Here is a 57,671-nt window from a genome sequence, read left to right as displayed (position 1 = left end):
AATCATCCGTGCTAACACAAACAATCTAACGATTAGACGAATTCAGAATGGGGAGCAAATCACCCAAGAAGAACTCCTATCACTAGAAGCAATACTGTTCTCTGACAAAATAAATAAAGAACAACTTGAAAATGAAATCGGACATTCACTAAACTTGGTAAATTTTACTATTAGTCTTATAGGCTTGTCAGCTGATAAAGTAAATACTGCCTTTGCTGAATTCAGTAATAAATATCAATTATCGTCTATACAAATCAAGTTTCTGGATACTGTCAAATTATTCCTGACCAACAACGGCAAAATTGATCCTGCTAAATTATATGACTCTCCTTTCAAAAATTACCATAATCTAGGGATCGATGGCGTTTTTAATGAAGAACAAGCTGATAATATTTTTACCATTATTAGAGAATTCAACAATAACCTAAGTGGTAATTAACCGGTTGTTTTCTATCTATTTTAATTAAGATTTTATTTTATTTTTTACTATGCACATATAATGCACAGTAACCCTTAATCTTTGTAGTGTTAATTATTAATACTATAAAAAATGAACTTAGAAAACAATCAACTACTCTTCTTCGTTGACAAAATCAAGCTGCAAAGTGAAGACATGCAGAAGTATCGAGATCAAATCAATAATCTCAAAGAGAAACTCGAAAACAAAATTAAAAATGACCAAAGTACAGGGCTTAAAGTAACTAAATTTCTTTTGGCTGGTTCATGGAAAAAAAGAACTATTCTAAAAGCTTCCGGTGATCACCCAATAGATATTGACCTAGTACTTTTTGTTGGTGGAGATGATAATATCCAAAACGACCTGGAAAAACTGCACGATTATATCGTGAAATATCTTAAAGAAATCTATCCTCAAAAAGATATTAATCGAGATGTCGATGCGAAAGGAAATACAAAATCGATTACCATCCGTTTTTCAGGATCAGGACTTGAAGTAGATATCGTACCTGTTGTACCTATTACAACACCTAAAAGATACGTTTGGCAACCACAAAGAGGCGGTGGGGGAAAATACATTACCAGTGTAGAAAATCATTTAGATTTTTCTCTAAAAAAGCGTCAAGATAATCCTAGCTATACAGCGATTGTAAGAATGCTGAAGCATTGGAAAAATTACAAAGAATTGAAGCCTACCGATTATGAGGGGGGAATTTCTTCATTTTCGATTGAATTAATTGTTGCTTACTTAGATGAGAAGCAAGGAATACAGACAAACATAGAAGAAGCTATCATACGTTTTTTTCAATTTATGAGTAGCTCTAATTTCCCAATTATAAAATTCAACCACGCCATTAATTCAATCCCCTCTTATTCAACTCCAATTTATATTGCGGATGATACTAATAATGAAAATAATTCGGCTAAGAAAATAGACCGTTCCAAATGGAGTGAAATTATTGACGAAGCTGAAAAAGCTTTTGATGCATTGAATTACGCCCAATCAATTAGAACAGAAGGCTCCACCATAGAAGAATGGAAAACAGTTTTTGGTCCAACTTTTAATATCAAATAATCATGTATAATACTAGAACAAATACAAATACCTATACGGTAGTAGATATTCGCAAAACATTTGAAAATTGTGAAGCCGACATACGAACAATTGCAAGAAGAACTGGTAAATGGTCAATGAGTGAAGTGGATGATATTTTACATGATATTATCAAACTGGCTGAAAAGGGGTATTTGCAAACGGTTTCTATTGCTTTACTACAGAACTCTAATGATTACGTTTTAAGAGCAACAAGATTTTCTGTAAATGATAATGGCAGTTCATATAATAGTGATCGACCTGGACAAAATAATGATTGGGAAAACAGAGATAATACACGTCTTACTGTAATAGTATCTTACACAAACAGTTGGTTTACTTTGAGTGAACAAGAAAGAAAAGATTTTCAAAAAGACAATTATTTCAGGGTAAATTGGGGCTCTACATCAATCGATACCTCATTCTCACATCTCAATTCAGGGAATGCTCAGCTATATGCAAACAAAGGATACGAACTTCAAAAAACAAATTTTAAATAATGGCTGCTATATTTGACAACATAACTGAGCTTCCTAGTAAAGAAGTTCAAACTCAAACTGATTCCTTAATTGGTTTTGAGAACAAATACGAAAGGATTTATAATAACCTGAAATTACTTTTAGATCAAGGAAGCCTGACAGATTGGAGTAATAAGTATCATAAAGTGGAATTACCAATAATTCAACAGTTAAAAGATAAATACCCCCTCATCATTCTCGCAGGTGATGCTGGTACTGGTAAAACTATATCTGCAATTTCAATTGCAGATAGAATGACTCGCCAACTAGGTAAAGAAGGTTTTTTTCTCAAACTAAGTACTCGTGTCCGTGGGGAAGGTTTACATGGAGAAATGGGTAAATTGGTTAATGATGCATTTTCTCAACTTAAAGAACAAGCTGGAAAAAAAAGAATAGCATTTTTATTAATAGATGAAGCCGATGCAATAGCGACTACAAGATCAACAAGTCAAATGCATCAAGAGGAAAAAGCCGCTGTCAATACATTAATTCAAAAAATCGATGAAATAAGAGAGTTAAACGGTCGTGCCATTATTTTTATGTCCACCAATCGACTTCATTTTATAGATGAAGCAATTTTACGTCGCGCAGCTGTTGTGCTTGAATTTAATAGACCAACAAAAGAAGAGTGTATTGAACTTTATCAAAAGAGTTTAAAAGGAATTACTTTTACTTTAGAGCAATTAAATGAGTTAGCAGAATTATCTCTAAAAAAAGGTATCGATAAAGTAGGATATTCTTTTTCTGATATAAGATTGAAAGTTTTACCAGAAGCTGTTGCCAAGGCATACCCTAGCAAACCATTAACTTTTGATATCATCAAAGAAGTAATTTCATCAATAACTCCAAGTCCAGAAATAATATGATAAGAAGAATAATTCAAGCATTAATAGCCATAGGTTTTATAGTTTATGGCTATTTTAAAATGGCCGGTTCAGAATACCAAAAAGATGTAGTTGTTTTTGGCATTATTGGTTTAGCTACTTTATTAGAACTTTTAATTGAACATTTAATAATTAATCGAAAAAGATTGATTTTACTTTTGTATGTATATTATTTGGCTGTAAAGAAAGAAAACATACGATTTTCAATGTCTTACTTGTACATTATTAAAGTGGATGACGAATATTTATTAGTGCGAAATTCTAATTATGGCCACTACCAATTAGTTGGTGGAAAATACAAACGATTAAAAGGAACTCAAAGCTTACTCAAAGAAAAATTTGAAGCAATGGATGATCTCAAGCTTCCAAATAAAAATCTAATGAAAGATGATTTTGCTATTTTTATTCCAGCTAAAAATGCTATCAAATTTTTAGATTGGTTCAATGAAGGTAAAAATCGTGAAATAAACCATTGGAGAGAATTTTATGAGGAATTAATTGAAGGAAAGGGAAAGCTATTATCAAAAGAAAAATTCCCTTATGTTAATTATAATCTGTTAGGCAGAGTAATGACTCCTGTAAAGAAAACACCCGGCTGGGATTGTTATGAAATATTGCAGTATGATATTCTAGAACTTTTACCTAATCAAGAGCAATACACCGAACTTTTAGATTTAAAAAACCAAGGAGACAGCAATTACATCAAGTGGGCCGATAGGGAACTTATCAATTGTTTAGGGCACGACAAACGTACAATGACAAAACTTTATGATATTGGTCATCATACAAAATGGGCATTAAATATGAAGTGGAGCAAAGATTAACGCTTTATTTAAATAAATTGTATGATTTTAAATATTTTTTTTTGCATAGCATAGTCTTTTCAAACCCACGCTAACCGGTACATTCCTCTTTTAATATCTTATTTAATTTTGTCACTAAGTTCGGGAATCACTTGCGGGCGCTAGCAAAAAATTCCCCCATAAATGCAGGAAAAAATTCCTGCTTTATTGCGTTGCTTTTTGCGCTTGCTAGGCGATTCCCGATGGATGTTCCATAATTAATTTAAAATATAAAAATTATGGAAACTTTAAATCAAAACTGGCAGATTGTATCTGAAATTGAACTGATCTACAAAACAAAAATAAAAAACTCTGAAAGACCACAAATCAAATCTTCTAAAGATGCATACAAACTTGTTCTTTCAGCTTGGGATCATAATAAGATAGAATTCTTCGAGCAGTTCAAAGTATTACTTTTGAATCAAGCTCACAAGGCACTAGGAATTTACGAAATTTCTTCCGGTGGAATTGCCGGAACTGTTGTAGATATTAGACTAATATTCTCGTCAGCTCTTAAGGCAAATGCTACATCACTTATGATGATTCACAACCATCCTTCAGGAAACCTAACAGCCTCTGAGGCCGATAAACAGATAACCCGAAAAGTAAAAGAAGCCGGAAGACTTCTTGATATCACACTACTGGATTCATTAATTATAACTACAGAATCCTATTACTCCTTTGCTGATGAAGGCGCATTATAAGCGCCTTTATAATAGTGAGTAATAGATCCAAAAAAATAGCCTATAAAAATGATTTTTATATTAGTGCTCAACCTTAATTTTTATTTTGCATTACGCCAATTTCTCAAATCCATTGTATATCTTCTAGGTGTAGTTGAGATTAATCAACTAAATAGTCACCAAAAATTTCACATAACCTTTCTTGCCAGCAAAATCCAGTTGATGACATATTTATTACAAACCATCCTATTCCGACAGAAAGATAAAGATGCCTTCGAATATCTTCAACTATATTTAATTCAATATTCCTCCAATTTTTTAGCGCAATTATATCCGACATTGGTAATCTTTCAATAATAAATGCTACTCTCCAAAATTCATCTTTTGTTATAATTTTATTACCAAAAAGCGCTAATGTTTTTCCAAGAAGTTTCGCTTTAGAACCAGTTTCTAATTTATCAATAATAGCAATTAACTTTTCACCTACTTCTGATTGATATTCGCTGTCTTCCAAATCTTCAATAATTTTTTTTCGATTGTTTTCTGATAATATAGACGATTCTTTAAGGAAAAGCATCATTTTATTTAGAAACCTGTAATCATTTACAGCAACGCCGGTTTTCCAAATTCCAATCAAAGAACCAACAATTGGTAAATCTTTAAGTACACCATTTTCTAGTATTGAATCAATTGATATTTCCGCAATATCAATTCCGATTTTGGTTAAATCTGATTCCGAAATAGTTTGTGCAAGAGATTTCGAAAGTTCGTTTTCGTTATTATTTGTCATCGTTCAATTTTTAAGGTTAAATTATTCCTACTCATATATCTTTGATAAACCACACAAAACTATCCAAATTTGGAAAGATTGCACTATGATTATTGCCCAAAAACTGGTTGAATAATTGAATTTATTCCGTTCCTAAGACAAAAGCTTCCGAGAAATCGCGAACTTATTTGTTTTGTACTTTTTTTTTGTCAAATTTAATTTTCGCTCTGTTCATGAGTTAAGGATGAGGATCTTTCGTTTAAGCACAAATTTTCCAAATATAAACCATCTTTAAATTCAGCCTCAATTTATAATCTGACCAAACACCAGTTATATATAGCCTTTTTTAATCAAATTGTTTCATAAAATCTATCATGTGCAATTTATAACCATTTAGAAGTTTATACAGCTCTTTACTTACAATAAACATATTGAAAGCGAAGTCCACTTTTTTATTTATCGAAAATTCCGTTGTCTCAGCTAATCTTATGTACATCATAAACTCTTCACCGTTGTCTACTCTGTCAGTATTAAATGTAATGTGTTCATTTGAGAAATGAATAAATCCACTTGTGTTTTCATATAATAATCTAAATCCAGGATAAATACTGTCTAATTTTTGAGATAAATATAAATCAGTCATTTTATTGTCTTCTGCATCTTTTATATTTCTTATATGTTCCCCATTTTGAATTCGATTATAAAAGTCCAACCTATCTGCGACCAAACTCATAGCAAACATTCTCATACAGTTATCAGCTTGAAGCCGTAATAAGTTTATTGCGGTTATCCAGTTGTTGGATTCGGTTAGAGTTTTAAATCCTCTATTTAATTCTATTGCTCTGTGAACAATTGAAAACATAAAATGACTTGGCTTGGAAAGTAAGTTCCTTTGTGTTTCATTTGTAAAAATCTCAACAGCTGTATCATTTAATTGTTTGTTCAAGTGCTCTAACTCTTCAAATATTTGAGTTAAATCAACTTCAGAAACATTTTCATTTAAAGGCTGTTTTTCCATAAAATTTTGAATAAAGATTACTTATTAAATATCTTTTATTAAATTCAAAGATATCTAAGAAGTACGCAGTGATTTTGCGTAGTTATAAATTTATATTTCGATCTTTTCTTAATTTCAGAACAAATATTTCCGATTAATATTCAGATATATTACGGAAAACCATAATGATAAATATATATTTATTTGTCATAAAAAAAATGACACACAAAGTTTAATCCAAAGTAATTTATCCTATTTGCAGCCTTAATAATTCACGACAAAGATTAATCTATGTTGCATTATAATGACATTTTTAATACCTTTACATATATTAAAGTACATTGACTCACTGCAATTAAATTGATCAAGGAAACAAAGGGCTACAAGGCAAGTCATTTAAAATGAGACCTATTCGGCTACCCTTTTTGGAAGAGTACTTGAGAACACCAATAAAATCAACGAATTAAGGAATAGGTGGCAATCCTGCCACCCCGACAAAAGTCTTTTCACTTTTTTGAAAAGACTTTTTTTTTTGCAATAAACTCAAAATTAATTGAACGGTTATTACTTCCCAATTGTGTGTATTTTTGAATTAATTCAAAATTATAAATCAAATAAACAACTGTATTTAAAATATAACCCGTGGTTTCAACCACGGGAAACATATCGTGATATTATAATGCGTCCCCGTGGTTGAAACCACGGGCTATGCTTTAAAAAAAACGATATATCAATCTATTTCTCCATTTTAATATAGGCAGGATAAGATTCATTATTTGGCAAAACAAATTCCTCATCATAAGGCTGACTTCCGTCACTATTACTATATGAAGTTATACGTTTTGGACCAGTTGCTGTACTTCCTCCCGTACTATTTATTACATTCTGAATATTCCCCGGACCTGCAAAACGAGTAATACACATTTTTTCTAATTTTACATTCGGGCTATTCGGCACTTCGAAGCCGTTTTTTTTATTTACATTACCATCCGTCCCTGTGAAAACAGCATAAGACCCCATTCCAACACTGTGATGTTCTTTTACTCCATTAGCAACTTTAAATGCAGCATAACCATCAACCTTCCCTCCCTGACTACTCCAGCTTACCTGATTTGGCGCATCGTAAGGCGGTTCATTCTGGAAAAAGAATGTTCTCCCACGTTCTCCCATCCATAAAACTTCATATTCCTGATAATGCTCTGTGAATAATCCGTACAGCGTAACATTGTTACCTTTAACTATAAGTCCGTTTTTACATCTGTCTCTTATCCAGCGTAAATCCCCGCCTTTTTGTGAACCGTGATCGGCGCGCCAAAGCCAAAAATGATCACCAACCACATTATTACTATTTAACTGCATTGAAACCTGTATCTGAATATTTTTGGACTGAACGCCACCAACTCGACAAGTAATATCTGAAAGCAAGATAGGGTTTTCAGAATGATTCGCACTAGCATCTTCATTCCCCACTCTTACCTGATAAGTTGTGCTATTAAAAGAATCCATAAGAAGTCCGGCAATAACAATTCCGTCTTTATCATCAGCATAAATGCATCCCCAGGTATTTTTTTCTGTTGGCTCCAGCGTTACAGAAGCAATACCTGCACCAAGAAGTATAGCATTCTTCCTGTTCACCTGAATAGGAGCATTCAATGCATAATGTCCCGGAGCAAAAAATATATTTTTCCCTGCTTTTAATGCAGCATTAATTTCTACATCTGTATCGCCTTCTTTAGCAACATACCAATTCGTAAGCAAATCCTGAATCTCACCTTTTCCCATATCCTCTGAGGACCAGGAAACTCCTACTCGCTCTTTTTGCCAGGCTGGAACAAAAATTTTATATTCACCATCATCATCTATAAAAAGAAAAGGTTTCTCTTTAATAATTGGTGTAGTTGAAATTGGAGAATTTATATCATCTGCTTTCGGAGGATTTACACAACCCTGCCAAACCATATTATAAGAACCTCCCATAGCATCTGAACCCGCCGGAAAGACAGCATTTCTGGTATACCATTGTTGTTGTCCGCCCCAATTTGGTCTTAATGAGGTATAATAACTATCAGCAATAAAACCACCGCTTCCCCAAAAATTAGTATTCCCAACATCTGAAATATATTTTGAAGTACTTTCCAACAACATTCTTCGTGCGCTGGTTGACTGAGAAACTGTCCATGCAAAATCACGCATTACAGTAACATTTTCCATAGAACGCCAAAAAGTACAAGTTGCGTTTGCTCCTCCTGAAAGATGAGGTCTTGTAAATATCGAACCTAATTTAACATCTGAAGGCACTTTTCCTAAACCACCAATATGAGAGTAAAACCCTAACTCTATTGAGTTTGCTTCAGCAGATGATGCAGAACCTGATCCACCTGAATCATAGGTCTGACCATTCACATTAGGTTTAAAATAATACGCCTGGCGTTTTGTAGTCCATTCGCCATTCGCTCCTCCTAAACCAATAGTACTAAATTGTGAATTAATTTCATTTCTTGCCGTTTCTGCTTTTTCATATTTTCTATCGTAGAAATAAACATTATCACCAAAAATCTGATTTTCCAGCGAAATAACAACAGTTGCAGACCCCCTGGTAATTTTATAATAGTTCTCGTATTTGTTTTTATTAGGTTTGTTATCTGTAAATGTCAGTTTAGAAGTAGAACCAATTTGCAGATATCCTGATGCCAGACGACTTCCTCCCCGTGTAATTATGTAATTTCCTGAGTCTCCAAATTCTGACCAAGATAATGTTATCGTGTGTTTCTTTTTATTATAAAGAATTTTACGCTCTATGTTATCTTGCTGTTTTTTTATACCCGATAAGTCTACCGCTTCAAAACTGCAAAGAATTAGCATAAATGCAAACACAATAAACGTTGAGGTTAACTTTTTAATCATAAATATTCATTTTTGGTTTAATAGTAATACGTTTTTCTAAAAAGCCAAAATACCAATAATCATTAACCTAAAAGTCCGTTTTTGGTTCCAATTTTCTTATCAAAAACTATACAAAGACCCGTTATTTATCTTTAAACAGCCAAAAAAAGCACATGTAACATATTGAATTCGTTTCAAATGATTTTTTTTCTTTCTCATTATGATTTTTTAAGAAAAAAAACAATTGTCGGCAAATTGTTTAAAATACTTTTTTTACCACATCTTAAATTATATATCTCGTGGTAAAATTTGAATTAGAAATCCGAACGCAAAAAATCAATAAAAAATGAACCAAATTTTGTAAACCTGACAGAACTAGCAGAAAAGTACCGACAGACCGAAACAATCTTCGTTAATAATTCTTCTTCAAAACAAAATAAATTTCTGTAAACACCCACCAAACAACGGATAACCAAACTTTCTTAAATGTTAACAAAATAGATTTTCAAAAACCATAAATAATTGTATTTTTACGGTTCAAAATTCAGAAAATAAATGGGCAAAATCATTGCTATTGCTAATCAAAAAGGAGGCGTTGGAAAGACTACTACATCAGTAAATCTTGCAGCCGCATTAGGTGTTCTAGAAAAAAAAGTATTATTGATCGATGCTGATCCTCAAGCCAATGCTACATCTGGCCTTGGAATTGACGTTGAAACAGTTGAGACAGGAACTTATCAAATTCTGGAACATACTGTAACACCAAAAGAAGCCATTTTAAAATGTACAGCTCCAAACGTAGATGTGATCCCTGCTCACATTGACCTTGTTGCGATCGAAATTGAATTGGTTGACAAAGAAAACCGTGAGTATATGCTTAAAAAAGCATTAGAAGAGGCGAAACAAGAATATGACTTTATCATTATTGACTGCGCACCATCTCTAGGCTTGTTAACCCTGAATGCCTTAACAGCATCCGATTCAGTAGTTATTCCTATTCAATGTGAATATTTTGCACTTGAAGGATTGGGTAAATTATTGAACACTATTAAGAGTATTCAAAAAATACATAATCCTGATCTTGACATCGAAGGTTTACTATTAACTATGTACGATTCAAGATTACGTTTATCGAATCAGGTTGTTGAAGAAGTTCAAAAACACTTTAACGACATGGTATTTGACACTGTAATTCAGCGAAATGTAAAATTAAGTGAGGCTCCAAGTTTTGGTGAAAGTATCATTAATTATGATGCCACAAGTAAAGGTGCTGTAAACTATATCCATTTAGCTCAAGAGATTATAAAGAAAAACAGCAAATAGTTTTTATGACAAAAGTAATTAAAAAACAAGCCTTAGGAAGAGGATTATCTGCCTTATTAAAAGATCCAGAAAACGACATTCAATCAGTAGAAGACAAAAATGCTGACAAAGTTGTTGGAAATATCATTGAACTTGAGATAAGCGCTATTGAAATAAATCCGTTTCAGCCTAGAAGCAATTTTAATGAAGAATCTTTACGCGAATTAGCCACTTCTATTAAAGAACTTGGCGTAATTCAACCTATTACTGTTCGTAAATTAGATTTCAATAAATATCAGTTAATCTCTGGAGAACGTCGTCTTCGTGCTTCTAAGTTAGTAGGCTTAACAACTGTTCCTGCTTATATTAGAATTGCAAATGACAACGAATCTTTGGTTATGGCCTTGGTTGAAAACATTCAGCGTCATGACTTAGACCCAATTGAGATTGCACTTTCATATCAGCGTTTGATTGACGAAATTCAACTAACTCAGGAACAAATGAGTGAAAGAGTTGGAAAAAAACGTTCTACAATTGCCAACTATTTACGTCTTTTAAAATTAGATCCGATTATCCAAACTGGAATTCGTGATGGTTTTATCAGTATGGGACATGGTAGAGCAATTATCAACATTGAAGATTTAGACGTTCAAACTGATATTTACCAAAAAATAGTAAGCCAGAATTTATCTGTTCGTGAGACAGAAGCTTTAGTAAAAAATTATCACGAAGGCCTTCAGCCAAAAGCAGAAGGAAAACCAAAAGCTGATTCTGCATTTCAAGTAAGAGAAACTCAAAAAAACACTTTCAACGATTATTTTGGTTCGAAAGTTGATATAAAAGTCGCTGGTAACGGAAAAGGAAAAATTACAATTCCATTTAATTCTGAAGCTGACTTTAACAGAATTATAAAATTAATAAACGGATAGTGAATAAAATTGTCCCCATCGGTCTATTGTTCTTTCTAACAGGAACCGTTTCTCTTTTTGCCCAGGTAAAAAAAGACACGGTTTTGGTCGTAAAAGACACCACTGCATTACAAGAAATAGATCCGCTTACACCAGCAAAAGCAGCCTTTTATTCTGCTATTTTACCTGGTTTAGGTCAAGCATACAACAAAAAATACTGGAAAATCCCATTGGTTTACGGAGCAATTGGAACCAGTTTGTATTTCTACATAGACAACAATAAAAAATACCACGATTATCGAGACGAATACAAACGAAGACTCGAAGGCTATGGTCCAGGGACTGGTGGTAAATACGATTTTCTTGACGACAGCCGACTTATAGCTGGACAGAAATTTTACCAAAGAAACAGAGATTTATCTGCCTTATTTGTAGTCGGTTTTTATGTTCTCAACATAATAGATGCCAATGTCGATGCAGCTTTGATTCAGTTTAACGTAAACGAGAGACTATCAATGCGTCCTGAAATTTATCCCGCTGATGTAACATTTAAACCAAACGTCGGTCTAACCTTTAATTATACATTTTAATAGATTCAATTCTATTTAAAAAACAAAAAAATAATCATAATGAAAATTGCGCTTTTAGGATACGGAAAAATGGGTAAAGTAATTGAAAGAATTGCTTTAGAAAGAGGCCATGAAATAGTTTTAAAGAAAGATGAATTTAACACCTATGATGGACTTTCAACAGCCGATGTTGCCATAGATTTCAGCGTTCCGACAGCTGCAGTAAGCAATATATGTGCTGCTTTTAACGCCAATGTCCCTGTAGTTTCAGGTACAACAGGATGGTTAGAACATTATGATGAAATGATTGCTCTTTGTAATGAAAAAAAAGGTGGTTTCATCTCTAGTTCAAACTTTAGTTTAGGTGTAAATATCTTCTTCGGATTGAATGAATATTTAGCTAAAATCATGAAACAATTTGACTCTTATAAAGTTTCAATGGAAGAGATTCATCACATTCATAAACTAGACGCTCCAAGTGGTACTGCAATTTCTCTTGCACAAGGTGTTATTGAAAACAGCAATTATTCTAACTGGACTCTGGAAGAAGCTAAAAACAATGAAATTCGTATTGAAGCTAAAAGAATTGGAGAAGTTCCGGGCACTCACACCGTAAATTACGATTCAGCCATCGATAGCATAGAAATAAAACATACCGCACACAACCGCGAAGGTTTTGCACTTGGCGCTGTTGTCGCTGCAGAATGGCTTGCAGGAAAGCAAGGAATTTTCAGCATGAAAGATGTTTTAAACTTACAATAAACCGACAAAATTCAGGATCCTTCACAGTCGATAGATCCTGAATTTGAAACTTAAAATACATTATTATGACACTTTACTCTTGGTTCGTATTTTTCTTAGCTGTACAGATTATTCATTTTCTTGGTACATGGAAATTGTATCAGGCAGCAGGAAGAAAAAGCTGGGAAGCTGCAGTTCCGGTATACAATTCAATTGTTTTAATGAAGATTATTGGACGACCTACCTGGTGGACATTATTACTTTTTATTCCAATTATCAACCTGATTATGTTTCCGGTTGTTTGGGTAGAAACTTTGAGAACATTTAATAAAAGATCAACTTTAGATACTATTTTAGGTCTTTTCACTCTGGGATTTTACATCTACTATGTAAATTACACTCAAAAGTTAGAGTATCGTAAGGATCGTAAATTAACACCTGAAAACAAAACAGCAGACACTGTCAGCTCATTACTTTTTGCAATTATTGTTGCTACTTTAGTACACACTTATGTAGTACAACCTTACACAATTCCAACATCCTCTTTAGAGAAATCTTTATTAATTGGCGATTTCTTGTTCGTAAGTAAATTAAATTACGGCCCACGAGTTCCAATGACAACGGTAGCATTACCAATGGTTCACGACTCCATCCCTTTAACTAAAAGTAAATCTTATTTAAGCTGGCCGCAATTACCATATTTTAGACTTCCTGCCATTCAAAAAATTAAACGATGCGACATTGTCGTCTTTAACTGGCCAGTCGATACGGTTCATTATTTCTTTGAACCAAAAGGCAGACCAGGCGTTATCAAGCCTATTGACAAGAAATCAAACTATGTAAAAAGATGTGTGGGTATTCCTGGAGACAGTTTATCAATCAAAGATGGATTTGTTTTTATCAATGGAAAAAAATTAGTTTTACCAGAAAGAGCTAAACCACAGTATTCTTACTCTGTAGCACTAGACGGAAAAACTCCAATTGATTTTGAAAGCTTATTTAAAGAGTTAGACATAACAGATGCTGCAGGTTTTACATCTGAAAAAAGGGATACCCTTTATTTAGGAGCGCTAACAGAAGCTAGTGCGGAAAGATTTAAAAATACTCCGGGCGTTACCGCAGTAATACGCAAAATTGACAGAACGGATGACAACAGAATATTTCCACATATTGATAAATGGAGTCAGGACAATATGGGACCAATCTATATTCCTGAAGCAGGAAAAACAGTTGCCTTAACAAACACATCCCTTCCATTTTACAAAGAAATCATCACTAATTACGAAGGAAACACACTAGCAATAGAAGGTTCTAAATTCTTAATCAACGGAAAACCTGCAACTACTTACACTTTCAAGCAAAACTATTACTGGATGATGGGAGATAACCGTCATAACTCTGAAGACAGCCGTTATTGGGGTTATGTTCCGGAAAATCACATCGTAGGAAAGCCGGTATTTATCTGGATGAGCTGGGATACTAATGGAAAAGGCATCAATAAAATTCGCTGGAGCAGAGTTTTCACCACTGTTGATGGTGAAGGGCAGCCACAATCTTACTTTAAATATTTCTTAATTGCTCTTGCACTTTATTTCGTTGGAGATTTTGTGTGGAGAAAAAGAAGAGAAAATAAAGCATAATTAAAAAAATGTTATTTTTGTTTCAGGTTTCAGATTTCAAGTTCATACAAAACTTGAAATCTGAAACCTGAAACTTTTAAACAAAGAACGACAAACATGAATTCCTTAATACTTCCTACCTATTTTCCGTCTATCAGTCATTTTGCTGTAATTGCACAATCTAACAAAATTACTTTTGAAATGGAGGATAATTTTCAGAAACAGACGAATAGAAACAGAACCTATATCTATAGTCCAAACGGAATTCAATTATTAAATATTCCCGTTAAGCATTCAAAAGAAGCACATCAAAAAACCAAAGACATTTTGATTGAAAATGATTTTGACTGGCAGAAACAGCATTTTAAATCACTTGAAGCAGCTTACAGAAGCTCTCCTTTCTTTGAGTACTTTGAAGATGATATTGTTCCGGTTTTCGAAAAAAAACACACTTTTTTAATGGATTTAAACTTCGAAGTATTAGATATTGTAACTAAATGTCTTCGAATGAAATTTGAATTTGGAAAAACTACTGAATATTTTCACGAAACACCCAATTTTACCGATTTTAGATATTTAGCAAACGGAAAAAAAGACAACAATTCATTCGAAAAATACACACAGGTTTTTGACGACAAACATGGTTTCATCAATAATTTAAGTGTTTTGGATTTGCTTTTTAATGAAGGGAAATTTGCAGCAGATTATTTAAAGACTCAGAAATTAGTTTAAGTTATAAGCTTTCTTAAACTTTCAACATATAACATATATCTCATAACTTCCCCCCTAAAATTGATCTATTGAAAGCCTTGTCATGATTGGATAATGATCTGAATTTTCAAAATCAGAAAAGCTTTCAAACTGTTTTACTTTCATTTTACTGTCAGTAAAAATATAATCAATGCGGGCAGGATAATATTTAAACTTATAAGTCGCTCCAAAACCTTCTCCCGCCTCTTCAAAAGCATCTTTAAGTTTTCCTTTTATACTTCTGTACACATACGAAAACGGACTATTATTCATATCTCCGCAAATAATAATTGGATATTTGCATTTTTTAATATGCTCTTTAAAGATTTCCGCCTGCTCTTGTTGTTGTGTGAATCCTTTACTAATTCTGCCATAAATACGCTGTGACTTCTTCTGATTCACATTATCAATATCATCAGAAATCTCACTTACATCAGGAGATATTTTTATGGACTGTAAATGCATATTATAAACCCGGATAACATCTTTTCCGCGTTTAATATCAGCATAAACCACATTATTATCAGACTTAGGAAATACGATCTTGCCTTCATCAATAATTGGAAACTTAGAAAAAATAGCCTGACCTGTTTTTATCTTTTTACCATCAATAAATATATAACGGTGCGGATATACTTTTAAATCCAGATGAGCAGAATTAGAATACTCCTGGATACATAAAATATCAGGATCTTTCTCATCTATAAAAGCTTTAATGTTTTCAGGAATATCGTCACGATCGAGCCATTTAAAAACATTAAAAAGACGAACATTATAACTCATTATAGAAAAATCTTTCTCGTCCTGAACATATTCTTTAGCCGAAAATTTATAGAACTTGCTAATAAATGTGATTCCGGTAAGCAAAACCAATCCGGACAAAATAAGGCGTTTTTTAAACTGAATTCCCCAGTATATAAAGAACAACGCATTGGCAACAAAAAAAGCAGGCATAAACAAAGTAAGCACCGATAAAAGCGGAAAGCTCTTAGGTGCTAAAAACGGAAGAATATAAACGCTAAATGTAAGCACAGTCAGCACTATATTCAAAAAGAACATTATCTTATTAAACCAGGAAAGGTTTTTCATATTTATTTCCTACAAGTTTATTTTCCAGCTTTAAATAAAAACTCTTTTTCTTCTTTAGTCAGACAATCATAACCAGACTGACTGATTTTATCCAAAATCTCATCAATTTGTTGTTGCGTTTTGTCTTTCGTAACAATTCTTGATCCAGATTTTTCGGTAGGTTTTTTGTAATTTTTATGAACTTTTGTAAATGGGGTCGAAGGAGATTTTCTAAAAAGATTTGCAAAAAAATCTAATGTTCTGGAAACAATGATACTTAAATCGGTACCGTTTTGTAATAGTTTAATATAAATAAAGCCGAATAAAGCACCTGCGAGATGCGAAATATGGCCACCGGTATTTCCCAGGCGAAACTGCATTAAATCTAAAACTAAAATTACAGCGGTAATATGCCACAGCTTGACATTTCCAAAGAGAAACAATCGAACATTCATTAACGGAGAGTATGTCGTTGCAGCAACTAAAATTGCCATAATAGCCGCCGATGCACCAACTATTGAAGCAGCAGTTCCTAAAACGTAAAAACTCAAAGCAAAAACAATTCCTGCAAAAATTGCACTTAAAAGATACAACCCTAAATATTGCTTTTGAGTAAAATAAGTTAGAAAAAGCTGGCTGGCAAAGTTAAGCACCATCATATTGAACAACAGATGAAGAAATCCGTCATGAAAAAAAGCGTACGTTAAAAAAGTCCACGGTTTAAACATGAAAACCTGTGGATCTGACGATAATGCAATCCAGCTTGGAAAATCAAACAGACCACTTGAATACTGATAGAAAAATAGCAGAGAAACAATAAAACATGCAATGTTCCAATAAATAACACGCATAGCAATACCTCCCAATCTATATTGTAATTTTAAATCGTCCAGGATATTCATAGAAACTTCTTTTGGTTTTAGAATTTAATCTTAAAGTTAAAAATTAATTCCAACGATTGTTATTAAACTGATTTTTTTTCCAGTACCACATCATCAAGAAACCAGTAATTGCTCCTCCAACGTGTGCAAAATGAGCGATACCTGTACCACCTCCACCAAACAAAGAAGTTCCTTTAACACCTAAGAACAAATCGATTAACAAAAGTCCAGGAACAAAGTATTTCGCTTTAATTGGAACCGGAATAAACATAAGAGCTAATTCAGCATTTGGAAACATAAACGCAAAAGCAGTAAGCAATCCATAAATAGCACCAGAAGCTCCTACAACAGTTCCTATGTAAGCACTTGTAAAACCATCAAACTGAGCTGGATTTACTAAATTTTGCCATCTGGTATCAATTTTTCCCTGGCTTAAAATATTCAATATGTCGGCCTTATGAAAACCATTTGCTGTTAAGATATTAATTGTATCCTCAAAAAAGTAATAATTAACTGCAGTATGAAGCAATGCAGAACCTAAACCACAAGAAATATAAAAAAACAAAAATTTCTTACCTCCCCAAAAATGCTCTAAGGCAGATCCAAAAGAAACTAATGCAAACATATTAAACGCAATATGCATAATTCCTCCATGCATAAACATGTGGGTGATAGGCTGCCAAACTTGAAAACTCGGATTTTCAGGAAAGAACATCGCAAAATATTCATAAGAAATTGGCACAAGTTGAGAGCCAATAAAAAATATAATATTAATAATAAGTAGCTGTTTAACTACCGGAGTCATATTCATCATAAAGCAAATTTTTTATCTATATCTTCCACACGCATCGTAATGAAAGTAGGTTTTTGAAAAGGTGAAATATTTGGATCTTTACAGGCAAACAAACCGTTTACCAAATTATCCTGTTCTTTTTCGGTTAAATAAGATCCTGTTTTAACCGCTAAGCTTTTAGCCATCGATTTGGCAATTGTATCATTCTGACTATAACTGTTTGCCGGAATTCCATCCTGCAAATCGCTCAGCAATTGTTCGATAACCATAGAAACTTCACTTTCTGTGATATTTACAGGAATTCCTGATACAACAATATGATCTGATTTCGAATCATCAAAAACAAATCCCGTAGTTTCCAGCGATGGTTTCAGCTCTTCGATCTGTTTCATTTCTGAAGCAGAATAGAACAAATCCAGCGGAAAAAGCAATTGCTGACTCGACGCCTGATTTACCGTCATATTCAGCAAAAACTGCTCGTACAGAATACGCTGATGTGCACGCTGCTGATCCACAATGATCATTCCTGATTTAATTGGCGAAACAATATATTTTTTATGAATCTGATACGTTTTCTGAGTTGCCTGTTCCACTTCGTCATCATTAAACAATGAAGAAGTAACTTCTTCATTTTCGAATGTAAAAGGCGAGCTTTCTATACTTTCAGGATTCTCAGTATCTAAACCTACATATAAACTTTCCCAGCTTGCCGTTGGCTCTACTCGTTTAGAATAACCTGAATACGAAGAACTTGAACCTGAACCCGAACTTGAATAGGAAGACGAAGAAGATCCAGAACTATAACTTCCGGAACTTGATCCTGAACCTGCTTTAGTGTAATGCTGATTGGTTTTATCATCTGTAAAAGGATTAAATGTCCCATCAACCTGAATAGTTGGAATTCCAACTTCCACATCTTTATAGTGATATGGGGTATCTAAATTGGAATCCCGGTCAAAATCTAAAACCGGCGCAACATTAAACTGTCCTAAACTATGCTTGATCGAAGCTCTTAAAATAGCATATAAAGCCGATTCATCATCAAACTTAATCTCTGTTTTAGTCGGATGGATGTTAATATCGATTGTATTTGGCGGAACTTGCAGATATAGAAAATAACTTGGCTGAGAACCATCTTTTAACAAACCTTCGTAAGCCGCCATTACCGCATGATGCAGATAACCGCTTTTAATAAAACGATCGTTTACAAAAAAGAACTGCTCTCCCCTGTTTTTCTTCGCGAATTCAGGTTTACATACAAATCCCTGAATACTTATAATATCGGTATCTTCATTTACCGGAACCAGTTTTTCATTGGTTTTACCAGACATAATCCCTACAATTCTCTGGCGATATCCAGCTGCAGGAAGATTATACATCTCACTTCCGTTATGATAGAAACTAAAATGAATATTTGGATGCGCCAATGCCACACGCTGAAACTCATCCATTACATGACGGAATTCAACTGTATCTGACTTTAAGAAATTACGACGGGCCGGAATATTAAAAAATAAGTTTTTAACTGCAAATGAAGTTCCTTTAGGCAAAACTGCTACTTCCTGCGAAACAAATTTACTTCCCTCAATTACAATATGAGTTCCAAGTTCATCCTGTTCCTGCTTGGTTTTCATTTCCATGTGTGCAATCGCCGCAATAGAAGCCAAAGCTTCTCCACGAAAACCTTTTGTTCCAAGCGAGAATAAATCTTCGGCCTGGCGGATTTTTGAAGTTGCATGACGGGCAAAACACAAACGGGCATCGGTAACGGTCATTCCAACACCATTATCAATAACTTGAACCAGTGATTTACCGGCATCTTTTATAATCAATTTAATATCAGTTGCTTTGGCATCAACAGCATTTTCTAACAATTCTTTTACGACTGAAGCGGGTCTTTGAACCACTTCTCCAGCAGCAATTTGGTTAGCAACGTGATCAGGAAGCAATTGAATAATACTCGACATTAAGCAAAAATAGTTTTAAAGTTTAGATTAGTTTTTATAAACCAAGAAGTACAAATTTAGTGAATTTTGGTTGTCTTTCAGAATAAGACACATCATAAAAAAAACAAAAAAACCTATACCGTTATGACACAGTATAGGTTTAAATATTTTTAAAACAATTGTGTTTTATTCGTTTTCTATTTTTCGCGGAGAATCTTCAATTTGAAGCGCTCCTGAAGTCAATAATGGTTGATTAAAAGCATGTGAAATCGAAGCCTGCTGACGAATGTAAGCCATTTTAATCGCTGCAATTGCAGCTTCAGTTCCTTTATTTCCGTGAACTCCACCACTTCTGTCAATAGACTGCTGCATATTATTATCTGTTAAAACACAGAAAATAACCGGAATATCTGTCTGTACATTCAAATCTTTAATTCCTTGAGTCACGCCTTCGCAAACAAAATCAAAATGCTTGGTTTCTCCCTGAATAACGCATCCTATTACGATTACGGCATCAACGTTTTGAGTCTGAAGCATTTTTTTCGCTCCGTAAATTAATTCAAAACTTCCCGGAACATTCCAACGGATAATTTGCTGAGCAGGAACATCGCAATCAACCAAAGCGTCAAAAGCGCCATTATAAAGTCCTTCTGTTATAGTATCATTCCATTCAGAAACAACAATCCCAAATCGAAAGTCTTTCGCATTTGGGATTGTGTTTTTATCGTATTCTGATAGATTTTTATTTTCAGTAGCCATCTGTATATTTTAGATATTAGATTTATAAATTTTAGACTGCTAAAATACGAATCTAAAATCTAAAATCTTAACTCTATAATAATATTTATTGTGCTAATCCGATCAAAGCATCAACGAATGCTGCTTCCGGAGCACTGTCGTAATTATCTTTGATGTCGTTAAAATATTTCAACGCATCTTCTTTCTGACCTAAAGCTAAAGCTGTTTTTCCTGCTTTTAACAAGAAACGAGGTGTAGTAAAGTCATTTTTATTAGATTCAGCAGCTTTTACATAGAAAGATAAAGCTTCTTTTGGGTTATTTTTTTGAGAATAAGCATCTCCTGTTGCACCTTTAGCCAAAGCACTTAAAATTACATCTTCTGATTTAAATTCACCTAAATATTTAATAGCCTCATCAAATTTACCTGTATTTAAGTAAGCCATACCCGCATAATAATTAGCTAAATTTCCTGCGTCAGTTCCAGAATATTCGTCAGCGATTTTGATAAATCCGAATTTACCTTCTGAACCATTTAATGACAATTTGAATAATGAATCGCTGGAAACACCATTTACTGCTTTTTCAAAGTTTTGCTGAGCAACAAACATTTCGCTTGCCGCTTCTTCTTGTTTTGGAGTTGCAATGAATTTTTGGTAAGCCAAATATCCAATTGTAGCAACAGCAATACCAGCCACTAAACCAATAATGATTTTTTGATTTTTAGCCACCCAATCCTCAGTTTTTGAAGCCGTTTCATCTAGTTTTGAGAAAACACCAGCTGTTGTGCTGTCTTTTTCGTCAATAACTACTTGTTGTTCTTCAGTAACCTCTTTAACTTCCTTTTCTTTTGGTGTCTTATATCCTCTTTTATTGTAAGTTGCCATTTAAAATTTATTTAGTGAACGGCAAAAATAAAATTTTTCTTGAAACTGAGGTAAAAAATTTCAATTTTATCACTATTTTAAAAAGAAATATTTTCAGGATTCGCTTGTACTTTCGCGAAAGCGTTAAAATAAATCAGTTCGAAACTTCTCTGAAGCCAATTATATCGATAATTTTCGGTAATTTGCACCCTCAAATTTTTACTGTCCAAAAACAGTATTTTTTACACTGGAGTCCCTAAAAATGCATCTTAACAAAATTTCTTTATTCAATTATAAAAACTTTTCCGAAGCAAGTTTTGATTTTGACATCAAAATCAATTGTTTCGTAGGGAAAAATGGCATCGGAAAAACCAATGTCCTGGATGCAATTTACCATTTAGCGTATGGAAAAAGCTACTTTAATCCACTTGCTGTTCAAAACATCAAGCATGGTGAAGAGTTTTTTGTTATTGATGCTGAACTGGAAAAGAATGAAAGAACGGAACAAGTGGTATGCAGTTTAAAAAAAGGTCAGAAAAAAGTTCTGAAACGAAATGGAAAAGCTTACGATAAATTCTCCGACCATATCGGTTTTATTCCGTTAGTAATTATTTCACCTGCCGACAGAGATTTAATTGTGGAAGGAAGTGAAACACGTCGTAAATTTATGGATAGTGTAATTTCACAATTGGATTCTACTTATTTGCATCAGCTTATTCAATATCAGAAAGTAATTGTACAGCGAAATGCCCTTTTGAAATATTTCGCCCTCAACCATACTTTTGACAATGACACCTTATCTATATATAATGAGCAATTAAATGAATACGGAAAATCGATTTTTGAAAAACGAAAAGATTTTCTGGAACATTTTATACCTATATTTAATATACATCATCAAGCGATAACAGGATCGGAAGAATCTGTACAATTGGTTTACGAAAGTCATTTATTCGAAAAAGACCTAATTAGTCTTTTAAAAGAAAACGTCAACAAAGATCGTGCTTTGCAATATACAACTGTCGGAATTCATAAAGATGATTTGTCTTTTGAAATTGATTCGCATCCGATAAAAAAATTCGGATCTCAGGGACAACAGAAATCTTTTTTGATTGCTTTGAAACTGGCACAGTTTGAATTTCTAAAAAAACAAAGCGGCGTAAAACCTATTCTTTTGTTTGATGATATTTTTGACAAACTCGATGAAACCCGCGTTGCCAAAATTGTAGAAATGGTAAATAGTGAGACTTTTGGTCAGCTTTTTATTTCAGATACTCACCCTGAACGAACAGAAGCTATTGTAAAATCTACACATCAGACCTATAAGATTTTTAATTTATAATTTTCGTTTCTGAAAATTGATATAATTTGTATCAGCTTTCTCCATTAATCCCAAATTAGAAATCATTAAATTAGCCTGAACAAAACTTAAAAAACAACTGCAATAAATATTAAGGAATATGTTAACGAAAGAATCATTGCAATTTTTAGACGATTTAAAAAAGAACAATAATCGAGAATGGTTTCAGGACAATAAAAAACGATACGAAGTTTTTAAAAAAGATTATCATCAATTGGTAAGTGATTTTCTGGATGCTATGAAACCGCTAGATCCTTCATTAGAATTATTGGAAGTTAAAAACTGTACTTTCAGAATCAATCGTGATATTCGTTTTTCTAAAGACAAATCTCCTTATAAAGCACATTTGGGAGTTTGGCTTTCGGCAGGTGCCAAAGGTGCCAATCGCGCGGGTTATTACGTTCACATCGAAAAAGGCGCCAGTTTTATTGCCGGCGGATTTTATTCTCCAGAACCAGAAGACTTGAAAAAAGTCCGTAAAGAAATTGCTTTTTTCTATGATGATTTAGAGGAAATTCTAAACAACAAAGAATTTAAAAAAGAGTTCGGGAATTTAGACACAAACGAAAACAATTCGCTTAAAAATCCTCCGCGTGGTTATGAAAAAGAGCATCCTGCAATCGAATTTTTAAAGTTAAAAAGTTTCACTGCAACTCAAGTTTATGATATTGCTGAAGTGACTCAAAAAGATTTCGTTTCTAAAATGAGTAAAAAACTGATTGCTTTAAAACCTCTGAATCATTTTATTAATCGCGCTTTAGAAACTGAGGAATAAAAAAGATAATAGCCACGAATTCACGAATTAATACAAACCAATTATGGTTGAAAATAATTCGTGAATTCGTGGCAAAAAAAACTACAATGAAAAGAAAAATACTTTTTCTTGGAGAATCTTACCGCGCCGATGCCATCACCTGGATGAAAGGTTTGAAAGAATTTGGCGATTTTGACATTATCACTTGGGAACTTCAAACTCCAAACCATAAAAGATTCAAACGTATTTTAGAGTATCTCTTCTCTCCTGTTACTATTCAAAAAATCATCAAAAGAGAAAAACCAGACATGGTTATTGCCGAAAGAACTACAAGTTATGGTTTTCTAGCTGCAATATCAGGTTCTAAAACTATAGCCATTGCACAACAAGGCCGAACCGATTTATGGCCTGAAGAATCTAAATTGTATCCTTTTAAAAAATTCATTCAGAAATATGCTTTTAAAAAAGCACATTTAATTCATGCCTGGGGTTCCGTAATGGCAATTCACATGAAAGCATCTGGAGTTGACATGAATAAAGTTCTGGTTCTTCCAAAAGGAATCGATTTATCACTGTTTACTCCTTCAACAAACAATTCAAATAAAATTGAAGCGATTGTAACGCGTTCGCTAATGCCAGAATATCGGCACGATTCTATTTTAAAAGCTTTTGGGATTTTACATCAAAAAGGAATTGATTTTTTACTTACAATTGTTGGAGATGGAACAAGATTACAATCATTAAAAAATTTAGCTACAGCACTTCAAATAGAAAATAAAGTAATTTTCACAGGAAGAATTCCAAATACAGAACTTCCAAAATTACTACAGCAATCAAACATTTATATTAGTATGCCAATTACAGAAGGCGTTTCGGCATCTTTATTTGAAGCGATGGCTTGTAGTTGCTATCCTGTAGTTTCAGATATTTCTGGAAATCAAAGCTGGATTACACATCGAGAAAATGGACAATTAATTGAAGTTGACAACATAGAAATGCTGGCCAATGAATTAATCTGGTCTTTTGAAAATGCCGAATCTCGAAATCAGGCTATTATTCGAAACAGAAAATTTGTGGAAGAAAATGCTAATTATGACATTAATATGAAGGTTATTTCGGAGAAGTATCACGAACTTATTGATTCTCAAACATAATATAACCGCAAAGTTCGCAAAGATTTACGCAATGAACGCAAAGCTTTGCGAACTTTGCGAAAACTTTGCGTCTTTGCGGTTAGAAAAAAAAATTATAATCCTTACTTTTGAACTATATTAAAAAGCCTTTTATTTATGGAAATTCAATCCAATTTTTCTTTAAAAAAACACAACACTTTTGGCATTGAAGCCAGTGCAAAACAATTCGTCGCGGTACATTCTATTGCTGAATTGAAAACAGTTTTAGCAGAAAACAAAAACGAGAAAAAGTTTATTTTAGGAGGTGGAAGCAATATGCTTTTGACCAAAGATATTGATGCTTTGGTCATTCATATCGATTTAAAAGGAAAAAAAATAATCAAAGAAAACGATGATTTTGTTTGGGTTGAAAGCCAAGCCGGCGAAACTTGGCACGATTTCGTTCTTTGGACCATCGACAACAATTTTGGCGGATTAGAAAACATGTCGCTGATTCCTGGAAATGTGGGCACAACACCAGTTCAGAATATCGGCGCTTACGGAACCGAGATTAAAGATACTTTTGTTTCTTGCGAAGCCATGAATATTATGTCTCAAGAACTAAAAACTTTCGATAATGCTGAATGTAATTTTGGCTACCGCGAAAGTATTTTTAAGCATGAAGTTAAAGACCAATACATCATTACTTCGGTTGTTTTTAAATTAACGAAAAGCAATCATAAAATCAATACTTCTTACGGAGATATTTTAGCGGAATTAGCAAAAAATAATATTTCTGAACCAACATTAAAAGATGTCAGCAATGCTGTAATTGCGATTAGACAGAGCAAACTTCCTGATCCAAAAGAATTAGGAAACAGCGGCAGTTTCTTTAAGAACCCAATTATATCAAAATCTGATTTTGAAAAAATACACGAGAAGTTTCCTGAAATGAAGTTTTATGAAGTTTCAGATACTGAAGTAAAAGTTCCTGCGGGATGGTTAATTGAACAGGCCGGTTTTAAAGGAAAACGTTTTGGTGATGCGGGAGTTCATAAAAACCAAGCCTTGGTTTTGGTTAATTACGGAAACGCCACAGGACAGGAAATTTTAGCTGTTTCAAAAGAAGTGCAAAAAACCGTTTTTGAAAAATTCGGCATTCAAATTGAAGCGGAAGTGAACGTGATTTAAAACACGAATTAGCAATCATTGTCTAACTGAGCGAAGTCAAAGTCATTTTTGGCATAAAAACATTTCGACTTTGCGCAATGTGACAAATTGAATAAAAACAAGAGAGATGTATACACCCGATTTATACAAAAATGAAAATCCTGAAGAAATCAGAACCTTTCTAAAAGAAAATAGTTTTGGAATCTTGATTAATCAGACCAACGGAAAACTATGCGCCACGCATATTCCGATAGAATTGGAAGTTAATGCAGATGGAAAAGAAATTTTGCAGGGACATATTTCTAAACTGAATCCGCAGGCTGAAGGTTTCAAAGAAAACGATGAGGTTTTGGCTGTTTTCACTGGCCCTCATAGTTATATTTCGTCTTCTTGGTACGATCATGAAAACGTTCCAACCTGGAATTACATAGCTGTACATGTGTATGGCAAAATCAAAATTGTTGATTACGAAACTTCTGTAGAACAGCTAAAAAAATTAGTGGACAAATACGAAGTAAATTCTGAAAACCCTGTTCGAGTTGAAGATTTATCGACAAAAACAATGCGTGAAGCTAGAGGAATTTTTGGATTCGAAATAGAAATTGAAGAAATTCAGGCAACGAAAAAACTTTCTCAAAACCGCGACGATCACAATTATAAAAACATAATAACCGAATTAGAAAAAACCAAAAACCCTCAGTCTATTGCTGTTGCAAAAGAAATGTCAAAATGCCGAAAGTAAATCGGCTTCAGCTATTGAATTTTACGAATTCATAAGTACATTTGCAGTCGCAGAACGTAAAAAATTAATAGAACCAAATAAATCAGATGCTTATATACATATTTTACTTTTTTATTGCTATTGTTGTTGTTCAACTATCTTATTATCTAGGAATTTTTGGAAAGTTTGCTTTTAGTAAACCGCAGCATATCACGCCTAAAAATCTTCCGGTTTCTGTAATTGTTTGTGCAAAAAACGAAGAAGAGAATGTAAAAAAATACATTCCGCTTTTGGCTCAGCAAAATTATCCTGATTTTGAAATTGTCTTAATTGATGACGCATCAAGCGATGAAACACTTGAAGTTTTTGAAGAATTTGAAAAAGAATTCCCTAATATTCGTTTGGTAAAAGTCGAAAATAACGAAGCCTTTTGGGGAAACAAAAAATACGCTTTAACACTTGGAATTAAAGCAGCAAAAAAAGATTATTTATTATTTACAGATGCAGATTGTTATCCAACTTCTAAAGAATGGATTACGGCAATGACTTCACAATTTACACTAAACAAAACAATTGTTTTAGGATATGGAGGATATGAAAAAATCGAGCGTTCTTTTTTAAATAAAATTATTCGTTTTGAAACTGTGTTAACAGCGCTTCAATACTTTTCATGGGCAAAAGCAGGACTTCCATATATGGGTGTAGGACGAAATTTAGCCTACAAAAAAGAAGAGTTTTTTAATGTAAACGGATTTATCGATCATATTCAGGTTCGCTCCGGTGATGACGATTTGTTTATCAATCAGGCCGCAAACAAAAACAATACAACTATTTCCTATACGCCTGAAAGTTTTACCTATTCAAAACCTAAAAAAACATTCAGAGAATGGTTTACACAAAAAAGGAGACATGTTTCTACTGCAGAACATTACAAGTTTTTTGACAAAATGCAGTTAGGATTATTTTTCTTCTCACAATTATTCTTCTTTTTATTAGTTATAATTCTGCTGGCTTTTCAATTTCAATGGATCGCTGTATTGGCAATTTTAGCGACACGTTATACCGTTGTCTGGACCGTAATTGGATGTTCGGCGGGAAAACTAAAAGAAAATGACCTTAAAATTTGGTTTCCGGTTGTTGAGATAGCGCTTATATTAACGCAAATTAATATCTTTATAACTAATATCTTTTCAAAACCGGTATATTGGAAATAAATTCTAAAATAGAAAAAGCAAAAAAAGGCGATCAGATCGCCTTTACTTTTTTATTAGATCATTATTGGAATGAGGTATACGCTTTTATGCTCAAACGAACTGAAAACGAAACCACGGCAGAGGATATTACAATAGAAACTTTTTCTAAAGCTTTTGATAAAATAGCTTCTTATAATTCAGAATTTCAGTTCAACACCTGGTTGATTGCTATTGCTAAAAACGTTTATATTGATTTACTCAGAAAAAAGAAAACCAATCTTTTTATTGAAATCACAGACAACGAAGACCAACAGGCATATAACATTGCAGACCCAACTCCTTCCGCAGAAGATGCATTAATTAAAGAGCAAAATCTTTCCCGTCTGCTTTTATGCATCAAAGAACTCAAACCACACTACCAAGAAGTAATTCAGCTTCGTTATTTTCAGGAAATGTCTTATCAGGAAATTGCCATTAAGATTGACGAGCCTCTAAGCAGCGTAAAAGTTAAACTTTTACGCGCTAAAAAATTATTGGCAGAAATTATCGAACGTAACAGATAATTTCCTATCTTTAAAACAAGAAAAATATACAATTCGTATTTTTATTCTTAAAAAACATTTTTTATCACATACTAAAACTACAATTTTCTCGTTGTAGCTCCAAACCTAAACCATTTCTGCGTATGATTTAAAGTTACTTAACCTTAAAACCCAAAAATTATGTCTAAATTAAACATTTATGAAAACAAGTGGAATGATCTTGTTTTCGAAAACAGAAACAAAGAGTACGGAGCGTATCAATTACGCCAGGAAAATCCTAGAACTACGGTTAATGCTCTCTTTATGGGTTTATTGTTAATAACTGCTCTGGGAAGTATACCGGTATTAATTAGCAAGCTTGCACCACCACCTGTGGATAGCACATCTGAAGTTCCTCCTTCAGATCCAATTGTTGTGACACCTTACAACCCTACTGTAACACCACCTCCACCTGCTCCACCAGCACCTCCTGTACTAGAGCAGACTACGACTACTGTTACAGACGCTCATGGATTAGTTAATCCAATAGTTGTAAGAACAGAAGATGCAGTAGATAAAATAGCTCCTAACACAGATAATGTACCTGTTGTACAAAATAATACTGGAACAGGAGATCCTTCTGGTCCTGTTACCTCATCAGGAGGTGGAGGCGACGGTCCGGTAATGTCTAGTACACCAACAATTACAAACACACCTGTTTTACCAGCAATTCTGGACAAACAGCCTGCATTTCCCGGAGGAATTGGTGAGTTTTACAAATATGTTGGAAATAATTTCCGCAGACCAGAATTGGACATGGAAAAAACATTAAAAGTATATGTTTCTTTTGTTGTTGAAAAAGACGGATCACTTACAGACATTATTGTTCAAAATGATCCTGGCTATGGAATGGGAAAAGAAGCGGTTAGAGTTTTAAAATCATTAAAAACAAAATGGAGTCCGGGAATTCTTGACGGAAAACCTGTTCGAACAGCATACAGTCTTCCAATTACAATAAAAACGGAAGTGGAATAATAAAAAAGCAGAACTTAGGTTCTGCTTTTTTATTATTTAATTTGAGCCAAAAACGAAACAAAAGTTCATTAAATTTATAATTCATTTCAAAATTAAATTTTTAATGCCCTTTACCTTTTCTCATCCAGCAATAATTCTCCCCTTAAGGTATTTACCAAAATCATGGTTTTCGTTAACAGCTTTAGTTATTGGAAGTATGACACCCGATTTTGAATACTTCTTACGAATGAAAGTCAAAAGCGATTATAGTCACACTTTAGCCGGTATTTTTTGGTTTGACTTACCTATTGCACTTCTATTCTCTTTTGCCTTTCATAATGTAATCCGAAATCTTTTATTTCAAAATCTTCCCTCCTTTATTAGCAATAGGGTATCAATTTTTACTCATTTCAATTGGAATATTTATTTTAGAAAAAACTGGCATATTATCATACTTTCTCTTTTAATTGGGATAAGCTCACATATCTTTTGGGATGCCTTTACACACCAACAAGGTTATTTCGTAAATAAAATTAATGCTTTAAAAAATACTATTATACTATTTGAAAAAGAAATTCCAATCTGGAAAATTGCACAGCATGCAAGCACTCTTGCTGGAAGTATTATAATTGTTCTAGTCTTTTTTAAGCTTCCGAAAAATTCCACTTTAAAAACCAGCATTGACAAATTATACTGGAGTACTGTCTTTTTATTTTCTACTTCTATTTTGTTTATTAGGTTTACGCTAAACCCTGACATTTTAAATATTGGAAATTTGACCGTATCATTTATTGCTTCCTTTATAATTTCAACAACAGTAATTCCACTTCTAATTAAATTCAAATCAGGTATTAAAAATTAACAAAATCAACTACTTTTACTCCTTCTAATGTCTATTGATTCAAACCAATAAAAAAACAAAACAATGGGAATATTTTCTGCTATTCTTGGCAACGCAGGTTCTGTTAGTCAGGAAGATTTAATTAAAAAATACGGACAGCTTCTGACCTCGAATGAAGAAATCGAAATGGGTTTCAAACTTATTCGCGACACCTTTATTTTCACAAACAAAAGATTAATCCTTGTTGATGTACAAGGAATTACAGGAAGCAAAACAGAATACAAATCGATTGCTTACAAAAACATTACAAGATTTAGCGTAGAAACTGCAGGAACTTTTGATCTTGATGCCGAATTAAAGATCTGGATTTCAAGCGAGCAACAACCAAGTATCGTAAAACAGTTCAACAAATCAGTTAATGTTTACGAAGTACAGAAGATTTTAGCTTTTCCCGTTTTAGGATAAAAAAACAAACCCGGCAGATACAAATCTGCCGGGTTTTCTTATTTTAGGAAACAACTATTATTTCTTTTTTGTAGTTGTTGTTTTCTTCTTTGTAGTTGTAGTCGTCTTTTTAGTTGAGGTTGTAACTGGAGCAGTGTTTACAATTTTCTGCTGTACATACGGTTTGTACAAACCATCTTTCTCTGCTCTCTTTTTAGCATCTTCGGCTCTTTGTTTAGAATCTGGATGCGAACTCATCATTCTTTCTATAAATGAAGCCTCTGCCCCTTCACTCATTTTAGCCAAAATTCTAAAAGCAGATTCCTCAGCATTAACATTATAGCCATTTTTCTTCAAGAAATTATAAGCAAATAAATCGGCTTCAGATTCTTGCTTACGGCTGTGTTTACTATCAATTAATGCGCTTCCTATTTTCCCCAATTGACTATCTGTTACAGCAGCAATTTTTGCAGATTGAGAAGAAGCACCGTCAATTAGAGCTTCTTTTTGGTAAGCTGCACGCATCGCATCTCTTGAATCATTGTTCGCTACGTGACCAATTTCGTGACCTATTACAGCAAGCAATTCATTATCATCCATAATATCCATTAAACCTGCAAATACACGAACACTTCCATCAGCAGTTGCAAAAGCATTTACATCTTTAACTTTGTAAACTTTGTAGTTTAAGGTATACCCTTCACCTGTAGAATGTTTTCCAAAAACTCTGTTTAAGCGTAAAGTATAACCGTCATTTGGTCCTGCAACTTCATTTTCTGTATCCATTTTTGCTACAGCTTCTTTAGACAAAGCTGCAGCATCTGCATTGGTTAAAGTAAAAGCCGTCACTCCTTTTTGAACTGCTCCTATTGCTTTATCTCCAAAATTAATCTGAGCATTCATTTTAGTCATACCAAATGTCGCAAATAAGAGTCCTGCTATTATAAATTTCTTTTTCATGATTTTTTTACAATTACAATTTAACAACAAATGTAAATAACAAAAATGCTATTTCATTACCTTGAAAGCTTGTTTTTTCAACAATTAAAGATATAAAATTTAAGCCAGCTTAAAAGAACATAACAATCAAAAAAAAACGACAGACTCTTCGAATCTGCCGTTTTTCAAATTAAACCTAAAAATTTACTTCTTTTTAGTAGTTGTTTTTTTAGTTGTAGTTTTTGTTGCTGTTTTAGGAGTTGAAACAACAGGTGCCGTATTTACAATTTTCTGTTGTACATATTCTTTATACAAACCATCTTTTGTAGCTCTTTTTTTAGCTTCATCCGCTCTTTTACCGGCATCAGGATGTGAACTCATCATTTTAGTCATAAAAGAAGAATCTGCTCCCTGACTTAAATTTTGCAAAATTCTAAAAGCCGATTCTACCGCATTAACATCATAGCCATTTTTTTTCATGAAATCATAAGAGAAGGAGTCCGCTTGAGATTCTTGTTTCCTACTGTGTTTACTATCAATCATTGCACTTCCTAAGGCTCCTAATTGTGATTTTGAAATCGTTTCAAATTTTCCTGATTGTGATGAAGCAGCATCTAGTAATGCTTCTTTTTTATAGGCAGCTTTTATGGCATCTTTTGTATCGTGATTTACTACGTGACCAATTTCATGTCCAATAACAGCCAGTAATTCGTTATCATCCATAATATCCATTAAACCTGCAAACACACGTACACTTCCGTCTGCGCAAGCAAAAGCATTAATATCTTTTACTAAATAAACCTTATAATTCAATGTAACACCATCAGTAGAAGCATGTTTTCCAAATAAACGATTTAATCGAATCGTATAACCATCTGCCTCGGTCGCAACAGGATTGTTAGCATCCATTTCGTCAATTGCTTTTTTTGCTAAAGCAGCCGCATCAGCATCGCTGAATGTAAAGCCTGAAATACCTTTTCCAACTGCCCCCATGGCTTTATCAGAAAGTATCTGTGCATTTACATCAACATAACCAAAAGTCATAAACAAAATCCCCAAAGCAATAAATCTTTTTTTCATATTTTAAAACTATTTAATTAACAACAAAATTAGTTTTGAAAGAATTTTAAGCTATCTCTGAAAGTTAAATTTGTAATAGATTAGGACGGAAATGTAAAAACTAAACGAAAAGCAAAATTAGTCCTCAAAATGAACTACATTCCGTATCTTTGTGCTTTGATTATTGATATATGGAAACATCCGAAGCAAACATAACTACTGCAAAACCTAAGTGGTTAAAAGTAAAACTGCCAATTGGACAAAAATATACCGAACTAAGAGGTTTGGTTGATAAATATAGTTTAAATACAATTTGTACTTCAGGAAGCTGCCCTAATATGGGAGAATGTTGGGGTGAAGGAACTGCAACTTTCATGATTTTAGGAAATGTCTGCACCCGTTCTTGCGGATTCTGTGGCGTAAAAACCGGAAGACCGGAAACAGTAGACTGGGACGAACCTGAAAAAGTAGCCCGTTCTATAAAAATCATGAATATCAAACATGCCGTTATTACGAGTGTTGACAGAGATGATCTTAAAGACGGAGGTTCTATTATCTGGATGGAAACGGTTAGAGCGATTCGCAGAATGAACCCAAATACGACTTTAGAAACTTTGATTCCGGATTTTCAGGGAATTGAAAGAAACATTGATCGTATTGTAGAAGCAAATCCGGAAGTGGTATCTCACAATATGGAAACAGTTAGACGTTTAACCCGTGAGGTTCGTATTCAGGCAAAATATGACAGGAGTTTAGAAGTACTCCGTTATTTAAAAGAAAAAGGTATCAACAGAACTAAATCCGGGATTATGTTAGGTCTTGGAGAAACTGAAGAAGAAGTTTTTCAGACCATGACAGATTTACGAAATGCCAATGTAGATGTAGTCACTATTGGTCAGTATTTACAGCCTAGTAAAAAACATCTTCCTGTAAAAGAATTCATTACACCTGAACAATTTGCCCGTTATGAAAAATTCGGACTTGATTTAGGTTTTAGACATGTTGAAAGCGGACCACTTGTTCGTTCTTCATACAAAGCACAAAAACATATTTTATAATTTAAGTTTAATCGTTTAATTGATTAACCGTTTAATCCTTCATGCGTTTAACAGTTAACAATTAAACGATTTCAACGGTTAAACGAATAAACCAAATAATTGAAAACAAGAATTGCCATTAATGGATTTGGAAGAATTGGAAGAAATTTGTTCCGCCTTCTTTTAAATCATCCTGAAATCGAAGTCGTTGCTATAAATGACATTGCAGATAATAAAACTATGTCACATTTGATTAAATATGACAGTATTCACGGTGTTTTGCCTTTTGACGTAAGTTATGATGAAAATAGTATTATTGTAGATGGCAGGCATTTTTTCTTTTTTCACGAAAAAAACATTCTAAATCTAGACTGGAAATCACATTCAATTGACATTGTAATTGAATCTACAGGAAAATATAAAACGCACGAAGAATTAAACAGACACCTCGAAGCGGGCGCAAAAAAAGTGATTCTTTCCGCTCCTTCTGAAGTAGACACTATAAAAACGGTAGTTCTTGGAGTAAATGAAAACATTCTGGAAGGAAATGAAACAATAGTTTCTAATGCAAGCTGCACCACAAACAATGCTGCGCCAATGATCAAAATCATTGAAGAATTGTGCGGTATTGAGCAGGCTTATATTACAACAATACATTCTTTCACAACAGATCAAAGTCTTCACGACCAACCACATAAGGATTTACGACGTGCAAGAGGCGCAAGTCAGTCAATTGTTCCAACAACTACAGGTGCAGCTAAGGCATTAACAAAAATTTTTCCTAAATTGCACAACAAAATGGGAGGATGTGGAATAAGAGTTCCTGTTCCCGACGGTTCATTAACAGATATCACCTTCAATGTAAAACGTGCTGTAAGCATTGAGGAAATAAATAAAGCATTTAAAGAAGCTTCAAAAACAAGTTTAAAAGGAATATTAGATTACACCGAAGATCCTATTGTCTCGGTAGATGTAATTGGCAACACACATTCTTGTTTGTTTGACGCACAGTTGACTTCAGTTATCGATAAAATGGTAAAAGTAGTAGGCTGGTACGATAATGAGATTGGCTATTCATCAAGATTAATCGATTTAATTTTACTCATAAGAAAAAAATAAGATTCATTGTAAAAGCATTGCCATACATGAAATACTGTCTTTTTATTGTTGTTTGTTTTCTTAATTCGTTTTTGTATTCTCAATCCAAAAAGAATACAGATAGCGTTACCTATTACAACAAGCTGGCCAATGCTAATTTCAACAATAAAAAGTACAATGAAGCTGCTCTTTACACCAAGAAATCTATTAATTTTTGTGAAGTACACGGCAAAACAGAAAATTTAGCCAACCAAACCTTAAAGCTTGGGAAAATTTTTTACAATCAGGGAAAACTTGAAGATGCTTTAAAAAATTTCCATAAAACTGTTTCAATATATGATACTCTAAAACCAAGCTGTATTAAAGCTTTGGCCTTGTATTATGTCGGCGTGGCGAATACCGCAAAAGGTGATTATAAAACAGCAGATCTTTATTATGCAAAAGCTCAAAATCTTTTAAAAGAGCTCAATATTACGGATCATGCAGAAGCTCTAAACTATCAGAAAGCATTGGCGCAAAAGAAGAATAATGACCTTCCTTTAGCTGCAAAAACTTTTAAAAGCATTACCCAAAAACCAAACAATCCGGGTATTATAAAAACAAAAGTAGATTCTTACTATCAGCTTGGCTTGATTGAAGCGCAGCTAAAAAGAAACGATTCTGCCATTATTTATTTTGACAAAGCATTGGATTATAACGAAAAAAGCAATGACCTACCAAAAAAATCGAAAATCGTTTTAGCCATAAGCCAGTATTATAAGCAGAATAAAAATTATGATATGGCTTATTCTTTTTTAGATGAGCACTATCAGCTGGAAAATTATCTTTTAAGATTAAAAAATGCCAAAGTTGATTTAAATGAATTCGAAAAATTCAAAAAAAATCAATCTTTAAATAATACCATCAAAAGAGAAAGCGAAGAAAAAATTCAGCTCAAAACCTATCGATATTCCAAGCTAGTCAGTATTTTGGCCATTGCTTTAATTTCAATTTTATCTCTTTTGAGTCTAGCTTTATACAAAAATAATATTATCAGAAATCAGAACAATTTACTGCTTCGCGAAAAAAACAAAGAACTGATTTTAGCTAAAAACAAAGCCGAAAAAGCGTCAAAAGCAAGATCTGAATTCTTGTCAACGGTTAGTCACGAATTACGAACTCCGTTGAATGCCATCAACGGAATTACACATATTTTACTTGAAGATAATCCGAAGAAAAAACAATTGAAATATCTGGAATCTTTAAAATTTTCAGGAAATTACCTCACCACTTTTATCAATGAGATTTTAGAAATTAATAAAATTGATTCAACTAAAGTTGAAATAGAAACCATCAGCTTTAATCTAAAAGAACTTCTATTTAATATTCAAAGTTCATTAAAAGAATTAGCTACTGCCAATAAAAATTATTTCAATTTAGAAATAGACAAATCGATTCCCGACAATTTGATGGGAGATCCAACAAAGCTGTCTCAAATTATATTGAATCTAATCAATAATGCTCTAAAGTTTACTCAAAACGGACATGTTAGTGTTATTGCAAAACTATATTCTCAGGAAGATGATACCGCTACGGTTTATTTCGAAATTGTAGATACCGGAATTGGAATTCCTGAAGATAAATTACAAACTGTTTTTGAAAGTTTCTCGCAGGGATCTATAGAAGTAAACAGAAAATACGGCGGAACCGGTCTTGGTCTTACTATTGTAAAAAAACTTATCGAACTATTAGGAGGGGAAATAAAGCTAAAAAGCGAAGTAGGCAAAGGTTCAACTTTTACCTTCAAATTAAATTTTAAAATTAACCACGAACCATTGGAAGTAATTGAAGAAGTAAAATCTTATAGTGATACACAATTGAAACACAAATCTATTTTATTGATTGAGGACAACAAAATCAATCAAATGATAACTCGAAAAATGCTTGAGAACAAAAACATCAACTGTGAAATCATAGACAATGGAGAGGATGCTGTTGAACTTTTAAAGGTCAAACGCTTCGACATGGTTTTGATGGATGTTCATCTTCCTGGCATTAATGGTACTACGGCTACCAAATTAATTCGGGAATTTGATAAATCGACTCCGATTATCGCACTGACGGCTATTTCGCTTGACGAAAATCGTGACATGCTTCTTTCTTTTGGAATGGATGATGTTATTACTAAACCATTTGTTCCAGACGAATTTTACACTACTATTGCTAAGTTTTTTGATTAAAAAAGTTACTAAAATTCTGAGAAGCTAAGACACTCCGTTTAGCTTGACATATTCCAAAATTGTCGCATCAAAATTTTGCTGGTGATTGAGAAACGAACTCTTTATTGGAAGATAATACAAATGAGAAACCAATTTCGAATCTTTTAAACGAACATAGTCTTTCTCTGTTGTAATTATTTTTTTTCCGTTAGCTTTTGCCAGAATTGCTTCTAAATCAGCATCAGAGAAATGATGATGATCTGAAAAAGTCAAACATTCATCATTTTCATTCTTTAAAAAATCAAAAAACGGTTTTGGTTTTGCAATTCCTGCCAAAAGCACTTTAGATTCCAATTTAATATCGCTGACAGCAATTGTTTCTGAAGCGCCAAAAATCACTTCATCATAATCTATAAAAGTAAAAAAGATCTGCTGCGAACAATTCAATTTTAATTTCAATCGAATTTCAGCTTGTTTTTCTTCCGATAAAACTTTTGGACATTTTGTAACCACTATTATATTAGCTCTTTTAGCTCCGTTCCTGCTTTCTCTCAAATTTCCTGTTGGAAGCATAAAATCATCCGCATATAAATCATCATAAGCAGTTAATAGAATATAAAAACCCGCCTTTACCTTTCTATGCTGGTATGCATCATCAAGTAAAATAACTTCTGGTTTTTCATTCTGCGAAAGTAATTGCTGAATTCCATTGGTACGATTTGCATCAACGGCCACCATTACATTTGGAAATTTTTGATAAAACTGAAAAGGTTCATCTCCCAAAATTTCGGCATTCGAATTTTGATCAGCTAAAACAAATCCTTCTGATTTTCTTTTATAACCACGACTTAAAGTGGCCACTTTATATTTGTCAGATAATAACCGAATCAAATATTCTATTTGAGGTGTTTTTCCAGTTCCTCCCACGCTTAAATTTCCGACAGCAACAACAGGAAGATCAAATGAAGTCGATTTTAAAACCTCTTTATCAAAAAGAAAGTTGCGGACTGAAGTAATGAAGCCATATAAAATGGCGAAAGGGAAAAGTATTTTTCTGAGTAAGTTCATAATGTTATTTATCAGAGTAATGACCCATTGCAGAAACGATAATAACAGTTACTATTTCTTCTTCAACTCTATAAATCAATCTGTCTTTTTTGTTGATTTTTCTTGACCAATAACCTTTATAATTATATTTCAATTCTTCCGGCTGTCCTTCTCCAGTAAAAGGATGTTCAGTTAATTCCAAAAGTATTTTTTCAATTTTTTTAATAGTAGCTTTATTTCCTGATTTATAATGATCTTTTAAATCTTTACGAGCAACATCCTCAAAGTCTACAAAATACTTCCCCATATATCGTCAGGATTTAATCTTCTTGTTTTGCCTTTTTTAATATTGTCTTCTGCTTTTTTAATCTTCTCGATAAATTCAGGACTATAAATACTTTCCTCCTCATTAACCTGTGCATAACTATCTGTTTCAACAATTTCAATACCATCAAGACCTTTAAAAAAAGCTTCGAACATTTCCATAAATGCTTTTCCAGTCTTCGTGCGTTCGTTAATTTTTATAGTTGTCATGACTTATAAATTTTATACTACAAATGTACTAAATTTGTACTTTTAGTATCAACTATTTATACCATTAGTATCAATTATTTATTACTGATGGTATAAATAGTTGATACTAATAAAAATTTGAAAAACTTAAAATGAAAATCAAAAATATAATCTCAGTCCTCGAAGAAATGGCTCCTTTGGCTTACGCCGAAGATTTTGACAACGTTGGACTTTTAGTGGGAAATTCAGAAACAGAATGCACAGGTGTTTTAGTTTGCCATGATGCTTTAGAAAATGTAATTGACGAAGCCATATCTAAAAACTGTAATCTTGTTGCATGCTTCCACCCTATTTTATTTTCCGGAATTAAGAAAATTACAGGCAAAAATTATGTCGAGCGAGCTATTTTAAAAGCCATTAAAAATGACATCGCTATTTATGCCGTTCATACAGCTTTAGACAATCATTCAGCTGGAGTAAATAAAATTTTCTGCGATGCTTTAGGTTTAACAAATACTAAAATATTAATTCCTAAAAATAATTTCATACAAAAACTAGTCACTTTTACCGTTCCGGATAATGCAGACAAAGTTCGAAATGCTTTATTTGAAGCTGGCGCAGGAACAATTGGAAATTATGACAACTGCAGTTTTAATACACAGGGATTTTTTACTTTTCAAGGAAACGAAGACAGCAATCCTGTAATTGGAGAAAAAGGAAAGCTTCATACCGGAGAAGAAATTAAAATCGAAGTTATTTTTGAAAAACACCTTCAATCCAGAATTTTAAAAGCACTTTTTTCGAACCATATTTATGAGGAAGTAGCTTATGAAATTTACGATTTACAAAACCAGCATCAAAATATTGGTTTAGGAATGATTGGTGAATTGGAAAATGAAATGGATGAAAAAGATTTTCTTTTGTCTGTGAAAGATAAAATGATCGCTGACGGAATTCGTCATTCTGTTTTTTTAGGAAAAAAAATAAAAAAAGTAGCCGTACTTGGAGGTTCTGGAAGTTTCGCCATAAAAAATGCAATTCAGGCTGGAGCCGATGCTTTTTTGACTGCCGATTTGAAGTATCATCAGTTTTATGAAGCTGAAAACAAGTTACTTTTGGCCGATATTGGTCATTTTGAGAGCGAACGCTATACAAAAAATTATATTGTTGATTATCTTCGAAAAAAAATTCTTAATTTTGCAATCATTTTATCGGAAGAAAATACAAATCCAGTTAAGTACTTATAGAATATGACGAATACGAAAGAATTAAGTGTTGAGGACAAGTTAAGAGCAATATACGATTTACAGCTTATTGACTCTAGAATTGACGAAATCAGAAACGTTAGAGGAGAACTTCCTTTAGAAGTTGAAGATTTAGAAGATGAAGTTGCAGGTTTGAGCACTCGTTCAGAAAAACTGAAAGGTGAACTTGAAGTGATTGAGGAGCAAATCAAAGCAAAGAAAATTGCTATTGAGGAGCATAAAGAAGTGATCAAAAAGTACACAAAACAACAAGAATCAGTACGTAACAACAGAGAATTTAATTCTTTGACAAAAGAAGTTGAATTTCAGGAATTAGAAATTCAATTGGCTGAAAAGCAAATCAAAGAAATGAAAGCTTCTATCGAGCACAAAAAAGAAGTTATTTCTAATTTAAAAGAAAAACTTGATGCTAAAAGCTCTCATTTAAAACATAAAAAATCTGAATTAGATGCTATTATGGCTGAGACTCAGAAAGAAGAAACTTTCTTAACTGAGAAATCTGCTGAATTTTCTGCGCAAATCGAAGACAGATTATTAGCTGCTTACAACAGAATCAGAAGCAGTGTTCGCAACGGATTAGCTGTAGTTTCTATCGAAAGAGGAGCATCTGCAGGATCTTTCTTTACAATTCCACCACAAACTCAGGTTGAAATTGCTTCAAGAAAGAAAATCATCACAGATGAGCACTCTGGAAGAATTTTAGTTGATACACAATTAGCTGAAGAAGAAAAAGAAAAAATGGAACAATTGTTCGCAAAATTCTAAATATCAAGTCCCGATTTAAATCGGGATTTTTTTTGCAGTTATTTTTTTGCCACAGATTAAAAAGATTGACACGGATTAGGAATACTCAAATTATGAGAATAAAAATCTATTTCATCTTTTTAATCTGTGGCAAAACTTTTTTTTAGCAAGTTTATAATCATATTTTTTACCTTTAGAAAAAATTAAGTTTTGAAAATTAAAAAAGGAATTCGTTTTATTACATTAAAATCCGTTGGATCTTATATTAATTTTTTGAGTTATGTGCGTCCGCAAAGAGCCATGGAGCTTTCTTATGCCCTTTTTAGCCAGCCACGAGTTGGAAGATTAAAAAAAGAAGAACTTCCAAAAATCTTAAAAAATACAGAAACAGAAACGTTTCACTATAACGAACATCATTTTCAAACTTATATCTGGAAAGGAAACGAAACCAAAATTCTTTTGGTTCATGGATGGGAAAGCAATGCTGCACGCTGGAAAAAAACGTTACCGCATCTTCAGAAATCCGGAAGTACTATAATCGCTCTTGATGCACCAGCTCACGGACAAAGTAGCGGAAAAGAATTTAATGTACCACTTTATGCCGAATTCATTAATAAAGCGGTCGAAAAATACCAGCCTGAAATTATCATTGGTCATTCTATTGGTGGTGCTGCCTGCGTTTATCATCAATATTTATTTCCGAATACCAGTATCGCCAAAATGGTAATTCTTGGCGCTCCGTCTGATTTAAAAACTTTGATTGATAATTATATCTCAATGTTGAGTCTAAACAACAGAATGCTTCCTCTTTTAGAGAGTAAATTTGTAAATCGTTTTAATTTTAAACTGGAAGAATTTTCAGGACAAAAATTTGCATCACAATTTACTATTCCGGGTTTTATTGCTCATGATACTTCAGACAAAATCGTTGCTTTCGCTGAAGGAAAAAAAATAGCCAGCAATTGGAAAAACAGCCAATTTATAGAAACCAGTGGTTTAGGACACGGAATGCATGATGACGATTTATATGATAAAGTAATTGAGTTTCTTTTTGAAGGTTCTGAGCCGCTAAGTCGCTAAGTTTTTTTAAATCTAAAATCCAAATTAAAATGATCGCTGTAATTTTTGAAGTAATTCCTAATGAAGGTAAGAAAGATGAATATCTGGATATTGCAGCAAGTCTTCGTCCTGAATTAAGTCATATAGAGGGATTTATTTCCATAGAAAGATTTCAGAGTCTTAATGATCCCGGAAAAATCTTGTCTTTATCTTTTTGGAAAGATGAAGCAAGTATTCAGCAATGGAGAAATCTTGAGATGCATCGAGCAGCACAAGCAAAAGGCCGAAATGAAGTTTTCAAAGATTATCATTTAAGAATTGCGACAGTTGTGCGTGATTATGGCATGTTTGAAAGAAAGGAAACTCCTGAAGATAGCTCTCAGTTTCATTCTTAAAAAAGGTGCAAAGATGCAGAGATCCAAAGTAACAAAGGTTTCTATCAGTATTTCAAAAAAATCTAAAAACTAAAATCTGAAACCTAAAATCTTTTTTTTACCTACTTTTGCAGTATGGAAGAAAATTTAAAACGTCTGAATAAATTTATTGGAGAAACGGGATATTGTTCCCGTCGCGAAGCCGATAAATTAATCGAAGAAGGACGCGTAACTATAAATGGCGCTGTGGCTGAAATGGGGACTAAAGTTTCTCCAAATGATGAAGTACGCATTGATGGAAAATTAATCGTTGAGAAAAACGAAAAATTAATTTATCTGGCATTCAATAAACCGGTAGGAATTGAATGTACAACCAATCTTGAAGTTAAAAATAATATTGTCGACTATATTAATTATCCAAAACGTATTTTCCCGATCGGAAGATTGGATAAAGCCAGCGAAGGATTAATTTTTATGACTAATGACGGAGATATCGTAAACAAGATTCTTCGCGCACGAAATAACCACGAAAAAGAATATACGGTTACAGTTGACAGACCAATTACAGATCGTTTTATTCAGCGTATGGGAAATGGTGTTCCAATTTTAGATACCGTTACCAAAAAGTGTAAAGTCGAACAAATCAGTAAATACACTTTTAAGATCATTCTAACACAGGGATTAAACCGTCAGATTAGAAGAATGGCTGAATATTTAGGTTATGAAGTTACAGCATTAAAACGTATCCGAATTATTAATATTTCTTTGGATGTTCCGGTTGGACGTTATCGTGATTTGACTGATGCCGAAATCAAAGAATTAAACCAGTTGATTGAACCGTCCAGTAAAACCGAAGAAGCAAGTCTGCCGAAGGTTGAAACTCCTAATCGAAGTTCAAATGGAAATTCGAGCAGAAGAACTACTTATATTTCTAAAAACGATCCTAGATTTAAAAAGAGAGGCAATAATTAAAATAATAAAGTCCCATTTGCAATTGTAAATGGGACTTTTTGTTTACTTACTTTTTCTTATCTAAAAATTCATAATACAAAGCTTTAGATAAAAAGCTTGAACTCTGATAATTCATAATCAAATATTCTCGTACAGCTTCTGCATGTCTTCCGTTTAAGTTATTTTTTTCGAAATATTCTCTTCGGGCATCATCATTAAAATTTAATCCGCTTAGAAAAACGGGTTCTACTCCTTTGTTTACAGAGATATTATAAGTAGTTACAAGATTTCCCCAATTCACATAACTACAAAGAAGAACTGTACCGTAGAAATACCAAACCATCTGATTGAAAAGATAAGCGTTCGTTTTTTGCTTTCTAATTTTTTGAAATGAAACTACCAATCCAATAATAGCCAAGATTAAAAAAGCATAAACTCCTAGACGTTTGTATGTAAAACCATAAAAAGAAACATATTCTGTATTTTTAATCATGGCACTTACAATTAAAACCACATTTAATGAAAGCCAGATTTTAGCTAAATTTTTTAAGGCTTTAGCTTTTTCATCAAAATTAAATCCGCCCTTAAAGTAAAACAGAATTACACCCACTGCCATTAAAATTGAAAAAATTACAGCATTTACCCGCTCATGCGTATCAGCGCTTAGATTTGTTTTCTCAACCGTTTCAAAAAACTGTTCATAATTGTAAGTTACTATGAAAACCAAAAGCATAAGATTCAATAGAAACAATGTGATTTCGCCACTTTTTCTTTCGAAATCTAAATCCAGGAATGAAAAAGTGCTTTGATTTTTTACCTCAGAAATATCACTGAATTCATTGTTTAGTTTTGGGTTGAATTCATAACAGGCATCGGGAACCCAATAATTCCAAAAACTAAATGAAATATAAAATCCAAGTATGCTGATCAGGACTAACTGGAAAATATCAATATCCAAAGTATAGTCCGTAAACAATGAAGAGAAATGATTGCTTCCGAAAGAATAAACGATAAAAAACAATCCCAAAAATATAATTGGAATTACAACAAATGCAACTAGCTTCTTAGCAAAATCATTATGAATTTTTCGTTCAGGAAGCCATTGACTGAAAATAAAAACACGTCCCAAAGAGGTTATTCCGGTTAAGAAAATTAAAGGAAAGATTTGTATGATTTTGAGTTCGCCTTCCTGCGTCTTAAACTGTAAAAACAAAATTGATAACGCTAAAGCAAAAAATGATGCGCCGTCTCCATACCATGCAAAAGCGAAACAAGACAAAATAGAAGTCATAACCAAAACAAGATGCGATCTGTTTACCAGTTTTTCCTGAAAGAAATAACTAACTAACAATGTTAGCACCACTCCAAAAATAGAGATATTGATTCCAGGGCCTTCATTGTAAAAAAGCAGTGCAAAAACTGCTGTACATGCTAAAATAATTTGATGTTTTTTCATGATTTTTGTTTTTAAAAGTACTTTGCAATTCAAAGTTTTTAGATAAAAAATTTTAGTTTCTAAGATTTCATTAATTTTTCGAGGTAAGAAAGGTGTTCTTTAAACGCCGCGCGGCCAAGCGGTGTTACCTGATAAGATGTTTTTGGCTTTTTGCCCACAAATTCCTTTTTAATCTCAATGTATTCAGATTTCTCTAATGCAGAAGAATGACTTGCCAAATTCCCGTCGGTGATATTCAAAAGCGTTTTCATCTCGGTAAAATCTACCCAGTCGTTAACCATCAGAACGGACATAATACCCAGTCTGACACGGCTTTCGAAATCTTTATTTAGCTTATCAATAATTCCCATTCAATTATTTGTATTTTTTGAACATTACTAATCCGTATAAGATATGTAAAATTCCAAATCCAAGAATCCAGAACAATAATCCATATCCGATATAGAAAAGAGCAATTAATCCTAAACAAAGTTCGCAGAAACCTAAATATTTTACATCAGAAAAAGTATATTTTTCTGCATTAATAAGTGCTAAACCATAAAAAAGCAAAGTCGATGGCGCAACCAATCCAAAATATCCGTGATACATTAATGCCAGACAAAATACTCCCCCGGCAAATAAAGGAACCGATAAATTGAACAACATCTTTTTTGTTGCAGATGTCCAGATTGGTAAATTATATTTTCGGCTTTTTCTAATGGTAAAAAAGATTCCGAACGTAAATGCACAAACTAAAATTATGATTCCGATCCAGAATAGTTCTGACACCAGATTAACAGAATATGATCTGCTATCATCATTAATATAATCAATTCCGTTTGCTTTAAAAAGTTGGTAGGTATAGATTCCACCAATTAAAGCCGAAAGACCCGCGAAAACTCCTGAAAGTCCGCTTAATGATATAAATCTGGAAGAACGCTCCATCATGGAACGAATATGTGCTAAATCTTCTTGATGCTTTTGATTCATAATTAAAGTACTTTGCAGTACAAAGTTATATTTTATTTTGAAATGACAACGCACGAAAATCACTTTTTTTCAAAAAAAAAATCACTTTACAAACAGTAATACTGTTTACAAAGTGATTTTCGAATCTTTTTCAGATATTATTAATTCGTTTTCTTCGTAGCAAAGTTTTGGAATTTATATTGCAGTGAAAACATGATGTAACGTTTCAGAACCGTGTTTTCAGAATCTACAACAGAGGTTGGCGTAATGGTTCTCGAAGTGCTCTGATTTTGATTCAGCAAATCATAAACCTTCGCTTTAAGCGTAAATTTATCATCCGCAAACTTGTAAGACAAACTGGTATTCCATAAGTAAAAATCCTTTTTATAAGGACCAGAAAGATTAGAATTGTAAGTATATCCAAAGTCATTCCCCAAAACCCATTTCTTCCAAATAAAGTTCGTCATTTCAACTTTAAAATTGTGTGTTGTGTTTGACGCAGAACTTATAGAACTATTATTATATCGTGTATCATTAAAGGCAAATTCGTAAGATGGTTTTATACTTAAAAACTCACCATAATCATATGATAATTGCATATAAGGTATAAGACTTAACATTTTTGCCGTATATAATTCGCCATTAGTAAAACCTTTATCTAAAGTATACATAACACGTGTTCCAAAACGAAAACCATAAGTATTCAACTCTTTCTTTATCGACTTACTCCATTCTGAACCTAAACTACTATTACTGGTTCCAGACACATTATCATACGTTATAATTTGCTGACCTGCCGAATTATATTTTGATGCTGAAACAATCTGATTATTATTAAAAACTAAGTTTCCATACAGATAAAAGCCCGAATTCGATTGATAATCATAATCTGAAAAAGTAAAGTAAACAGTATTGGAAGTAGAAGCTTTCAAATCCGGATTTCCAATTCTTGTCATTAACGGATTATCTAAATTATTAACCGGCAGAATCTGAAAATCTTTCGGAATCGTAAACCATCGCTCATAAAATAAATAGATTGCCTTTGATTTATTAAATCGATAATTCAAATTAAATGTTGCGTCTGGAAAAATATAATTCTTGTTCAAATCGGTGGCAACATTTTCATAAAGAGCATGATTTTGAGCTTTTACAAAATAAGTTCCGGTGTGCAAACTAAAAAAGAATTTCTTTTTATTGATACTAAATCCTACTTTAGGATTAACCTGAAATCGATTAGAAAAATTATAATTACTTAGGGAATCAATCAAATTCATTCCGGCGTTATTACGGTCAAATGTTTTTTTATCATCGCTTGTTTTTTCCCAATCTGTTTTTAAACTAAAATTAAAACTTAAAGAATCTGTAACAGGTTCTGAATATCGGATAGAGCTTGTGTAATAATCTTTCTTATTACTTGTTTTTACATTTTGATTTCTAATATCATCTGGATTGCTCCCCTGAGCATATTTTGTAGAAGATTCTATAATCGAACTGGCATCATTTTTTGAGTTTTCATTAAAGAAATTAATCGCAAAAAATCTGCCTTTTCTCTTTCCTTTGGTAAAAAGATTGATGTAATTTTTAAAATTAGAATTATCACTTTCATTTACATTATAAGAGTCGGTTGTATTCACCAATTGTCCATTTTCATCAGTGGTATTTCTAAAATAATTATTCGTGGCTGTGGTGCTTCCAATTTCAACTTTTGGCGAAATCAGTATTTTTGTTGATGGCGTAATATCATATTCTAAATTGAAATCAGCATTGTGTTTATTCGAGTCGTTATTTGACTTAGAAACGGACTCTGACAACAAAGAACCCGTTGGCAATAAGGTTAGTTCTGTAGTTCGGTTATTATTCTCAGAATTTGAATTATTGAAATAATAATTCCCATTAAATTTACTTCCCTTAAACCATTCATCGGCATAATTCAACCCAATTAAATTCGATTTAATTATTCCAGGCCCTCTTCCAATTACGGGAGCTCGGGAACCAGAATTTCTTCCTCCTCCCATATTATCAAAAACTTCATCCATAGAAAAGCCTGTTGCATTTATATTATTAGAAGAAGCCAGAAAACTAATGCGTCTTTTTTCTTTAAAATAACTCAGCAAAGCACTGCTCTCATAACGTTCAGAACTTCCGTAACCGCCCATTATTTTCCCAAAATATCCTTTGTCTTTTTCTTTTTCTATGGTCAGATTGATCGTCGAATTATTCGAAGCAGAAGCTTCTTTAGTAAATTCCTGTTCTTTGGTTTTGGTATCTGAAACTTGTATTTTTTTAATGATCTCAGCCGGAAGGTTTTGAAGTGCAACCTTTCCGTCTTCGCCAAAAAAAGGTTTTCCGTTAACCAGTATTTGATTCACTTCTTTTCCGTTTACCTTAATCTTTTTATCAGCATCGATGGTAACTCCTGGTAATTGTCGTAACAAAGCTTCGACATTGGCATCGGGGCGTATTTTAAACGACGAAGCGTTATACTCCAGAGTATCTTTCTTTACCCGAACCGGAGGTGCTTCATTTTTTATAACAACTTCCAGAAGTTTGTTTTCGTACTCTAAAAGTTTCAACGTGCCCAAATCCATATTTTGTGTTAGCTTTTCAAGGTTTTTTGAGAAATCCCGATAACCTTGTCCTGATATTTTTAAAATAACATTTTGCGAAATTGGTTTGATTTGCAATTTGAACAATCCATTTTTGTCTGTAATTGTATATTCTACAACTGAAGAATCTTTTGGATGAATCAGATAAACAGTTGCTGACTCAATTGGCACTAATTTTTCGGTAACAATTTTACCATTGACTACAATGCTTTTTTGTGCGATAGAAGAAAAACAGCATAAAAAAAACGCGAAAAAACCTAAATCCTTTCTCATATTATTTTACAACAGTTTTAGAAAGAGAAAGGATAGAAAAATGAAAAAAAAATCTGTTGGATGGTAAAATTTTAATCATAGGTAATTGATTTTTTTGTTTAAAGGTTTAAATAGTTTTTTGCTTTTATTAAGACCAAACTTACTTTTTGAGAAATAAATAAACTGCAAGAAAATGTTAAAAATAGATCGTTAAAATCAAAAAAATAGTTAATTCTTTACAAAATAAGACACCTAAAAACCACTAAAAAATTATATATCAAATCATTAGCACAACAACTTTAAACGCTAATTGTACATTTTTATTACCATCTTCGGATTAATAAAAAATAACCAACAACCTGAGTAAGATAATTTATTTCCAAATCCACTAAAATTCGATTTTTACAGAAACAAAAAAGCCTATTCTTGACGAACAGGCTTTTGTTATTGTGAGATTTTAAATCAAAACCATCTTCTTCTCTTGAATAAAAATACACCGAAAGAGGAAAGAATTACAGAGATTAAAAGTAGAATCCAGATTCCGTATTTGCTTTCTTCGAGGCCGTTTGGCACGTTCATTCCGTACAAACTGGCAATAAGAGTTGGAATCATTAATATAATTGATATTGACGTCATTTGCTTCATGATGTTATTCATATTGTTTGAAATTACCGAAGCATAAGCATCCATCATTCCTGTCAAGATGTTATTGTAAATATTGGCTGTATCCTGCGCCTGATTTAATTCGATTTCGACATCTTCCAATAATTCAGGATCATAACTCGCTTTATGCGCTTTTAGATTTTTGATTCTTTGAAACAAAACATCATTTGCTTTTAAAGAGGTTATAAAGAAAACAAAACATTTTTCGATTTGAAGTAACGCCTGTAATTCTTCATTTTTAATGGATTTCTCCAGATTATCTTCTGCGAGTTTTATTTTATGATTAATTTGTTTCAGATATTTTAAGTACCAAACGCTTGAAGATAGAAGCAATCTCAAAACCAGATTGAAATTATCTTCGATCTCGATGTTTTTACGCTGTGAATAAGCTACAAAATCTTTTATGATTTCTGTTTTATAAAAACTGATCGTAACACAGATGTCGTCTTTAAAAATGATTCCGAGAGGAACAGTATGAAAAGGAATTTTAACATCTCCGCTTTTAATGGGAATGCGCATGATGATAAGTGTCCAACCGTCTTCGATTTCGATACGAGGTCTTTCGTCGATATCCTCGATATCATTGTAAAAGGCTTCAGGAACCTGAAGTTCTTCCAGTAAATAGTTTTTATCTGATTCTGTTGGCGATTCGATGTGAATCCAGCAATTTGAAGTCCATTTTTGGATTTCTACTAATCCGTTGTTGTTTGTGTAAAAGGCTTTCATTTCAAAATACAGGTTTTTAACGCAGCATTTTGAAATTTCAAAAGCTGCTTAATTTAATATTAACGAATAATAATAATCGTCCATTTGGAGAAGTGTTATTTTTAAAGTGCTGCAAAAGTATCCTTTATTTTTAAGAACCGAAACTTTAAACTATTAATTATATATTAAAATGACTGTTTGGGCAGATTTTTTAAACACATAGAAATATTGATTTAGTAACTGTAAAAAGGCATCTCACTTTTTTAAATAAACATAACAGAAATCCTAGTAAACTATGCGGAAGAAATTTGTTTCTCTTTTGTATTCTTTTTAAAAATTAATGTAATAAAAAAGCCTGTTCTATAAGAACAGGCTTAAAATATATTTAGATGTAATTTTATTTGTTTTTAGCACTTCTCATTTTTCTGGCTAAAAGTGTATTTTTAAGTAACATTGCAATTGTCATTGGCCCTACTCCTCCCGGAACTGGCGTAATAAATGCTGCTTTTTTACTTACTCCGTCAAAGTCAACATCACCTTTGATAACATATCCTTTTGCATTTGATGCATCTTCTACACGTGTAATTCCAACATCAATAACTGTTACTCCTTCTTTTACCATATCTGCTTTTAAAAATTCAGGAACTCCTAAAGCTGTGATAATGATATCTGCATTTTTAGTAAATTCTGCCAAGTCTTTAGTTCGGCTGTGTGTTAATGTAACTGTAGAATCTCCAGGACTGCCTTTGCGGCTCATTAAGATACTCATTGGTCGTCCAACGATGTGGCTTCTTCCAATTACAACAGTATGTTTTCCTGCAGTCTCTACTTTGTAACGCTCTAACAATTCCATAATTCCAAATGGTGTTGCCGGAATGAAACTTTCCATTTCAAGTGCCATTCTTCCAAAATTAGTTGGGTGGAATCCGTCAACGTCTTTGTCCGGATCAATTGCGAGTAAGATTTTCTGCTCGTCAATATGCTTTGGTAAAGGCAACTGAACGATATATCCGTCTAGATTATCATCTTCGTTTAACTCTTTAATTTTAGCTAGAAGTTCGTCTTCGGTAATCGTTTCAGGCAGACTTACTAAAGTAGAATCAAATCCGATTTCCTGGCAAGATTTTACTTTACTTCCTACATAAGTTAAACTTGCTCCGTTATTTCCAACCAAAACTGCTGCCAAATGAGGCACTTTCCCTCCTGCTGCTTTTATCGATTGAACTTCGGCTGCAATTTCATTTTTAATGTCGTTAGATGTTTTTTTACCGTCTAGTAGTTGCATTGTTTTTGTTTCAGGTTTATCTTTTTGTTTCAAGTTTAAAGTTTCAGGTTTGCTGCGCCAATTCGGCTTTTAGCCTCGGGTCACGTTGAAACGAAACTATATTTATTTATCGAAAAAAGTTTCAAGTTTTGATTTCTTAACTTGAAACCTGAAACTTGAAACTTTTAATTTTATTATCTCGGCATTCCTCCTGGCATTCCTTTCATGCCTCCCATCATTTTCATTAGGTTTTTTCCGCCTGGGCCTTGCATCATCTTCATCATCTTGCTCATTTGGTCAAACTGTTTCATCAGTTGATTTACCTGCTCGACTTTAGTTCCCGAACCTTTTGCGATTCTGGCTTTTCTTTTTACGTCGATAATCGCTGGTTTACTTCTTTCTCCCGGCGTCATCGAATGAATGATCGCTTCGATATGTTTGAAAGCATCATCTTCAATTTCTACATCTTTCATGGCTTTTGAAGCTCCTGGTATCATTCCAACCAGATCTTTCATATTACCCATTTTTTTCACTTGTTGAATCTGCGTTAAGAAATCATCAAAACCGAATTCGTTTTTAGCGATTTTCTTTTGAAGTTTTCTGGCTTCTTCTTCGTCAAATTGCTCCTGCGCTCTTTCAACAAGCGACACAACGTCTCCCATTCCTAAGATACGCTCTGCCATACGTTCTGGATAGAAAACGTCAATTGCTTCCATTTTTTCTCCAGTACCAACAAATTTAATTGGTTTGTTTACAATCGATTTGATCGAAAGCGCTGCTCCACCACGAGTATCACCGTCTAATTTCGTTAAGATAACTCCATCAAAATTTAAGATATCGTTGAAAGCTTTTGCAGTGTTTACTGCATCTTGTCCTGTCATAGAGTCTACAACGAACAATGTTTCCTGTGGCTGAATTGCTTTGTGTACACGTGCAATTTCGTCCATCATTTCCTGATCTACTGCAAGACGACCTGCTGTATCGACAATTACAACATTGAATCCGTTTGCTTTAGCGTGTTTGATTGCGTTTTGAGCAATCTCTACAGGATTTTTATTTTCTGGCTCTGAGTAAACCTCAACACCTATTTGATCTCCAACAACATGAAGCTGATTGATCGCCGCCGGACGGTAGATATCACAAGCTACAAGAAGTGGTTTCTTGTTTTTCTTTGTTTTTAAGAAATTAGCTAATTTCCCTGAGAAAGTAGTTTTACCAGAACCCTGAAGTCCTGACATCAAAATAACAGTTGGATTTCCTGATAAATTAACACCAGCAACATCTCCACCCATTAATTCTGTCAACTCATCTTTTACCAGTTTTACTAATAATTGTCCTGGCTGTAAGGTTGTCAATACGTCCTGTCCAATTGCTTTGTCTTTTACTCTTGCCGTAAAATCTTTAGCAATTTTAAAGTTAACATCGGCATCAAGTAAAGCACGACGAACTTCTTTTAAGGTATCGGCAACGTTTACTTCTGTAATTTTACCGTGTCCTTTTAATATATGGAACGCTTTATCTAACTTATCACTTAAATTATCAAACATACTATTTTCTTTATTTGAAGTGCAAAGATAATCTAATTAGATATTTCAGGCAATTTTTATTTCTACCCAATTTTGCCACGAAGGCACAAAGGCGCTAAGTTTTTTGTTTCAAGCAGATTTAAAAAGATTTTAGCAGATTAAAAAAAATCTTTTTAATCCTTTTAATCTGTGGCAAAAAGAAAAGACGCAAAGAATAAAACCTTTGCGCCTTTGTACCTTTGTGGCTATGAACCTTTAAAATTGAAAGTATATAAATGGCTGCGAACCCGCAACAGCTGTTGCGTAAACTATCCAGTAAACGAATCCTAAGATTATTGCTTTTACTAATAATGGAGTTTTGTCGAAAACCGATTTCATTCCGTTTGTGAATGTTTCCGGTAAGAAATGCCAAACATAACCGAATAACATTAACCCGAATACATTTTTATATCCTAGAACAATTGTTTTCCAAAGTTCCGGCTCGAATGTTAATTGCCCAATAGTATTGATTACCTGCAATGCTGTTTCGAAATCTCTGGCACGAAAAAAGATCCAGCAGAAAACTACGAAGTGAAATGTAATTAAGATAGAAAAAAATCTCCACAAGAAATTCGGACTTTTATCTTTCTTCGAAGGAAAGAATTCCATAAATATCTTATGAACCGCTAATGCTAGTCCGTGTAAAGCTCCCCAAACAATGAATTGCGCTCCTGCTCCATGCCACAATCCTCCTAAAAGCATAGTGGTAAACAAATTGAAATTGGTTACTAATGTTTGTTTTATTTTACCTGAAAGTAAAAATGATAACGCGAAAATTAAAATACTACTTCCTGCAATGATAAGCGGAATTATACTTTCATTATAACAAGACATTCCCCAAAGCAATAATCCAAAGAAGAATAAACTCGGAAATAAATAACCTGCAAAAGAACCTTCTCTGTTTCCTCCAATCGAAATGTATAAAAAGTCTTTCAACCAGGTTGAAAGCGAAATATGCCATCTTCTCCAGAAGTCTGTGATCGATGTTGATTTATAAGGCGTTCTAAAATTGACCGGCAATTTGAAACCAAGTAATAATGCAATACCTATTGCCATATCTGAATATCCCGAAAAATCACAATAAATTTGAATAGCGTATCCATAAGAAGCCATTAAATTCTCAAAAGAAGTATAACTTAATGGTGTATCAAAAACACGATCAACAAAGTTTACCGAAATGTAGTTTGAAATTACCGTTTTCTTGATTAAACCTCCAATAATTAAAAATAAGGCATTGTTGACATCCTGCTTTGTCAAATTTAATTTTTGATAAATCTGAGGAAGAAAATCTTTCGCACGTACAATTGGCCCGGCAACTAATTGCGGAAAAAAGGACACGAAAAATAAATATTCAATATAATTTTTTGTTGGCTTAATTTCTTCACGGTAAATCTCAATAATATAACTCATCGACTGGAATGTATAAAACGAAATTCCCACAGGAAGAAAAACATTATGAAGTGCAAAATTACCATGAAACATATCATTGTAAGTGACAATCAAAAAGTTCATGTATTTGAAATAACCTAAAAGTGCCAAATTCAAAATTACACTTATAACGAGATAAAGCTTTTTAACGCCATCACGGCTTTCACGGTAAATAATCTGGCTCAAGCCATAATCTACAACCGAAGAAAGCAATAATAAGAGAAAATAAATCCCACTAGATTTGTAGTAAAAAAATAGCGAGAACAGAATAACATATGTTAATCTCAAATAAAATGTTTTGCGTAAAAAACCATACACAAAATAGAAAACCAGGAATAAACCTAAGAATAATCCGGTATTGAATAAAAGTTTTTCGTCTGGGTTGTAAACAAACCAACTTTCAACCTGTTCTGTTGTAATTGCACCAAAATTTTGAATGAACCAATTATTAATGCTATCTATTGTTGTCAACTTAATTCTTTAATTTAAAATTATCGTATGTTTTTAAAAACGCCTGTGTAAACAAGTTCCCTTGTTTCTCATATCCTTTTTTAGAATAATGAACCCAATCCGGTCCAATTAATCCCTGAGCTTTTAGTTGTTTGATTCCACTCATTCCGCCGAATTCATCATATAAATCCCAAACTGCAAAACCGTCTTTTTGAGCTGTCTCAATGATTTCTTTTGCATAATCATTAATATAATTATTCGGTTTTCTTCTTAATAAAGACGGCGCCGGAGTCATCACTATTATCGGCGCATCTATTTTCTGAGCTTTTATATTACTAATAAACTCCCGAAGTTCTTTAATATAATTTGTCGCATCCAGATGATCATAACTTTCATTTGTTCCTAATGAAAAAATAAGTAAGTCCGGGTGCAACGCTTTCAATTGTTCAAAAAATAAAGGATACTTATTATAATCTGAGTATTTAGCACCGTTTACTCCGATTCCACTGTAAATAATTCCGGAAGCATCTTTTTCCAGCACCAATCCATTTAATTCATAATTGGAAGCTTCTTTATTTGGAATCAGGAAAATTCGACTTAAAGGACTATCAGAATTATAATAATGTGAAAAAGAATCCGATTCTATTGTTAAAGGCACAAACTCTGACATTGAAATCGTCTTCGGTCTTGTTTCATTCGTTGCGATTTTTAAAGTTCGGCCAGCGCGAATGTTGTTTGATTTTAAACGATTGTCTCTTTTAATTTCGGCAACTGAAACATTGTATTTATCAGCAATAGTTCCCAGTACTTCACCTTTTTTAATCTTGTGTGTTATAACTCTTGGTTCTGTTGTTTGAATAGAGTTAATTTTAGACGAAACTGCCAAATCAAACATATCCTGATTCTGAGGTGTTATAATTTTTATGGTATTAAAATTATAAGCGGGATCTTTTACATTCATTTCCATCACAAATCCGCCGGAATCTCTCCAAAGGCCAATTCCGCTTAAACCAACCGGATTACTTTTGAATGGAAGGATATTCCTGTAGCTTTCCCAGGCACGATTTGACTTGAAACGCTCGTTATAAGAACCATTTGTTCTTGCCAGTTGATACGGAAATACTAAACCTCTTCCGGCATTTCCAAACCTTTGTTGTAAATTCTTTCGGATCTCATTGGTCATTAAATCTCCCTGAATATGAGAATCACCAATATGAACGATATTGATCTTTTGATTTTTCTGGTTTTCGTTTTGCTCCAGTTTTCCAAAAAAGTCTTTTAATACTTGTGCATTATAAATTTGCCCCTCTACAGGAGCATCCACTTTTGCGGTATCAATTTTCTGAATCATTTTTTTGGGTATTGGATCTACATTAGCTTTTGCAGGCTTTTCATTTGTTGTAAAGAAAAGGCAACAAAAGAACACAATAAGTTTATTCATCATACGCTGTCTTTTGTTATTGAAACGGAATCAGGTCTGGCTCTTCTTACTGGTTTTGGTTTAGTTCCTTCTGCATCTCTTTTTGCTCTGAGCACCTTATATTCTTCGTATCCTTTGTTTAACTGTTCATATAACAAATTCCCGATGGCTTTTGCCCCTCGCTGGTTAAAGTGAGTGTAATCTTTATTGGCTTTTGCCGGTGCTTCATCAACCCACTTAATCATAGATCCGTCGCCTCCCATTAAAGTATATAAATTTACGAATCCGGATTCTGTTTCTAATGCATAATGTTTCTGCGCTTTCATTAATGGTACAACAGCCGAATCGGTTTTCATTTCTAAATCATATTTAGTTGATTTATCTGCTGTAGAAACGATTAATATTGAAACTCCCGGAAAAGATTCTTTGATTTTGTTCACGGTTTTTGTCATTCCTTTTTCATACCAGGAATAATTCTTGGTGCCGTAATTCAAAACGTTTGTTCCGTAGTGCAGAATAATTAAATCATATTTCAGATTGTTATTGAACGCTCTCATCACATCTGCATTGAACATCGAAATTGGAAGTCCCGAATTTCCTCTTTGCGAAAAATTATCTACATGAACCCCAATGCCATTATCAAAATTAAATCCGTAAATCGGAATTGAATCTGAATGAACAAAATTTGCTTTGAATGCTTTTAAACCTCCTGATGAAACTTTTAAAGTATTCACTAAACTATTTGGAGAAAGACTTTTCTTTAAAGTATCTTTTCCGATAATAAAATTCACCTTTCCTGTTTTAGACGAGCGTCCGTAAAATAAAGTGGCATTATCTAAAGTGGTACAGTTTTTATTGAGTCCTGCTTCGTACTGAACCCAAGTGTTGTTTGATGCATCGTTTGCAAAAAATACATGTCCGTTAACGCCGAAAGGACTCGTTGGTTTTTTGACATTTAAATACGATTGTGTTTTCCAGTTTTTAGAATAACTGGATTTAACTGAACCTCTCGAAGCAGCAGATTCTGATGTAATAGAAACAAATCCAACTCCATTACCACCAAATCGTTCCTGATAATTGGCACGAACATCCTGAACGATTAAATCTCCATCGGTCATAGAATCTCCGTAATAAGCAATTCTGACTTTGCTCTGCGGATTTTTTTCTAACTGATACAATTTCTCATAGAAAGAAATCAGATACTGATAACCTTTATAGTTTTCGAATGACTCAGATGGAAACTCAATCCCTTCTGTTTCATCAAAAACAATTTTCTGGTTGTTTAATTTTCTTTCACTTGCGGCACTACTATCATCATCTGCAGCAAGCGAATCTTTAGCTACTGACTCCAAAAGCAGACTATCAATTAATATGTTTTTAGAATCTAACTTACTTTCTGAAAATATTTTGTCCGGAAGGATTTGTTTGAATCCAATAAAAGCAATCAGTGCCAAAGCAACGATCGAAAAAGACTGAAAAAAATAAGATTTTGTATTCACTTAAATAATTATAAAAGTATAAAACGCTGCATTCAAAAATTAAACCAATTAAGTTATTGTTAATTTATTGCAGCAAAAATTTGTGCAAAGATAGAATAACATTTTATTTCTAATTCATTTTAACAAGAAACTAGACAAAAAAAAGAGGTTAGAAAAATCTAACCCCTTTATCAAAAAAAAAATAAAAAAAACAAAGCTAATGATTAACTAAATCTTAATGCAATGCATTATATAATTAGAATGAATAATCTTTATATTTTTTAGATTTTCACTTTAAAACTATTTCAAGATAGCGTATTGGAATGTTGGATAACCTCTTTCTCCAGCCGCATTTACACCTGCCGTAAATCTAACTTTATAAACATTTCCTGCTGGATCTTTAACCACATAGAAACGATCTGATCTTGCCGCAAAGCTAGAAGTTGGATTACCATTTGCATCTGTTCCTCCCACTGTTCCTCTCCAATTTGAACCAATATTTCTTTGGTCGTCTGTGAATTTACTGTTATCAACATTTGCCAATGTGAAACCATCATATGTAAAAGCAGTTGTAAGTACTTGGTAAGTTTTTGCACCACCTTTAACGTTATTTAAAACGAAGTCCGCAAAATTATAAGGCACTAAACCTGTTCCAAAATTAGTTGTATTAGTAAAACTTGTGAAACTAATATCCCATTGTGCTTTTTGAGGCTCTAC

General features: G+C 33.1%; 55 protein-coding genes (2 of these 55 only partly in view). 30 read left to right on the top strand and 25 right to left on the bottom strand.

The features are described 5' to 3' along the window. The 6 genes from ACFS3A_RS06580 to ACFS3A_RS06555 all read left to right on the top strand — a co-directional run. Positions 1 to 439, top strand: partial view of a DEAD/DEAH box helicase family protein gene (locus ACFS3A_RS06580; protein ID WP_379824633.1) — the final stretch only. Its footprint begins 3,050 nt before the window's first position; 439 of the gene's 3,489 nt are visible here — the last part of the coding sequence; the start codon falls outside the window, past its left edge; it ends in the stop codon at positions 437 to 439. Between the two features lie 111 nt (positions 440 to 550). After that, the gene (locus ACFS3A_RS06575; RefSeq protein ID WP_379824632.1) at positions 551 to 1,531 is read left to right on the top strand and encodes a CBASS oligonucleotide cyclase; all 981 of its coding nucleotides are present in this window, start codon (positions 551 to 553) and stop codon (positions 1,529 to 1,531) included. A 2-nt stretch (positions 1,532 to 1,533) separates the two neighbouring features. Then, complete coding sequence (locus ACFS3A_RS06570) at positions 1,534 to 2,049, top strand: HORMA-1 domain-containing protein (protein WP_379824631.1); 516 nt, start codon at positions 1,534 to 1,536, stop codon at positions 2,047 to 2,049. Further along, positions 2,049 to 2,933, top strand: a complete 885-nt coding sequence (locus ACFS3A_RS06565) for an AAA family ATPase (RefSeq protein WP_379824630.1) — start codon at positions 2,049 to 2,051, stop codon at positions 2,931 to 2,933. The genes ACFS3A_RS06570 and ACFS3A_RS06565 overlap by 1 nt, the downstream gene beginning before the upstream one ends. Further along, positions 2,930 to 3,775, top strand: coding sequence for an SMODS-associated NUDIX domain-containing protein (locus ACFS3A_RS06560; RefSeq protein WP_379824629.1), 846 nt, complete (start codon positions 2,930 to 2,932; stop codon positions 3,773 to 3,775). Before ACFS3A_RS06565 ends, ACFS3A_RS06560 begins: the two co-directional genes overlap by 4 nt. 257 nt (positions 3,776 to 4,032) lie before the next feature. Next, positions 4,033 to 4,497, top strand: coding sequence for a JAB domain-containing protein (locus ACFS3A_RS06555; RefSeq protein WP_379824627.1), 465 nt, complete (start codon positions 4,033 to 4,035; stop codon positions 4,495 to 4,497). A gap of 139 nt (positions 4,498 to 4,636) precedes the next feature. Here the strand turns inward: ACFS3A_RS06555 and ACFS3A_RS06550 are convergent, their stop codons facing one another. From ACFS3A_RS06550 to ACFS3A_RS06540, 3 genes are all read right to left on the bottom strand, one after another. After that, positions 4,637 to 5,266, bottom strand: coding sequence for a hypothetical protein (locus tag ACFS3A_RS06550; RefSeq protein WP_379824626.1), 630 nt, complete (start codon positions 5,264 to 5,266; stop codon positions 4,637 to 4,639). Positions 5,267 to 5,591: 325 nt separating this feature from the next. Then, the gene (locus tag ACFS3A_RS06545) at positions 5,592 to 6,263 is read right to left on the bottom strand and encodes a hypothetical protein (RefSeq protein ID WP_379824625.1); all 672 of its coding nucleotides are present in this window, start codon (positions 6,261 to 6,263) and stop codon (positions 5,592 to 5,594) included. Between the two features lie 714 nt (positions 6,264 to 6,977). Continuing rightward, complete coding sequence (locus ACFS3A_RS06540; protein ID WP_379824624.1) at positions 6,978 to 9,146, bottom strand: hypothetical protein; 2,169 nt, start codon at positions 9,144 to 9,146, stop codon at positions 6,978 to 6,980. 534 nt (positions 9,147 to 9,680) lie between these two features. On the opposite strand from ACFS3A_RS06540, the gene ACFS3A_RS06535 reads away from it, so the two are divergent. The 6 genes from ACFS3A_RS06535 to ACFS3A_RS06510 all read left to right on the top strand — a co-directional run bounded on the left by ACFS3A_RS06535 (position 9,681) and on the right by ACFS3A_RS06510 (position 14,996). Next, a complete protein-coding gene (locus tag ACFS3A_RS06535; protein ID WP_379824623.1) occupies positions 9,681 to 10,448 on the top strand; it encodes a ParA family protein in 768 nt (255 codons plus the stop codon). 5 nt (positions 10,449 to 10,453) lie between these two features. Further along, a complete protein-coding gene (locus ACFS3A_RS06530; RefSeq protein ID WP_379824622.1) occupies positions 10,454 to 11,356 on the top strand; it encodes a ParB/RepB/Spo0J family partition protein in 903 nt (300 codons plus the stop codon). After that, entirely contained in the window at positions 11,356 to 11,925 is a 570-nt protein-coding gene (locus tag ACFS3A_RS06525; protein ID WP_379824620.1) for a DUF5683 domain-containing protein, read from the top strand. The genes ACFS3A_RS06530 and ACFS3A_RS06525 overlap by 1 nt, the downstream gene beginning before the upstream one ends. 39 nt (positions 11,926 to 11,964) lie before the next feature. After that, on the top strand, positions 11,965 to 12,666 hold the full coding sequence (gene dapB / locus ACFS3A_RS06520; protein ID WP_379824619.1) for a 4-hydroxy-tetrahydrodipicolinate reductase: 702 nt from the start codon (positions 11,965 to 11,967) through the stop codon (positions 12,664 to 12,666). A gap of 65 nt (positions 12,667 to 12,731) precedes the next feature. Continuing rightward, positions 12,732 to 14,285 (top strand): signal peptidase I, encoded by a 1,554-nt coding sequence (lepB, locus tag ACFS3A_RS06515; RefSeq protein ID WP_379824618.1) that lies wholly within the window; start codon positions 12,732 to 12,734, stop codon positions 14,283 to 14,285. Between the two features lie 96 nt (positions 14,286 to 14,381). Further along, positions 14,382 to 14,996, top strand: coding sequence for a WbqC family protein (locus ACFS3A_RS06510; RefSeq protein WP_379824616.1), 615 nt, complete (start codon positions 14,382 to 14,384; stop codon positions 14,994 to 14,996). 54 nt (positions 14,997 to 15,050) lie between these two features. On the opposite strand, the gene ACFS3A_RS06505 is transcribed toward ACFS3A_RS06510, so the two are convergent. The 6 genes from ACFS3A_RS06505 to ACFS3A_RS06480 all read right to left on the bottom strand — a co-directional run bounded on the left by ACFS3A_RS06505 (position 15,051) and on the right by ACFS3A_RS06480 (position 21,326). Beyond that, positions 15,051 to 16,103, bottom strand: coding sequence for an endonuclease/exonuclease/phosphatase family protein (locus ACFS3A_RS06505; protein WP_379824614.1), 1,053 nt, complete (start codon positions 16,101 to 16,103; stop codon positions 15,051 to 15,053). A 17-nt stretch (positions 16,104 to 16,120) separates the two neighbouring features. Continuing rightward, positions 16,121 to 16,984: a rhomboid family intramembrane serine protease gene (locus tag ACFS3A_RS06500; RefSeq protein ID WP_379824613.1), complete on the bottom strand. Its 864-nt coding sequence runs from the start codon at positions 16,982 to 16,984 to the stop codon at positions 16,121 to 16,123. A gap of 43 nt (positions 16,985 to 17,027) precedes the next feature. After that, a complete protein-coding gene (locus tag ACFS3A_RS06495; protein WP_379824612.1) occupies positions 17,028 to 17,777 on the bottom strand; it encodes a rhomboid family intramembrane serine protease in 750 nt (249 codons plus the stop codon). Continuing rightward, the gene (gene mutL, locus ACFS3A_RS06490; RefSeq protein WP_379824611.1) at positions 17,774 to 19,723 is read right to left on the bottom strand and encodes a DNA mismatch repair endonuclease MutL; all 1,950 of its coding nucleotides are present in this window, start codon (positions 19,721 to 19,723) and stop codon (positions 17,774 to 17,776) included. Before mutL ends, ACFS3A_RS06495 begins: the two co-directional genes overlap by 4 nt. Before the next feature lie 165 nt (positions 19,724 to 19,888). Next, positions 19,889 to 20,461 carry a 6,7-dimethyl-8-ribityllumazine synthase gene (gene ribH, locus ACFS3A_RS06485; protein ID WP_179007973.1) on the bottom strand — a complete coding sequence of 191 codons (573 nt, stop codon included), beginning with the start codon at positions 20,459 to 20,461 and terminating at the stop codon, positions 19,889 to 19,891. 85 nt (positions 20,462 to 20,546) lie between these two features. Continuing rightward, the gene (locus tag ACFS3A_RS06480; protein ID WP_379824609.1) at positions 20,547 to 21,326 is read right to left on the bottom strand and encodes a tetratricopeptide repeat protein; all 780 of its coding nucleotides are present in this window, start codon (positions 21,324 to 21,326) and stop codon (positions 20,547 to 20,549) included. Between the two features lie 241 nt (positions 21,327 to 21,567). Here ACFS3A_RS06480 and recF point away from each other — a divergent pair, with 241 nt between their 5' ends. The 10 genes from recF (at position 21,568) to ACFS3A_RS06430 (ending at position 30,456) form a co-directional block, all read left to right on the top strand. Then, a complete protein-coding gene (gene recF / locus ACFS3A_RS06475; RefSeq protein WP_379824608.1) occupies positions 21,568 to 22,647 on the top strand; it encodes a DNA replication/repair protein RecF in 1,080 nt (359 codons plus the stop codon). 118 nt (positions 22,648 to 22,765) lie between these two features. Then, positions 22,766 to 23,440: a DUF2461 domain-containing protein gene (locus tag ACFS3A_RS06470; RefSeq protein WP_379824607.1), complete on the top strand. Its 675-nt coding sequence runs from the start codon at positions 22,766 to 22,768 to the stop codon at positions 23,438 to 23,440. Between the two features lie 86 nt (positions 23,441 to 23,526). Further along, complete coding sequence (locus tag ACFS3A_RS06465) at positions 23,527 to 24,573, top strand: glycosyltransferase (protein WP_379824606.1); 1,047 nt, start codon at positions 23,527 to 23,529, stop codon at positions 24,571 to 24,573. A gap of 135 nt (positions 24,574 to 24,708) precedes the next feature. After that, positions 24,709 to 25,722: a UDP-N-acetylmuramate dehydrogenase gene (gene murB / locus ACFS3A_RS06460; protein WP_379824605.1), complete on the top strand. Its 1,014-nt coding sequence runs from the start codon at positions 24,709 to 24,711 to the stop codon at positions 25,720 to 25,722. Between the two features lie 106 nt (positions 25,723 to 25,828). After that, on the top strand, positions 25,829 to 26,443 hold the full coding sequence (locus tag ACFS3A_RS06455; RefSeq protein WP_379824604.1) for an FMN-binding negative transcriptional regulator: 615 nt from the start codon (positions 25,829 to 25,831) through the stop codon (positions 26,441 to 26,443). An 86-nt stretch (positions 26,444 to 26,529) separates the two neighbouring features. Then, the gene (locus ACFS3A_RS06450; RefSeq protein WP_379824603.1) at positions 26,530 to 27,636 is read left to right on the top strand and encodes a glycosyltransferase; all 1,107 of its coding nucleotides are present in this window, start codon (positions 26,530 to 26,532) and stop codon (positions 27,634 to 27,636) included. Further along, on the top strand, positions 27,627 to 28,178 hold the full coding sequence (locus ACFS3A_RS06445; RefSeq protein ID WP_379824601.1) for an RNA polymerase sigma factor: 552 nt from the start codon (positions 27,627 to 27,629) through the stop codon (positions 28,176 to 28,178). Before ACFS3A_RS06450 ends, ACFS3A_RS06445 begins: the two co-directional genes overlap by 10 nt. 159 nt (positions 28,179 to 28,337) lie before the next feature. Then, positions 28,338 to 29,171, top strand: coding sequence for an energy transducer TonB (locus tag ACFS3A_RS06440; protein WP_379824600.1), 834 nt, complete (start codon positions 28,338 to 28,340; stop codon positions 29,169 to 29,171). Between the two features lie 103 nt (positions 29,172 to 29,274). Next, positions 29,275 to 30,012: a DUF4184 family protein gene (locus ACFS3A_RS06435; RefSeq protein ID WP_379824598.1), complete on the top strand. Its 738-nt coding sequence runs from the start codon at positions 29,275 to 29,277 to the stop codon at positions 30,010 to 30,012. A 63-nt stretch (positions 30,013 to 30,075) separates the two neighbouring features. Then, a complete protein-coding gene (locus tag ACFS3A_RS06430; protein ID WP_379824597.1) occupies positions 30,076 to 30,456 on the top strand; it encodes a PH domain-containing protein in 381 nt (126 codons plus the stop codon). Between the two features lie 57 nt (positions 30,457 to 30,513). On the opposite strand, the gene ACFS3A_RS06425 is transcribed toward ACFS3A_RS06430, so the two are convergent. Continuing rightward, entirely contained in the window at positions 30,514 to 31,395 is an 882-nt protein-coding gene (locus ACFS3A_RS06425; protein ID WP_379824595.1) for a M48 family metalloprotease, read from the bottom strand. 183 nt (positions 31,396 to 31,578) lie between these two features. Beyond that, a complete protein-coding gene (locus ACFS3A_RS06420; protein ID WP_379824594.1) occupies positions 31,579 to 32,454 on the bottom strand; it encodes a M48 family metalloprotease in 876 nt (291 codons plus the stop codon). 170 nt (positions 32,455 to 32,624) lie between these two features. On the opposite strand from ACFS3A_RS06420, the gene lipA reads away from it, so the two are divergent. The 3 genes from lipA to ACFS3A_RS06405 all read left to right on the top strand — a co-directional run bounded on the left by lipA (position 32,625) and on the right by ACFS3A_RS06405 (position 36,787). Then, positions 32,625 to 33,491, top strand: a complete 867-nt coding sequence (lipA, locus tag ACFS3A_RS06415; protein ID WP_379824593.1) for a lipoyl synthase — start codon at positions 32,625 to 32,627, stop codon at positions 33,489 to 33,491. A gap of 99 nt (positions 33,492 to 33,590) precedes the next feature. Beyond that, positions 33,591 to 34,589: a type I glyceraldehyde-3-phosphate dehydrogenase gene (gene gap / locus ACFS3A_RS06410; RefSeq protein WP_379824592.1), complete on the top strand. Its 999-nt coding sequence runs from the start codon at positions 33,591 to 33,593 to the stop codon at positions 34,587 to 34,589. A 26-nt stretch (positions 34,590 to 34,615) separates the two neighbouring features. Further along, positions 34,616 to 36,787 (top strand): ATP-binding protein, encoded by a 2,172-nt coding sequence (locus tag ACFS3A_RS06405; protein ID WP_379824591.1) that lies wholly within the window; start codon positions 34,616 to 34,618, stop codon positions 36,785 to 36,787. A 24-nt stretch (positions 36,788 to 36,811) separates the two neighbouring features. Here ACFS3A_RS06405 and lpxK read toward each other — a convergent pair whose 3' ends face one another. The 3 genes from lpxK to ACFS3A_RS06390 are packed head-to-tail and all read right to left on the bottom strand — an operon-like array spanning position 36,812 to position 38,347. Then, a complete protein-coding gene (gene lpxK, locus ACFS3A_RS06400) occupies positions 36,812 to 37,834 on the bottom strand; it encodes a tetraacyldisaccharide 4'-kinase (RefSeq protein ID WP_379824590.1) in 1,023 nt (340 codons plus the stop codon). Between the two features lie 4 nt (positions 37,835 to 37,838). Beyond that, positions 37,839 to 38,120, bottom strand: coding sequence for a Txe/YoeB family addiction module toxin (locus ACFS3A_RS06395; RefSeq protein WP_379824589.1), 282 nt, complete (start codon positions 38,118 to 38,120; stop codon positions 37,839 to 37,841). After that, entirely contained in the window at positions 38,102 to 38,347 is a 246-nt protein-coding gene (locus ACFS3A_RS06390) for a DUF2683 family protein (protein WP_379824588.1), read from the bottom strand. The genes ACFS3A_RS06395 and ACFS3A_RS06390 overlap by 19 nt, the downstream gene beginning before the upstream one ends. A gap of 131 nt (positions 38,348 to 38,478) precedes the next feature. Between ACFS3A_RS06390 and ACFS3A_RS06385 the strand changes: the two genes are divergently transcribed. From ACFS3A_RS06385 to rluF, 5 genes are all read left to right on the top strand, one after another. Beyond that, complete coding sequence (locus tag ACFS3A_RS06385) at positions 38,479 to 39,573, top strand: Nif3-like dinuclear metal center hexameric protein (RefSeq protein WP_379824587.1); 1,095 nt, start codon at positions 38,479 to 38,481, stop codon at positions 39,571 to 39,573. 3 nt (positions 39,574 to 39,576) lie between these two features. After that, positions 39,577 to 40,356 (top strand): zinc ribbon domain-containing protein, encoded by a 780-nt coding sequence (locus ACFS3A_RS06380; protein WP_109190517.1) that lies wholly within the window; start codon positions 39,577 to 39,579, stop codon positions 40,354 to 40,356. Positions 40,357 to 40,545: 189 nt separating this feature from the next. Continuing rightward, a complete protein-coding gene (locus ACFS3A_RS06375) occupies positions 40,546 to 41,415 on the top strand; it encodes an alpha/beta fold hydrolase (protein WP_379824586.1) in 870 nt (289 codons plus the stop codon). Between the two features lie 29 nt (positions 41,416 to 41,444). Next, positions 41,445 to 41,789 (top strand): antibiotic biosynthesis monooxygenase family protein, encoded by a 345-nt coding sequence (locus tag ACFS3A_RS06370; protein WP_379824585.1) that lies wholly within the window; start codon positions 41,445 to 41,447, stop codon positions 41,787 to 41,789. 114 nt (positions 41,790 to 41,903) lie between these two features. Next, complete coding sequence (gene rluF, locus ACFS3A_RS06365; RefSeq protein ID WP_379824584.1) at positions 41,904 to 42,740, top strand: 23S rRNA pseudouridine(2604) synthase RluF; 837 nt, start codon at positions 41,904 to 41,906, stop codon at positions 42,738 to 42,740. 46 nt (positions 42,741 to 42,786) lie between these two features. Here the strand turns inward: rluF and ACFS3A_RS06360 are convergent, their stop codons facing one another. The 11 genes from ACFS3A_RS06360 to ACFS3A_RS06310 form a co-directional block, all read right to left on the bottom strand. Beyond that, complete coding sequence (locus ACFS3A_RS06360) at positions 42,787 to 44,175, bottom strand: DUF4153 domain-containing protein (protein ID WP_379824583.1); 1,389 nt, start codon at positions 44,173 to 44,175, stop codon at positions 42,787 to 42,789. A gap of 59 nt (positions 44,176 to 44,234) precedes the next feature. After that, the gene (locus ACFS3A_RS06355; protein ID WP_008464519.1) at positions 44,235 to 44,525 is read right to left on the bottom strand and encodes a winged helix-turn-helix domain-containing protein; all 291 of its coding nucleotides are present in this window, start codon (positions 44,523 to 44,525) and stop codon (positions 44,235 to 44,237) included. Positions 44,526 to 44,529: 4 nt separating this feature from the next. After that, a complete protein-coding gene (locus ACFS3A_RS06350) occupies positions 44,530 to 45,144 on the bottom strand; it encodes a hypothetical protein (RefSeq protein WP_379824582.1) in 615 nt (204 codons plus the stop codon). A 140-nt stretch (positions 45,145 to 45,284) separates the two neighbouring features. Beyond that, positions 45,285 to 48,002 carry an outer membrane beta-barrel protein gene (locus tag ACFS3A_RS06345; RefSeq protein WP_379824581.1) on the bottom strand — a complete coding sequence of 906 codons (2,718 nt, stop codon included), beginning with the start codon at positions 48,000 to 48,002 and terminating at the stop codon, positions 45,285 to 45,287. A gap of 441 nt (positions 48,003 to 48,443) precedes the next feature. Beyond that, positions 48,444 to 49,370 (bottom strand): magnesium transporter CorA family protein, encoded by a 927-nt coding sequence (locus ACFS3A_RS06340; protein ID WP_379824580.1) that lies wholly within the window; start codon positions 49,368 to 49,370, stop codon positions 48,444 to 48,446. 376 nt (positions 49,371 to 49,746) lie between these two features. Next, a complete protein-coding gene (locus tag ACFS3A_RS06335; RefSeq protein WP_379824579.1) occupies positions 49,747 to 50,634 on the bottom strand; it encodes a bifunctional 5,10-methylenetetrahydrofolate dehydrogenase/5,10-methenyltetrahydrofolate cyclohydrolase in 888 nt (295 codons plus the stop codon). Between the two features lie 173 nt (positions 50,635 to 50,807). After that, complete coding sequence (gene ffh, locus ACFS3A_RS06330; RefSeq protein WP_035650191.1) at positions 50,808 to 52,160, bottom strand: signal recognition particle protein; 1,353 nt, start codon at positions 52,158 to 52,160, stop codon at positions 50,808 to 50,810. A 234-nt stretch (positions 52,161 to 52,394) separates the two neighbouring features. Beyond that, entirely contained in the window at positions 52,395 to 54,077 is a 1,683-nt protein-coding gene (locus tag ACFS3A_RS06325; RefSeq protein ID WP_379824578.1) for an MBOAT family O-acyltransferase, read from the bottom strand. 1 nt (position 54,078) lies between these two features. Beyond that, on the bottom strand, positions 54,079 to 55,500 hold the full coding sequence (locus tag ACFS3A_RS06320) for a GDSL-type esterase/lipase family protein (protein ID WP_379824577.1): 1,422 nt from the start codon (positions 55,498 to 55,500) through the stop codon (positions 54,079 to 54,081). After that, complete coding sequence (locus ACFS3A_RS06315) at positions 55,497 to 56,975, bottom strand: SGNH/GDSL hydrolase family protein (RefSeq protein WP_379824576.1); 1,479 nt, start codon at positions 56,973 to 56,975, stop codon at positions 55,497 to 55,499. Before ACFS3A_RS06315 ends, ACFS3A_RS06320 begins: the two co-directional genes overlap by 4 nt. A 279-nt stretch (positions 56,976 to 57,254) precedes the next feature. Next, positions 57,255 to 57,671 carry the 3' end of an HmuY family protein gene (locus ACFS3A_RS06310; RefSeq protein ID WP_379824574.1) on the bottom strand. The gene runs 999 nt beyond the window's last position, so 417 of the gene's 1,416 nt are visible here — the last part of the coding sequence; its start codon lies off the right edge, out of view; the stop codon is at positions 57,255 to 57,257.

It is taken from the genome of Flavobacterium notoginsengisoli, from assembly GCF_042686225.1.
Taxonomy (GTDB): Bacteria; Bacteroidota; Bacteroidia; order Flavobacteriales; family Flavobacteriaceae; genus Flavobacterium; species Flavobacterium notoginsengisoli.
The sequence above is the reverse complement of the archived record's forward strand: the minus strand, read 5'-3'. Positions and strand labels throughout refer to the sequence as shown.

Bases quoted from the DNA above. Each gene is read 5' to 3' on its own strand.
- lipA (WP_379824593.1), top strand. From the start codon at position 32,625: ATGGAAACATCCGAAGCAAACATAACTACTGCAAAACCTAAGTGGTTA.
- ACFS3A_RS06495 (WP_379824612.1), bottom strand. From the start codon at position 17,777: ATGATGAATATGACTCCGGTAGTTAAACAGCTACTTATTATTAATATT.
- ACFS3A_RS06340 (WP_379824580.1), bottom strand. From the start codon at position 49,370: ATGAAAGCCTTTTACACAAACAACAACGGATTAGTAGAAATCCAAAAA.
- ACFS3A_RS06555 (WP_379824627.1), top strand. From the start codon at position 4,033: ATGGAAACTTTAAATCAAAACTGGCAGATTGTATCTGAAATTGAACTG.
- ACFS3A_RS06425 (WP_379824595.1), bottom strand. From the start codon at position 31,395: ATGAAAAAGAAATTTATAATAGCAGGACTCTTATTTGCGACATTTGGT.
- ACFS3A_RS06435 (WP_379824598.1), top strand. From the start codon at position 29,275: ATGCCCTTTACCTTTTCTCATCCAGCAATAATTCTCCCCTTAAGGTAT.
- dapB (WP_379824619.1), top strand. From the start codon at position 11,965: ATGAAAATTGCGCTTTTAGGATACGGAAAAATGGGTAAAGTAATTGAA.
- ACFS3A_RS06545 (WP_379824625.1), bottom strand. From the start codon at position 6,263: ATGGAAAAACAGCCTTTAAATGAAAATGTTTCTGAAGTTGATTTAACT.
- ACFS3A_RS06345 (WP_379824581.1), bottom strand. From the start codon at position 48,002: ATGAGAAAGGATTTAGGTTTTTTCGCGTTTTTTTTATGCTGTTTTTCT.
- ACFS3A_RS06470 (WP_379824607.1), top strand. From the start codon at position 22,766: ATGTTAACGAAAGAATCATTGCAATTTTTAGACGATTTAAAAAAGAAC.
- ACFS3A_RS06455 (WP_379824604.1), top strand. From the start codon at position 25,829: ATGTATACACCCGATTTATACAAAAATGAAAATCCTGAAGAAATCAGA.
- ACFS3A_RS06440 (WP_379824600.1), top strand. From the start codon at position 28,338: ATGTCTAAATTAAACATTTATGAAAACAAGTGGAATGATCTTGTTTTC.
- ACFS3A_RS06320 (WP_379824577.1), bottom strand. From the start codon at position 55,500: ATGATGAATAAACTTATTGTGTTCTTTTGTTGCCTTTTCTTTACAACA.
- ACFS3A_RS06395 (WP_379824589.1), bottom strand. From the start codon at position 38,120: ATGGGGAAGTATTTTGTAGACTTTGAGGATGTTGCTCGTAAAGATTTA.
- murB (WP_379824605.1), top strand. From the start codon at position 24,709: ATGGAAATTCAATCCAATTTTTCTTTAAAAAAACACAACACTTTTGGC.
- ACFS3A_RS06370 (WP_379824585.1), top strand. From the start codon at position 41,445: ATGATCGCTGTAATTTTTGAAGTAATTCCTAATGAAGGTAAGAAAGAT.
- ACFS3A_RS06500 (WP_379824613.1), bottom strand. From the start codon at position 16,984: ATGAATATCCTGGACGATTTAAAATTACAATATAGATTGGGAGGTATT.
- lpxK (WP_379824590.1), bottom strand. From the start codon at position 37,834: ATGAACTTACTCAGAAAAATACTTTTCCCTTTCGCCATTTTATATGGC.
- ACFS3A_RS06405 (WP_379824591.1), top strand. From the start codon at position 34,616: ATGAAATACTGTCTTTTTATTGTTGTTTGTTTTCTTAATTCGTTTTTG.
- ACFS3A_RS06380 (WP_109190517.1), top strand. From the start codon at position 39,577: ATGACGAATACGAAAGAATTAAGTGTTGAGGACAAGTTAAGAGCAATA.
- ACFS3A_RS06575 (WP_379824632.1), top strand. From the start codon at position 551: ATGAACTTAGAAAACAATCAACTACTCTTCTTCGTTGACAAAATCAAG.
- ACFS3A_RS06480 (WP_379824609.1), bottom strand. From the start codon at position 21,326: ATGGCAACTTACAATAAAAGAGGATATAAGACACCAAAAGAAAAGGAA.
- recF (WP_379824608.1), top strand. From the start codon at position 21,568: ATGCATCTTAACAAAATTTCTTTATTCAATTATAAAAACTTTTCCGAA.
- ACFS3A_RS06390 (WP_379824588.1), bottom strand. From the start codon at position 38,347: ATGACAACTATAAAAATTAACGAACGCACGAAGACTGGAAAAGCATTT.
- ACFS3A_RS06360 (WP_379824583.1), bottom strand. From the start codon at position 44,175: ATGAAAAAACATCAAATTATTTTAGCATGTACAGCAGTTTTTGCACTG.
- rluF (WP_379824584.1), top strand. From the start codon at position 41,904: ATGGAAGAAAATTTAAAACGTCTGAATAAATTTATTGGAGAAACGGGA.
- ACFS3A_RS06530 (WP_379824622.1), top strand. From the start codon at position 10,454: ATGACAAAAGTAATTAAAAAACAAGCCTTAGGAAGAGGATTATCTGCC.
- ACFS3A_RS06540 (WP_379824624.1), bottom strand. From the start codon at position 9,146: ATGATTAAAAAGTTAACCTCAACGTTTATTGTGTTTGCATTTATGCTA.
- ACFS3A_RS06430 (WP_379824597.1), top strand. From the start codon at position 30,076: ATGGGAATATTTTCTGCTATTCTTGGCAACGCAGGTTCTGTTAGTCAG.
- lepB (WP_379824618.1), top strand. From the start codon at position 12,732: ATGACACTTTACTCTTGGTTCGTATTTTTCTTAGCTGTACAGATTATT.
- ACFS3A_RS06570 (WP_379824631.1), top strand. From the start codon at position 1,534: ATGTATAATACTAGAACAAATACAAATACCTATACGGTAGTAGATATT.
- ACFS3A_RS06550 (WP_379824626.1), bottom strand. From the start codon at position 5,266: ATGACAAATAATAACGAAAACGAACTTTCGAAATCTCTTGCACAAACT.
- ACFS3A_RS06565 (WP_379824630.1), top strand. From the start codon at position 2,049: ATGGCTGCTATATTTGACAACATAACTGAGCTTCCTAGTAAAGAAGTT.
- ACFS3A_RS06420 (WP_379824594.1), bottom strand. From the start codon at position 32,454: ATGAAAAAAAGATTTATTGCTTTGGGGATTTTGTTTATGACTTTTGGT.
- ACFS3A_RS06385 (WP_379824587.1), top strand. From the start codon at position 38,479: ATGAAAATCAAAAATATAATCTCAGTCCTCGAAGAAATGGCTCCTTTG.
- ACFS3A_RS06465 (WP_379824606.1), top strand. From the start codon at position 23,527: ATGAAAAGAAAAATACTTTTTCTTGGAGAATCTTACCGCGCCGATGCC.
- ACFS3A_RS06350 (WP_379824582.1), bottom strand. From the start codon at position 45,144: ATGAATCAAAAGCATCAAGAAGATTTAGCACATATTCGTTCCATGATG.
- ACFS3A_RS06505 (WP_379824614.1), bottom strand. From the start codon at position 16,103: ATGAAAAACCTTTCCTGGTTTAATAAGATAATGTTCTTTTTGAATATA.
- ribH (WP_179007973.1), bottom strand. From the start codon at position 20,461: ATGGCTACTGAAAATAAAAATCTATCAGAATACGATAAAAACACAATC.
- ACFS3A_RS06510 (WP_379824616.1), top strand. From the start codon at position 14,382: ATGAATTCCTTAATACTTCCTACCTATTTTCCGTCTATCAGTCATTTT.
- mutL (WP_379824611.1), bottom strand. From the start codon at position 19,723: ATGTCGAGTATTATTCAATTGCTTCCTGATCACGTTGCTAACCAAATT.
- ACFS3A_RS06355 (WP_008464519.1), bottom strand. From the start codon at position 44,525: ATGGGAATTATTGATAAGCTAAATAAAGATTTCGAAAGCCGTGTCAGA.
- ACFS3A_RS06535 (WP_379824623.1), top strand. From the start codon at position 9,681: ATGGGCAAAATCATTGCTATTGCTAATCAAAAAGGAGGCGTTGGAAAG.
- ffh (WP_035650191.1), bottom strand. From the start codon at position 52,160: ATGTTTGATAATTTAAGTGATAAGTTAGATAAAGCGTTCCATATATTA.
- ACFS3A_RS06335 (WP_379824579.1), bottom strand. From the start codon at position 50,634: ATGCAACTACTAGACGGTAAAAAAACATCTAACGACATTAAAAATGAA.
- ACFS3A_RS06450 (WP_379824603.1), top strand. From the start codon at position 26,530: ATGCTTATATACATATTTTACTTTTTTATTGCTATTGTTGTTGTTCAA.
- ACFS3A_RS06560 (WP_379824629.1), top strand. From the start codon at position 2,930: ATGATAAGAAGAATAATTCAAGCATTAATAGCCATAGGTTTTATAGTT.